The organism is Pseudomonas sp. LAM2023, from assembly GCF_016620375.1.
Classification (GTDB): domain Bacteria; phylum Pseudomonadota; class Gammaproteobacteria; order Pseudomonadales; family Pseudomonadaceae; genus Aquipseudomonas; species Aquipseudomonas anuradhapurensis.
Genome location: NZ_JAENHV010000026.1, coordinates 172,039 through 229,141 on the forward strand (window position 1 = coordinate 172,039; position 57,103 = coordinate 229,141).

Genomic DNA, 57,103 nt, shown 5'->3' on the forward strand with positions numbered 1-57,103 from the left:
TCCACAGCCCCAGCACGAACCAGTAGATCGGGCCAAAGAAGAACGCGATGAAGTTGTTGTTGATCAGTATTTTCTTGCCAAATGGCAAGGCGCGGAAAGCGGCTTTGTAGGCCTCGGAGGTGGGTGCGCCGTACTGATCGAAGAAGGCGAAACGCTCCTGCCATTTTGACTTGAGGTTGCCTGGGTTGGATTGGGTCTGTGGGATCCCTTCCATTGGTAGCTCCTGTGATTTCGTCCGTGGATATCGAATCGCCATGATCATGGCGGGCCGCGAGGGTAAATCAGCACGTCTTCGAGAGCAAGCCTGATACCTGACAGCTTGCCGATCCACCGTGAAACTGACCGGCCGCTTCTACACCATCATCCAGGCCATAGCCTTGCGTCGCGAAAGGGCTGCAAAGCGGCCCCGGCAATCTGACAGTGATGCGAGTATCCCGGGAGCGCTTCGCACCCCTTTCGCGACGCAAGGCCGCTCCTACAGAATGCGCTGCGCAGGCCTTGAGGCTTGCCGGCGATCGGGGCGCACAGCGGCCCCACGCTTGGGTTACCATACCGCCCTTGCGCAACGCCTATCACCCAAGCCAAGCCCTCGCTTGCTCGACTCGACACCAACAGGTCATCCATGCGTCTGTTTCATACCTCCGACTGGCACCTGGGCCAAAGCCTGCACGGCCAGGAACGCGATTTCGAACACGCCTGCTTCCTCGAATGGCTGCTCGGCCAGCTGCGCCTGCGTCAGCCGGATGCGCTGCTGATCGCCGGGGATATCTTCGACACGGTCAACCCGCCGGTCAAAGCCCAGGAGCGCCTCTACGATTTCATCGTCCAGGCCCACGAGCAGCAGCCCAAGCTGGACATCGTGATGATCGCCGGCAACCACGACTCTGGCTCGCGCATCGAGTTGCCCGCCGCACTCATGCGCCGCCTGCGTACCCATGCCCTTGGCCGCGTGCACTGGCTGGACGAGGGCCAGCTGGATGCCGAGCGCCTGCTGATCCCGCTGACCAACGGCCGCGGTAAAGTCGCCGCCTGGTGCCTGGCCCTGCCCTTCCTGCGCCCGGCCGAGGTGACCGGCCCGCACCTGGGCGACGACTACCTGCAAGGCATCACCCAAGTGCACCAGCAACTGATCGCCGCTGCACAGAAGAAGCGCAGGAAAGACCAGGCGCTGATCGCCATCAGCCACGCGCACATGGCCGGTGGCGCGGTCTCGGAAGACTCCGAACGCAGCCTGATCATCGGTAACGCCGAGGCGCTGCCGGCCAGGCTGTTCGACAAGGCCATCAGCTACGTCGCCCTGGGCCACTTGCACAAGCCGCAAAAGGTCAACCGCGAAGAACGCATTCGCTACAGCGGCTCGCCGATCCCGCTGTCATTCGCCGAGATCAACTACCCGCATCAGGTGCTGGAGGTGGAACTGGATGGCAGCGGCCTGGTCAGTGTCGAGCCGCGCCCGGTACCACGCGCAGTGGCCCTGCAACGGGTTGGCCCGGCACCGCTGGGCGAACTGCTGACGCAACTGGGCGAGCTGCCAGTGATCGACCTGCTCGAAGACCCCAACCGCCAGCCCTGGCTGGAAGTGCGGGTGATCCTCGACGAACCGCAACCCGACCTGCGCCAGCAGATCGAAGGTGCCCTGCAAGGCAAGGCCGTGCGCCTGGTGCGCATCAGTGCCGAATACGCTGGCCGCAACAACGCCGAAGACGATGACCTGGCCTTCGTCGAACTGGCCCAGATGACCCCGCAGGACCTGTTCAGCCGCGCCTGGGAGCAGGCCTACGGCAACCCTGTCGACGAACAGGCGCTGGCCGACTTTGCCCTGCTGTTGCAGGACGTGCAGCAGGAAGAGGAACAGCCATGAAGATTCTCGCCATCCGCCTGAAGAACCTGGCATCGCTGGCCGGCCCGATCGACATCGACTTCACCGCCGAGCCGCTGGCCAGCGCCGGCCTGTTCGCCATCACCGGCCCTACCGGCGCCGGCAAGAGTACCCTGCTCGACGCGCTGTGCCTGGCCCTGTTCGGCAGCGTCCCGCGGCTCAACGACATCGGCCGCGAGGCCAAGGTGCCGGATGCCGACGGCGACATCCCCACCTCCGACCCGCGCAACCTGCTGCGCCGGGGTACCGGTAGCGGCTTTGCCGAAGTGGACTTCGTCGGTATCGACGGCCGCCGCTACCGGGCCCGCTGGGAGGCCAACCGCGCCCGCGACAAGGCCAACGGCAAGCTGCAGCTCAGCCGCCAGAGCTTTTACGACCTGGACAGCGAGCAGGTGCTGGCCAGCGGCAAGAACGAATACAAACAACTGGTCGAAGCCCGCCTGGGCCTGAACTTCGAGCAGTTCACCCGCGCGGTGATGCTGGCCCAGAGCGAGTTCGGCGCCTTCCTCAAGGCCGACGACAAAGAGCGCAGCGAGCTGCTGGAAAAGCTCACCAACACCGCCATCTATACCCGCCTGGGCCAACGCGCTTTCAGCAAGGCGCGCGAGGCCGGCGAAGCCCACAACGCCCTCAAGGAGCGTGCCAGCCACCTGCTGCCGATGGCCGCCGAAGCCCGCGCCGAACTCGACCAGCGCCTGGAGCTGGCACAGCAGCAGTTCAAGGCCGACCAGGCCGCCGAGCGCCAGCTGGAACAGCAACGCAACTGGCTGAATGAACAACGCCAGTTGCAGGCACAGCATGCCGAAGCCAGCAGCGCACTGCAGGCCGCCGAACAGGACTGGCAACAACTGGCTGACCAGCGCCTGGACCTCGTGCGCCTGGAGCGCCTGGCCCCGCAGCGTCACCAGTTCCACCGCCAGCAGACATTGACTGCGCAACTGGCACCGGTGGCAGCGAAGATCGCCGAGCAACAGCAGCAGCAAGCCGAGCTGCAAGTGCGCACCAGTGAGCTCGAACAGGCGCTGGACGCCGCGCGTAAGGCGCTTGCCGTCAGCCAGGCCGAACACAGCGAGAACGCCCCTCGCCTGCGCCAGGCCTTTGCCGCCCAGGACAACCTGGCCCGCCTGGAACAGGAGCTGGCAGCACAGCGCAGCGCCAGCCAGCAGGCTGAGCAGCAGGTCACCGAAGGCCAGCAACACCTGCAACAGCTGGAAGACAACCAGCAGCGCAGCTTGCAGCAACTGGCACAGATCGATACCGCGCTCGCCGACAGCCAGCACCTGGCGGGCCTGGCCAATGCCTGGCACGCCTACCTGCCACAACTGAAACAGGTAATGCTGATCGGCGGCCGCCTGGCCAAGGGCCGTGAAGAGCTGCCCGGCCTGCAGGCCCAGGCCAGCCAAGCCAATGCGCAGTTGCAGGCCGAGCGCGATGCCTTCGAGCTGCTGTTCCGCGAAGCCAAGGCCGAACCCCAGGCCCTGGCAGAACAGATCGACCTGCTGGGTGGCATGCTGCAGGACAACCGCAAGCAGCAGCGCGCCGTGGAAGAACTGTCACGCCTGCATGGCCGTGAGCTGGAACTGCGCCAGCAGCTGGAGGCCGCGCGCCTGCGTCAGCAGCAGGCTATGCAGCAGCGCCAGCAACTGATTACCGAAGGCACCGCCGCCAAGGCCGAGCTGGAAGCCGCCGAGCAAGCGCTCAACCTCACCCGCCAGTTGCTGGAACGCCAGCGCCTGGCACGTAATACCAGCGTCGAAGAGCTGCGTGGCCAGTTGCGCGACGGCGAACCCTGCCCGGTGTGCGGCAGCGCCGAGCATCCGTTCCACCAGCCTGAAGCACTGTTACAAAGCCTGGGTCGCCATGACCAGGCCGAGGAAGAGGCCGCGCAGAAGCAGGTCGAAACCCTCAACAGCAAGCTGGTTGAGCTGCGTACCCAGCTGGGCGTGGTCAATGCCCAGCTCAAGGAGTTCCAGCAGCAACAGCAGCAACTGGGCGAACAGCTGCAACCGCTGGTGGCCCAGCTGCAGGCGCACAGCCTGTGGCCAGCCCTGGCCCCGCAGGACGACAAGGCCCGCAGTGCCTGGCTCGACAGCCAGCTGCGGCGCCTGGACGAAGAAATCGGCCAGGACGAGAAACGCCAGAGCGCCCTGCTCACCCTGCAAAAAGATGCAGCACGTCTCAACCAGCAATTGCAGGCCGCCCAGCAGGCGCAACAGCAGGCCCAGCGCCACCTGGAGCAACAGCACCAGGCCCTGGCCAGCGACGAGCAACAGTTGCAGCGAGGCCTTGACGACCTGGCCGGCGTGTTGCCCGAAGAGGCCCTCAAGGCCTTGAACGACGACCCGGCCAATGCCTTCCTCGCCCTGGATCAGCAGATCGCCCAGCGCCTGCAGCAATTGGAGCAGCGCAAGGACGAACAGGAAGAACAACTAGCCCGCCAGGCCCAGCTGGACAAGCTGCGCGACCAGCAACAGGCGCGCGTGCAGACCCAGCAGCAGTTGCAGCAGAAACTTGCCGCCCTCGACGAACAGCGCCAACAGGCCCTGGCATTGCTCGCTGAACTGCTTGGCGGTCACGCCAGCGCCGAGGCCTGGCAACAGCATATGGATGTAGCGTTGGAGCAGGCACGCGCCCTCGATGCCGACACTGCCCAGCGCCTGCAGGACTTGCGTACCCAAGGCGTGCAACTGGCCAGCGAACTCAAGGCCAACACCCAGCAGCAGCAGGCGCTGGACGCCGAGTGCCAGCAGTTGCAGGGCCAGATCGCCCAGTGGCGCGGTGAACACCCGGAACTGGACGACGCTGGCCTGGATCGCCTGCTGGGCATGGAGGACGCGCAGGTCACTGAACTGCGCCAGCGCCTGCAAGGTGCCGAAAAAGCCATCGAACAGGGCCGCGTACTGCTGCAGGAACGTGAACAACGCCTGCAGCAACATGCAGCGCAAATGACCGTGGACACCTCGGCCGAAGCCTTGGAACAGGCCTTGGCCGACTTGCGTGAACGCCTGGCCGGGCATGAGCAGCAGTGTGCCGAACTGCGCGCCCAGCAGGCCGACGACCAGCGCCGGCAACAGGCGCACCAGGCGCTGGCGGCAGAAATCGAGCAGGCACACCAGCAATGGCAGCGCTGGGCCCGCCTGAACGCCCTGATCGGTTCGGCCTCGGGCGATGTGTTCCGCAAGATCGCCCAGGGCTACAACCTCGACCTGTTGCTGCACCACGCCAACGCCCAGCTGCGCCAGCTGGCCCGTCGCTACCGCCTCAAGCGCGGCGGCAGCGCCCTTGGCCTGCTGGTGCTGGACACCGAAATGGGCGACGAACTGCGTTCGGTGCACTCGCTGTCAGGCGGCGAAACCTTCCTGGTGTCGCTGGCCCTGGCCCTGGGCCTGGCCTCGATGGCCTCCAGCACCCTGCGCATCGAATCGCTGTTCATCGATGAGGGCTTCGGCAGCCTCGACCCGGAATCGTTGCAGCTGGCCATGGATGCCCTCGACGGCCTGCAAGCCCAGGGCCGCAAGGTGGCGGTGATTTCCCACGTGCAGGAAATGCACGAACGCATCCCGGTGCAGATCCAGGTGCGCCGGCAGGGCAACGGCCTCAGTGATGTTGAGGTGTGCGGGTGATTCTCTACTCGTTCCGCCGTTGCCCCTGGGCCATGCGCGCGCGCCTGGCCCTGCGCTATGCCGGCTGCGAGGTGGAAATCCGCGAAGTGGCGATGAAGAACAAGCCGGCAGAACTGCTGGCGTTGTCGCCCAAGGGCACGGTGCCGGTGCTGGATACCGGTACCGAGGTGCTGGAAGAGAGCCTGGACATCATGCGCTGGGCGCTGGCACGCAACGACCCACAGGATTGGCAGCTGCAAGCCGACGCTACTGCGGCGCAGCGGGCTGAAGCACTGATTGCGCGCAACGACAGCACGTTCAAGGCGCAGGTGAGCCTGTACAAGTACGCCGAGCGCTACCCGGCGCATTCCCGCGCACATTACCGGCAACAGGCCGAAACCTGGCTGGCCGAGCTTGAGGGCTTGCTCGCCGGCCGGCCTTACCTGCTGGCCGACCATCCGAGCATTGCCGATGCCGCACTGCTGCCCTTGATGCGCCAGTTTGCCGGGGTCGAACCGCAGTGGTTCGCCGAGGCGGCTTATCCGCGGCTGCGGAGCTGGCTGCAGGGCTGGTTGGCATCGGACCTGTTCAAGGCCGTCATGGCCAAATAGGTTCATACGCTCCTACATCGGACCGAGTCGGATTCACGCGTGCTGCTTACCGCTCAGGGCCGCATGGAAGTTGGCACTCTGGCGCAGGTACTGCTCGGTGTAGCTGTGGGTAGCGGACGCTTTGCCGCTGCTGTCGGCATGGGCATGCGTCGGCAGGACGACCGAAGCGGAAATGGCGGATGCAGCAATGACCGGGAAGAGATTGAAGTTCATCTGGGTTGACCTCGACGGCGGTGGTTTGACGGTGGCCCATCCGGGCCTTGGGTCAAACTTACGCCGCCGAGGGCGCCGGCAGAAATTCATTGCGGCAGTATCGGTTATCACGCCAATCGATATCACTCGATGAATTTCAGGTCCGACGGGGCGTCCTGCTTCAGCGTCTGCACCGTCTCCCCCAGCTTGCCGCTGCGTGGGTCGCGGCGTATCACCACGATCTGGTTGCTCTTCTGGTTGGCCACCAGCAGGAAGTTGTCACTCGGGTCGAGGGCGAATTCCCGGGGATGATCACCCTCCACCGAGCGGCGTTGCAGCAGCGTCAGCTGGCCGTCCTGCTTGCCCACGCTGAAGGCGACGATCTCGTTGCTCGTGCCACGGTTGCTCACATACAGGAAGCGCCCGTCCGCCGACAGGTGCAAGCCACCGGCCGCTTTCGCCGCCGCCTCCTGGCGCTCGGCCAGGGGCAGGCGCTGGCGTTCGACCAGGTTGCCGTCCTGCACGTCGAACATGACCACCTCGGCACTCATCTCCAGGGTCAGGTAGGCATGCCGGCCCTTGGCATCGAACAACAAATGGCGCGGCCCGCTACCCGGTGGCAGGGCCACCGACGCCGGGATCGCCGGTGTCAACGGGTGGTCGGCGCTGGCGCCGTCGTAGCGGTAGATGAACACCTTGTCAGCGCCCAGGTCGCTGGCGTAAAGGTGCCGACCGTCGGGCGACAGCACCAGCGAATGCACGTGGGCACTGGCCTGGCGCTCGGGGTTGACCCCGCTGGCCTGGTGCCGGGCATGTTGCACCACCGGCTTGAGCTTGCCGTCCCTGGCCACCGGGATCACCACCAGGCTGCTGCCGGGGTCGGGCTTGACCGCATAGTTGGCGACGAACAGGTAACGCTGGTCGCGGCTGAGGCTGGCATGGGTCGGTTCGTCACCCTGGCTGGCGACCTGGTTGAGCGGCTTGATCTCGCCCTTGGCACTGACGCTGAAACTGCTGACCTGGCCGCCTGGGGTTTCATTGACCGCGAACAGCTGGCGCTGGTCGGCCGAAAGTACCAGCCACGAGGGGCTGACGCTTTTCACCACTTGCAGCGGCGTGGGGTCGATGTGGCCGGCCTTGCTGTCAAAGCGATAACGGTAGATGCCCTGGCTGGCACCGTCGGTGTAACTGCCCACCAGCAAGGTGGCGGCAGGGACAGTGAGGCTCAGGCTCATCAGGCTAGTGGCCAGCAGGCTCGTCCAGATCCGCTTCATTGTCATTATCATCCGGGGCGCGAAAGGCACTCATACAGACTAGTCGATGCGCGCCGTCGGCATCGTCGAGTTGCCATTCGTCAGCGATGGCGACGGCAGCGGCGACTTGTTCGGCAGTGAAGGACCAGCGGCGCAACTGGCGGCCGTCCATGCATTCGACGGTGAGGCCGGATGCGTCGGCGGTGAAGTCGAAGGCGTGCAGGCCGTCGATCAGGAGCATGTCGCAGGACTGCAGGGCGGTGGCGAGGGGGGACATGGGGTTACCTGTGAGGGATGTGCCAGCATTATAACCCTGGGGCTGCGTTGCAGCCCATCGCGACACCAGGCCGCTCCTACACGGGTCGCGCCAATTGGCACGTCGCGTTCCCAGGTAGGAGCGGCCCCGCTCTTCAATGGGCAAAGATCGAGCCGCCCTCCTTGCCCACCATTTTCTCCGGCTTGATCAGGAACCGCGCCAGGGCCGGCAGCAACCACAGCGCACCAAACATGTTCCACAGCAACATGAAGGTCAGCATCAGGCCCATGTCGGCCTGGAACTTGATCGCCGAGAAGATCCAGGTGCACACGCCAATCGCCAGGCACAAGCCGGTGAACAGCACCGCCTTGCCGGTCGAGCGCAGGGTCTGGTAGTAGGCTTCCTGCAACGGTAGCCCCGCGCGCAGGAAACTCTCCAGGCGGCTGTAGATGTAGATGCCGTAGTCCACGCCGATGCCCACGCCCAGCGCCACCACCGGCAGGGTCGCCACCTTGACGCCGATGCCCAGGTAGGCCATCAGCGCGTTGCCCAGCACCGAGGTCAGCACCAGTGGCAGGACGATGCACAGGGTGGCGGCGAACGAGCGGAAGGTGATCAGGCACATCACCGCCACGCAGATGTACACCATGATCAGGATGGTCAGCTCGGCCGACTTGATCACTTCGTTGGTCGCCGCCTCGATGCCGGCGTTGCCCGCCGCCAAAAGGAACTGCAGGCCTTCCTTGTTGTGGCTGTCGGCAAACGCCTTGGCTACGGCAGTGACCCGTTCCAAGGTCTCGGCCTTGTGGTCGTTGAGGAACACCAGCACCGGTGCCAACGAACAGTCCCCGTTGTACAGGCCATCGGCGCGGGCGATGGAGTTGTTGAGGATGTCCGGGTTGCGCGACAAGGTCTCCCACTTCAGGCTGCCCTCGTTCATGCCCTTGATCACCTGCTTGGACACGGTCACCAGGGAAATCGCCGATTGCACCCCCGGGGTGTTCTGCATGGTCCACATCAGCTCGTCGATCGGCGCCATGGTCGAGTGGATCGAACAGTGTTCCGGTGGCGTCTTGACCATGATCACCAGCACATCGGAACTGGTCGAGTAGTTGCTGATGATGAAGTTGTTGTCCTGGTTGTAGCGCGAATCGGGGCGCAGCTCCGGCGCGCCCTGGTCGAGGTCGCCGATCTTCAGGTTCTGGCTGTACCACAGGCCACCGGCAAAGGCGACCAGCGCCAGCACCACGGACACCGGTGCTACCCGGGCGCTGGCGAAGTTCGACAGCAGGCGCCAGAACGGATGCTCGCGGGTGGCGTCCTGCTTGCTGCGCGCGACGGCCTTGTTGCTGATGCCGACGTAGGAGATGGCCACCGGCAGCAGGATCAGGTTGGTGAACACGATTACCGCCACGCCGGTGGAGGCGCCGATGGCCAGTTCACGAATCACCCCGATGTCGATGATCAGCAGGGTGATGAAGCCCACGGCATCGGCAAGGATGGCGATCATCCCCGGCAGGAACAGCTGGCGGAAGGTGCGGCGGGCCGCGGTGAGGGCATTGTCGGCGTCGCTGGACTGCAGGGCGATGCCATTGATTTTCTGCACCCCGTGGGAAATACCGATGGCGAAGATCAGGAACGGCACCAGCATCGAGTAGGGGTCCAGGCCGAAGCCCACCGCATGCATCAGGCCCAGCTGCCAGACCACCGCCACCAGGGTGGTGATGAGCACGGCGATGGTGCTGCGGATGCACCAAGTGAACCAGTACAGCAACACCCAGGTGATGGTCAGGGCGATGCCGAAGAACAGCGCCACCATCACCAGGCCATCGATCAGGTCGCCGACCTTCTTGGCGAAACCGATGATGTGCACCTTGACGTTGGGGTTCTGCGCCTGGAACTTGTCGCGGATCTTCTCTTCCAGCTGGTGCGAGAACTGCTGGTAGTCCAGCTTCACCTGCCTGCCCGGGTCCTGCGGGTCGGGGTAGCTCTCCAGCAGCGGCACGTCGACGATGCTGGACTTGAAGTTGTTCGCCACCAGGCGCCCTACCTGGCCCGACTTGAGCACGTTGTCGCGCAAGGTATCGAGGCTGTCCTGGGAGCCGTTGTAGGTGTTGGGTATGACCTCGCCACCGGAGAACCCTTCTTCGGTCACCTCGCTCCAGCGCACGCTGGGGCTCCACAGCGACTTCAGCCCGGCTCGGTCGACACCGGGGATGTAGAACACTTCGTCATGGACCTGGCGCAGGGTCTCCATGTAGTCCTTGTCGAAGATGTCGCCGTTGACCGCCTCCACCGAGATGCGCACGGTGTTGCCCAGGTTGGCCAGGTCGTTGCGGTGCGCCATCATCTGTTCGATGAACGGGTGCTGCAGCGGGATCATCTTCTCGAAACTGGTGGACGGGCGAATCTGCGTGGCCTGCCAGAACAGGAAAATGCTCACCAGCAGGCACAAGGCGATGACCACCGGGCGGTTGTTGAAGATCAGGCGCTCCAGCAACGTGGCCTTGTCCTGGTGATGCGGGTGCATGGTGATGCTCTCCCTGCTGGTCATGGCTGCACCTCCTGGTCGGCACCCTGGGCAGTGGCCAGGTGCACGCCACCCTGCCCTACCAGCAACAGGCCACCGTTGGCCAGGCCACTGACGCTGGCCAGGGCAATGCGGTCGGTGCGGTTGTAGACACTGAAGGTGTGGCCATCGTCGGTGCTGCGCAGCACGCTGCCGCCGTTGCCGACCAGTACCAGGCTGCCATCCTCGACAAGCGTAGCGCCTGCCAGGCCGAACTCGAGGTTGCCGCGTGCGGCCTTGAGCTCGATCGGCTGCCAGCTGTCGCCGAAGTCAGTGGAACGGAACAGGTTGCCGCGCAGGCCGTAGGCCAGCAGTGTATGGGGCTGTGCCGTGCCGATCACGCCGAACAGCGAGCCCGCGTAGGGGCCCTGGACCTTGGCCCAGGTCTGGCCGTGGTCGGTCGAGCGGAACATGCCGCCCTGCTCGCCGACGATGAACAGCCCGGCCTCGCGTACCAGGGCAATGCCGTTCAGGTGCAACTGGTCGGGGTTGTCCAGGCGCTCGGCCACGTCCTGCCAGTGCTGGCCGCCGTCGGTGGTTTCCAGCAAGGCGCCGTAGGCGCCCACGGCAAAGCCATGCTGGGCGTCGAGGAAGGCCACATCGAGCAGGGGGGCTTCGCGGGAAAGGTCTTCGAACTGCTTGCTCCAGGTGGCCCCGCCATCGTTGCTGGTAAGCACCTGTGCATCATGGCCGACCGCCCAGCCGTGCTTGTCGTCGAGGAAGAACACTGCGGTCAGCAGTTGTCGGGTGGGCACGCGGGCCTGGGTCCAGGTGCGGCCCTGGTCATCGGAAAACAGGATGTGGCCGCGATCACCTACCACCACCAGGCGCTTGCCGGCCTGGGCGGCGTCGATCAGCAGGCTCTGGCTGGCCTTGGCCGATTCGGTGGAATATTCCTCGGCCGGTGCGGCCTGGACAACCTCGGCCCAAACCCCCAGTGCCAGTGCCAGCATCGCGCTGGTTGCCAACGGCCAGGCACCACGCCTGTTCTGCTGCCCCATGACTGCCCCCTGTTGTGTTCTTGTTGGTGGGTCAATGCATTGCAGGTACTGCGAAAAGCCTGAGCTAGAGGCCTGCAATAACTTGACCGGATCGTAGCGGGGATGTTTGCGGGAAGACAACGGGCGGGGTGTTATGTTTTGTTATCGGCGTGTAGCCGGGGGCCGCTGTGCGGCCCATCGCGACACAAGGCCGCTCCTACAGGGACCGCGAACGCCGGATTGACGCGGCCCCCTGTAGGAGCGGCCTTGTGTCGCGATGGGCTGCAAAGCAGCCCCACCGGCCCTCAAGCCAGGCTCTTGCTCACAACCTCATACACATCACTGGACAGCTCACCAGAAGCCAGAATCCGCTCCAGCTCGCCCTTCATCAGGGCCTGACGCGCAGTGTCATACTTGCGCCAGCGGGTCAGCGGTGCCAGTTGCCGCGAGGCGATCTGCGGGTTCAGCGCATTCAGCTCGATCACCAGGTCGGCCAGGAAGCGATACCCCGAACCATCCGCGGCATGGAAGTTGACCAGGTTCTGCCCGGCAAAGGCGCCGATCAACGCACGTACCTTGTTCGGGTTCTTCAGGGTGAACGCCGGGTGCTGCATCAGCGCCTTGACCCGCGCCAGCCCGCCCGGCAGCGTGCTGGCGGCCTGCACGCTGAACCACTGGTCCATGACCAGCGGGTTGTCCTTGAAGTGCTCGGCAAAGGCCTCCAGGGCCTTGGCCCGCTCGGCCTCGTACGGCGAATTGACCAGTACCGCCAGCGCGGTCAGGCGCTCGGTCATGTTGTCGCACTGCTCGAACTGCTCCAGGGTCGCCTCGAGCACCTGCGGCTGGCCGCTGAGCATCAGGTAGGACAGGGCGATGTTCTGCAGGCTGCGACGGGCAAAATGCTCGGCCGAGGCCATGTAGGCGGTGTTGCGCGATACCTCACGGTTGGCCTGGTAGCGCGCCCACAGGGCGTCGAACAGCTGCTCGGCGATCTGCCGGCGGGCAAACTCGCGGGCAGCGTGAATGGCATCCACATCGGCGACCTGACTGATCTCGGTGAGGTAGGCCTCACCCGGCAGCGAGAGCATCTCGGCGACCATCGCCGGGTCTAGTGCCTGGTTGCCGAGTACGGTAGCCAGGGCGGTGATCAGGCGCTGGTCGAGTTGCAGCGCTTCGCCACGCTGATGCTGACCGATCAGCTCCTGCAGCACCTGCACCGACAGCTGCTGCCCGGCTTCCCAGCGGTTGAAGCCATCGCTGTCGTGCTGCATCAGGAACATCAGCTGGTCGCGGTCGTAGGGGAAGCTGAGCTTGACCGGCGCGCTGAAGCCGCGCAACAGCGAAGGCAGCGGCTTGGCCTGGATGCCGCGGAAGGTGAAGGTCTGCTCGGCTTCGGTCACCGCCAGCACGCGGCTGCTGCCTTGCGCGGCCGCTTCACCCGCCAGTTGCAACGGCAAGTCGTTGCCGGCGGCGTCCAGCAGGCCCAGTTCCACCGGGATCACGAACGGCAGCTTCTCCGCCTTGTCCGGGGTCGGCGGGCAGCTCTGGCGGAAGCTCAGGCTGTAGGTCTGCGCGGCAGCATCATAAGCCTCGCTGACGTCCAGGCGCGGGGTGCCGGCCTGGTTGTACCAGCGCTTGAACTGGGTGAAGTCGACGCCGTTGGCGTCTTCCATGGCCTTGATGAAATCGTCGGTAGTTACCGCCTGGCCATCGTGGCGTTCGAAGTACAGGTCACTGCCCTTGCGGAAGCCATCGGCACCCAGCAGGGTACGAACCATGCGCACCACTTCGGCGCCCTTCTCGTACACGGTCAGGGTGTAGAAGTTGGAGATCTCGATGAAGCTGTCTGGGCGTACCGGGTGGGCCATGGGGCCAGCGTCTTCGGCGAACTGGTGAGTACGCAGGTAGGCGACGTCTTCGATGCGCTTGACCGTTCGCGAGTTCATGTCGGCGCTGAACTCGGCATCGCGGAACACCGTGAAGCCTTCCTTGAGCGACAGCTGGAACCAGTCACGGCAGGTGACGCGGTTGCCCGACCAGTTGTGGAAGTACTCGTGGGCCACCACGCCTTCGACGCGCTGGTGGGCAGCATCGGTGGCGGTTTCGGCACGCGCCAGCACGCAGCTGGAGTTGAAGATGTTGAGGCCCTTGTTTTCCATGGCGCCCATGTTGAAGTCGTTGACCGCGACGATCATGAAGATGTCCAGGTCGTACTCCCGGCCGTAGACTTCCTCGTCCCAGCGCATCGACTTCTTCAGGCTGACCATGGCGTGCTCGCACTTGTCGATGTTCTCGGGCTCGACATAGATGCGCAGGGTCACGTCGCGGCCGGACTGGCGGGTGAAGCTGTCCTCGACACACCACAGGTCACCGGCCACCAGGGCGAACAGGTAGGCCGGCTTCATGAACGGGTCTTCCCAGGTCGCCCAGTGGCGGCCGTCTTCCGCTGGCCCGCTGCCGGTCGGGTTGCCGTTCGACAGCAATACCGGGTAGCGGTGCTGCTCGGCGATCACCGTGGTGGTGAAGGTGCTCATCACATCCGGGCGGTCGAGGTAGTAGGTGATCTTGCGGAAGCCCTCGGCCTCGCACTGGGTGCAGAACATCTTGCCCGACTTGTACAGGCCTTCCAGCGCAGTGTTGCGCTCGGGGTGAATCTTGACGCTGGTATCGAGGGTGAAGCGCTCGGCCTGGGGCTGCACGGTCAGGCTGTCGGCATCCAGCCGGTAGGCATCCGCACCCAGCTCCTGGTCGTCCAGCGAAACGCGCAGCAGTTCCAGCTGCTGGCCGTCGAGTACCAGTGGCGGCAAGCCGGCACCGCGTGCCGGGTTGCGGCGCATGACCAGTTGCGCGTGGACCAGGGTGTGGTCCTCGAACAGCTCGAAGGTCAGGTGCGTCTCGTCGATCAGGTACTCGGGCGCCTGGTAATCCTTGAGGTAGATCACTTGCGGTTGTTCGGTACGCATGTGCAGGTCCTTTTTACTGGAGCACGGCCAACTGGTAGGCCGTGTACTTGCGAATGTTGATCACACCGGTGTCGAAGATCAGGTACTGGCCCTTGATGCCCAGCAGCGTGCCTTCGGCCACCGGGTCCTTGTCGAGGTTGAAGCTGACGATTTTCTTCGGGTAGGCCTCGACCGGGTATTTGATCTGCACCACGTCGGCATCGGTCAGTGGCTGGATCGCCTGCAGGCCGAAGCGCCCCTGCAGCTCGCGCAGGCCATCGGCGCAGGCGTCGAAGACCTGCTCACGAATGGCGACCAGGTCGAGCTCCTCGGCATCGCCCTTGAGCAGGGTGCGCCAGTTGGTGCGGTCCGGCACCTGGCTGCGCAGCAAATCTTCGACCAGGCCGGACTGCTGGCGGCTGGCCACGCGCAGGATCGGCAGGGCCTGGCTGGCCCCCTGGTCGAGCCAGCGGGTAGGCAACTGGGTGGCACGGGTGATGCCGACCTTGATCCCCGACGAGTTGGCCAGGTAGACCACATGGTCGGTCATGCAGAACTGTTCGCCCCACGACGGTTCGCGGCAGGTGCCGGCGTCGTAGTGGCATTTTTCCGGGGCCATGATGCACACGTCGCACTGGGCCAGCCGGGTCATGCACGGGTAGCAGTAGCCCTGGCTGAAACTGGTCTTGGTGCGTTTGCCGCAATGGCTGCAGTGAATGGCGCCAAGGTATTCCAGGCGCAGGTGCTGGCCGATCAGCGGGTTGACCGGCACCTGGGTGTCACCCAGGCGGAAGCTGTATTGCACCACCGGCGCCTGCAGGCTGACCGCCATCTTGCTCAACGAGCCACGTGCGAGTTCGATCAATGTAGCGAGTCCGACTTGAACAGAATGTTGGCAATCGGTGCCGACTTCGACGCGCATTCCTGCGGGCCCATGTAACCGGTGCGCTGGTCTTCGGGCAGGTTTTTCATCTCCCAGGCGATGACCGCCTGCAGCGACAGCTCCTTCTGCTCGGCGGTGAGCTTGCGGCCATCGGACCATTTGCCGATTTCCACCGCCAGTTTCAGGCTCTGGTAGATCTCGGGTGTGATGTTTTCGATCATTTGCGCGAAAGTGGACATAGTGTCTCCTGATTCAAGCCGACAGTTTACGCCTGGCCAGCGCCCCGCCCAAGAGCCCGGTCAGGCATCCGATGAGCAGCCCGCCGACATGCGCGGCATTGGCGATCTGGCCCAGGCCCAGGGTACCGACCACGCCGGTCAGGCACACCACCAGCCAGATCAGCATCATGGCCAGCACGCCCTTGGGCAGGTTGAAGTAACGGTTGGGCGCCAGCCACTGGTACAACCAGATGTGCCCGAGCAGGCCGTACAGCACACCGGACAACCCGCCGAACAGGCTCGGCCCGCTGGTGTAGTGCTGGGCCAGGTTGGACACCAGGCTGAACAGCACGGTCAGGCCCAGCAGCGCCCAGGGGCCCTGGCGCAGTTCGATGCGTTTGCCCAGTTCCCAGTACCACAGGCTGTTCATCGCCAGGTGCAGCACGCCGAAGTGCAGCAGCATCGGCGAGACCAGGCGCCACCACTGGCCTTGTTCCAGGCTTTGCGCCAGCGGGCTGAAGTACAGGTAGTCGCCCTGCACGCGGAAGTCGAGGAAGGTGAACCAGCTGATGGTGGTGAAGTTGTCGCCCAGGCCGGTGAGGCCGGCGACGATGAAGCACAGCAGCAGCGTGACGGTGGTGATCTTGCAGGCGCGGGCCTGTTCCGCCAGGGACGACCCTTTCGCGGGCTCGCCCGCTCCCACAGGATCGGTGGTGGCCGGCAGGTCGGCGTTGCCGTCGGGGTAGCGCTGGTAGAGTTCGCGAACGTCTGCGGCCAGGGTGTCGGGGGCCCAGAGCACCTGGACCTCACCCTCCTCGCTGACCCGGTGCGGCACCTGCAGGCGCTGCAGCAGCTGGACGAAGCCGCTGAGGTCGACCGACAGCGGCAGGCGCATCACTTCGATAATGTTCATTGGCTGGCCTGTGGGCGGTCGACATCGACCCAAACGAACTTGTGCGGGTCGATGCGGGTTTCATCATCCAGCCGGTAGGCGGCCAGCTTGCCGTAGAGCACGGCGCTGTAGTCCAGGCAGGCGAGGTTGGCACGGATCGGTGCCGGGCGGCCACTGCGCCAGTAATGGCCGACGAACAGCATGGGCTCGTCTTCGGCATAGCGCAGCAAGGCGTTCTTCTGGCTGTGGCTGAGTGGGGTATTGGCCACTTCCGCTGGCAGGGCGTCAGGCTGGAACACGATGTCGCCGTAGGTTTGCGGGTCTTCTTCCCAGAACTTGGTGCGGAAGAATGCCCGGGTCAGGCCGTCGCCGCCGGTCAGGGTCAGCCCGTCCGGCAGGCGCATGTCAGTACCGCGCAACAGCCGGTTGCACACGTTGGCCGCAAAGCTGCCGTTCACCGCCGACGCCTGGATGAAGTGCTGGTCGATGCAGCCGTCGGGGTATTGCTGGCGCAGCGGCTCGATCAGGCGTGGGTCCCAGCAGGCGTGCACCAGGCGGAAACGCCCGGCGTCGACGAACAGCGGCAGCTCGTAGAACCAGTTGACGAAGTCGTGCCAGTCCGCCGAGTGCTGGGCGAACTGGGTCAGGGTTTCGTCGATCAGCCGGGCATGTCGTGGCGTGTGCTCGCGCACATAGGCCTTGCCGCTGCCAGGCAGCGCCGGGGTCACCCAGCCCAGGGCGTTGTATTCGTGGTTGCCCATGATGCAGAACGCCTGGCCGGCCTCGACCATGTCATGGACGATATGCAGCGCCTCGCGAATGCGTGGCCCGCGGTCGACGATGTCGCCCAGGAACAGCGCCTGGCGCCACGGATGACGCCAGACGCCGGCCTGGCGCTTGTAACCGAGGGCGTCGAGCAGGCGTTCGAGGGTCAGCGCACAGCCATGCACATCGCCGATGATGTCGAAACTTCGCGCCGGATCGAGCATCAGTCGTCCCTGCCTCCCAGGCGGCTGCCCCAGCCGAGCTTGGTGCGACAGACCTCGTAGTAGTTGTGGTCCAGCGGATGGATCAGGCGCAGTTTCTGCGGTTTCTTGCTCACCGTGATGGTGTCGCCGGGGGCGCAGGTGAAGTGGTTCTGGCCGTCACAGGACACCTGCGGGTAGATCTGCAGGTCCTTGGACACCACGATCTTCAGCTCGCTATTGCCATCGACCACGATCGGCCGGCCCGACAGGGTGTGCGGGTACATCGGCACGATGACGATGGCGTCGAGCTTGGGGTGCATGATCGGCCCGCCAGCCGACAGCGCGTAGGCGGTGGAGCCGGTGGGCGTGGCGACGATCAGGCCGTCGGCCTTCTGGCTGCAGACGAACTGGCCATCGATGTAGATCTCGAACTCGATCATGCGCGTGGACTTGCCCGGGTGCAGCACCACGTCGTTCAGCGCGTCGCCCTGGCCGATGGCTTCGTTGTGGCGGCGCACCTCGGCCTGCAGCAGGAAGCGGTTTTCCACCAGGTAGTGGCCGTCGAGCACTTCGGCGACCTTGTCTTCCAGTTCGTCCGGGCGGATGTCGGTGAGGAAGCCCAGGTTGCCGCGGTTGATGCCGAGCACCGGAATGTTGTGCCGGGCCAGGGCGCGGGCGGCGCCCAGCAGGCTGCCATCGCCGCCGACCACGATGACCAGGTCGCAGACCTCGCCCAGCAGCTTGCGGGTGGAAGTTTGCAGGCCGTGGCCGGGCAACACTTCGGCGATGGTGTCCTCGAGGATCACGTGCAGGTGGCGCTCGAGGAGGAATTTTTTCAGTCGGCGAATGGTGTCGAGCACCTGCGAGCTGCCAAGGCGGCCGATGATACCGATATTGCGAAATTGCTCCATGGGGCTCCTGCGAGGCTCTGCGGCGGGTGACAATGCGCCGATTATGGGCGAAACCACCGGGCAGCGGCAAACCGGCTATGCTCGCAGGATGACGCCATTCGCCTTGCTCCACGACCTGCCCCGACAGTTGCGCCGACCCGCCGTGCGCGACCTGGCCTGGGCGCTGTTGTCGCCGCCGTTGCTCAGCGCCCCGCCCTGCCCCCAGCGCCACCCGCTGGCAGGCAGCCTGTGGGCAGACCAGCCGCAAGGCCTGGAACGCTGGTTGCGGGCCCTGGATGATGATGACCGGCCATTGCGCGAGTGGCTCGCGCAACTGGGCAGCCGGCGCCTGGGCCATTACTACGAACGCCTGTGGCAATTCGCCCTGGGTCAGGCGCCGGGCATCGAAGTGCTGGCGGCGAACCTGGCGATTCGCGACGGCGGGCGCACCTTGGGCGAGCTGGATGTGCTGCTGCGCGACCGCGACGGCGTGCACCACCTGGAACTGGCGATCAAGCTGTACCTGGGGCCGGAGCACGCCGGGCAGGACCCTGCCACCTGGCTGGGGCCGGGGTGCCATGACCGGCTGGGGACCAAGCTGGCGCACCTGGCGAGGCACCAGTTGCCCATGTCGCACAGTGCGCACAGTCGCGAAGTGCTGGCGCAGCTGGGCGTCGGCCAGGTGCACGCGCATGTGTGGCTGGGGGGTTATCTGTTCTACCCGTGGCCAGGCCAGGCCGAGCCACCGCAGGGCGCCAACCCGCAGCACCTGCGCGGGCGCTGGCTGCGGCGGCGCGACTGGGTACTGGCCGAGGGTGAGCGCTGGCAGCCGCTGCCGCGGCATGCCTGGCTGGCACCGGCGCGGGTCGAAGCGGCGGACTGCTGGGAGGTGGAGCAGTTTGCAGCATGGTTGCACCTGCTGCAGCGGCAGGCACCGGCGCAATTGCTGGTGCGCCTGGAACGCGAGGCTGACGGCGCCTGGCAGGAAGCGGAGCGGGTGTTTCTGGTGGCTGACAGCTGGCCGCTTGCGCCAGAGGCATGAACCGCTGGACCGGCCTCTTCGCGGGTAAACCCGCGCGCACAGGTGCCGCGACACCTTCAGCAGCAGTAAAGTTCCCGCGGGGGCGGGTTTACCCCGCGAAAAGACCCACGCAGGTGACACAATTTTCACAGACCCAGCGCAAAGATTCACTTCCCCATAACCTTTACAGTTGTACCTGAGCGCCAGCAAGAGCGCCTTCCCGACCCTGATGACGAGGACCGATCATGGTTTCAACCACCCCCGCGCGCCATTACGCGCGCCTGTCCATCGCCCTGCACTGGCTGATGCTGGTGCTACTGGCTGCTGTCTATGCCCTTATCGAATTCCGCGGCCTGTTCCCCAAGGACAGCGTCGAACGCAACTTGATGAAAGAGCTGCACTTCATGCTCGGGCTCAGCGTGTTCGTGCTGGTCTGGCTGCGCCTGGCCATCCGCCTGAGCAACCCGACACCACCGATCACGCCAAAGCCGCCGGCCTGGCAGACCGGGCTGGCGCACCTGGTGCACCTGGCGCTGTACCTGCTGATGATCGGCCTGCCGCTGGCCGGCTGGCTGATCCTCAGCGCCGCCGACAAACCGGTGCCGTTCTTCGGCCTGGAGCTGCCGCACCTGATCGGCCCCGACCCGGACCAGGCCAAGTTCATCAAGGGCTGGCATGAACGCGTCGGCAGCTGGGGCTACTGGTTGATCGGCATCCATGCCGTGGCCGGCCTGTACCATCACTATGTCAAGCGCGACAACACGCTGTTGCGCATGCTGCCTTACAAGTAACCGCGCCGGCCTTGCAGGCCGCCGGTGTGCACCACGATCAGGCGAGTGCCGGGCGCGAACAGCCCGGCCTCGACCTGTTGCCGCAGGGCCAGCAGCGCCTTGCCGGTATACAGGGCTTCCAGTGGCACGCCGGTGTGCCGCTCGCAGTCAGCGATGAACGCCAGCAGTTCATCATCGAACTTGCCGAAGCCGCCACGGCAGGCGTCGTGCAGCTGATAGCCCTGCGTCCCCGCCAGTTCCTTCACCGCCTGCTCCACGCCATGATCGCGGGGTACGGCCAGTGCGCCATGCACCATATGCCTCCCCTCCTCGGCCAGCACCAGGCCGGCCAGGGTCGTCCCGGTTCCAGCGGCCAGCCACCAGGCGTCATAGTCGGCCCAGCCGAGTGCGGCGAGTTGGGCGCGGGCCTGCAGCAGGATCAGGGCACAACCTTGCGCCCCCGCCAGCCCGCCACCACCCTCGGCAATACACTGCCAACCCGGATAGCGCGCCTGCCAGGGTTGCCAGAAACCGGGTTGGTTGCGCGCGCGGTAGCCGCCGTAGCCCAGCCAGTGCAGCTGCATGCCCAGCGCCTGCAGGTCACGTACGGTCGGCGTGTCCTGGGCGTGCCCGCGCAGCAGCCCGGCGGTGGCGAAACCGAAGCGTTTGCCGGCGGCGGCCAGCGCGTGCAAATGGTTGGAATGGTTGCCACCTAGGCTGATCAGCCCGGGAGCTTTGCTGGCCATGGCGTGCTGCAAGTGATGGCGCAGCTTGAACCATTTGTTGCCGCTGATCAGCGGGTCGATCAGGTCCAGGCGCAGGATGGCGGCTTCGACCCTGGCGTTTTCCAGCCAGGGCAGGTTCAGTGGGTGCAGGGGGGCTTGGGCTAGGTCGAGGGGCATGCAGCGAGTTTACCAGTGAACTCGGGGGGCGCTGCGCGCCTCTTTCGCGACACAAGGCCGCTCCTACAGCGATTTGCACAACCCCGGGCCCCTGTAGGAGCGGCCTTGTGTCGCGAAAGGGCCGCAACGCGGCCCCCGGCAAATTCAGAGCTCGGCCGCCAACCTCGAACCTTGATTGATTGCCCGCTTGGCATCCAGCTCCGCCGCCACATCCGCACCGCCAATCAGGTGCACCGACTGCCCCGCCGCCACCAGCCCGTCCTGCAGCTCGCGCAACGGCTCCTGGCCGGCACAGATCACCACGTTGTCCACCGCCAACACCTGCGGTTCACCACCCGCCACGCGAATGTGCAGGCCGGCATCGTCGATGCCCAGATACTCGACACTGTTGAGCATCTGCACCTGCTTGTTCTTCAGCCCGGTGCGGTGAATCCAGCCGGTGGTCTTGCCCAGGCCGTCGCCCACCTTGGATTTCTTGCGCTGCAACAGGTATACCTGCCGCGCCGGGGCATGGGGCTCGGCCTTGACCCCGGCGACGCCACCGCGTGCTTCCAGCTGGGAATCGATGCCCCATTCCTTCCAGAACGCTTCGCGGTCCTGGCTGCTGGCCACACCTTGATGCACCAGGTATTCGGAAACGTCGAAGCCGATACCTCCCGCGCCAATCACCGCGACAGCCTTGCCGACCGGTTTGCGTTCAAGCAGCACATCCAGGTAGCTGAGCACCTTGGCATGCTCGACACCCGGGATGGCCGGCATGCGCGGGGCAATACCGGTGGCCAGGATGATCTCGTCGTAGCCTCCGGCGACCAGGCCCTGCACATCCACGCGGGTGTTCAGGCGCAGGTCCACGCCTGAGCTTTTCACCTTGTTGCGGAAATAACGCAGGGTTTCATGAAATTCTTCCTTGCCCGGCACCCGCTTGGCCACATTGAACTGCCCGCCGATCTCGCTGGCGGCATCGAACAGGGTCACCGCGTGGCCGCGCTCGGCTGCCACCGTCGCAGCGGCCAGGCCGGCCGGGCCAGCACCAACCACGGCAATGCGCTTCACCGCGCGCACCGGCAGGTAGTTGAGTTCGGTCTCGTGGCAGGCACGCGGGTTGACCAGGCAGCTGGTCAGCTTGCCGCCGAAGGTATGGTCCAGGCAGGCCTGGTTGCAGCCGATGCAGGTATTGATTTCGTCGCTGCGCCCGGCGGCGGCCTTGTTGACGAAGTCCGGGTCGGCCAGGAACGGCCGGGCCATCGAGACCATGTCGGCATCACCCGCGGCCAGCACCGCCTCGGCCACTTCCGGGGTGTTGATGCGGTTGGTGGTGATCAGCGGAATGCCGACCACGCCCCGCAGCTTGGCGGTAACCTTGCTGAACGCCGCGCGCGGTACCTTGGTGGCGATGGTCGGGATGCGCGCCTCGTGCCAGCCGATACCGGTGTTGATCAGGGTCGCGCCGGCCTGCTCGATGGCCTTGGCCAACAGCTCGATCTCGTCCCAGCTGCTGCCGCCCTCGACCAGGTCGAGCATCGACAGGCGGAAGATGATGATGAAGTTCGGCCCTACCGCGGCACGCACCCGGCTGACGATTTCCACGGCCAGGCGCATGCGGTTCTCATAGCTGCCGCCCCAACGGTCGGTGCGCTGATTGGTGTGGGCGGCGAGGAACTGGTTGATGAAATAGCCTTCCGAACCCATGATCTCGACGCCATCGTAGCCGGCCCGCTGGGCGAGTGCGGCGCAATTGACGAAGTCGGCGATCTGCTTCTCGATCCCTGCTTCGTCAAGCTCCCTGGGCTTGAACGGGTTGATCGGCGCCTGGATCGCGCTGGGTGCGACCTGCCGCGGGCTGTAGGCATAACGCCCGGCATGCAGGATCTGCAGGCAGATCTTGCCGCCGGCGGCGTGTACCGCCTCGGTGACGATGCGGTGCTTGTCGGCTTCTTCCTCGGTGCTGAGCTTGGCCGCGCCGGAATACACCCCGCCTTCATCGTTGGGCGCGATGCCACCCGTGACCATCAGCCCAACGCCGCCCCGGGCGCGTTCGGCAAAGTACGCGGCCATGCGCTCGAAGCCGCCAGGGCGCTCTTCCAGGCCGGTGTGCATCGAGCCCATCAGGGTGCGGTTGCGCAAGGTGGTGAAGCCCAGGTCCAGCGGGGCAAGCAGGTGCGGGTAGCGGTCGGCGGCCATGGAAAGGTCCCCAATTGGCGTGATCACGGGATGCGGGCGCCTCACCAGCCGATGGGCCCCCGTCGTTTGTCTGCCTGCGACAGTAAACAGCCGTTTGAACCGGCTCAATGATCGAAACTGACAAGTTGATGATCCTGGTGCACAGCTAAGATCTCGGCATACGCGAACGCATCCGCTACAAGAAAACTCCCACCTCCCCGTCCGCTCGGCCGTCCACCAAAGCCTGGATCTCTGCAAAGACATCTGAAGCCAGGCTGGCCGGGACGCCCCAATAATCGAAGATCCCACCCTCATCTCGATTCTGGCCACAGGTCACAAAAACGCCGGTCCCAAACTTCTGCTTCAGGCGCATTGCCAACCAGCCCACGAAACCGCTGTTGTCGGCGCCTTGCGGAAAATGGAATCGGAAAACACCGAACAGCTCTTGCTCGACATCACCACAGGGGACCAGTTGACTCCATACCTGGTCATCCCGTACGAGCGCCAGCGCATCGCGGCAGGCAGCATCAGGAAACGATGAAAACGGAAACTCCAAAAAGGTGTAAGAGCCAGGGAAGAATCGCACATGGGCTTGGGTAATGACGCGCAACAAGCGGCGCTCCGTATCTTCGACCGTTTCATGGGAAATGTTCACCATTCCAGACTCTCCGTTCAGTAAAGCGCGCAGCGCTTCTATTGATTGACCGCAGAGATGCTAAGCAGGAAGATCTTCAAGATAAATGCTCGAATTCAAACAACATTAACAACTAAAGATTGAGGATATGGACAAGCTTAAAAGCATGGCGGCGTTCGTAGCAGCAGCTGAGTCAGACTCCTTCTCGGCAGCCGCCTCCGTGTTAGGCGTGACGCCGCAGCTGATTGCCAAACAGGTCAGCAATCTGGAATCTCAGCTAGGCCTTAAACTGATCACCCGCACCACTCGCCGACAAAGCCTGACCGCCGTGGGCAGGGACTATTACTTGCGCTGCAAGGCTATCCTGAGCGACGTTGAAGACGCCGATGAGCTGGCGCAGTCAGCAAGCTCGACACCGCGCGGAAAAATCCGCATCAGCGCGCCCTATAATTACGGCTCTCATCGACTCATCCCGTTCCTGACCCAATACCTGACGCGATACCCGGAAACGGAAATCGAGTTGGAGTTGACCGACAGGTTCGTGAATATCGTAGAAGAGGGATTCGAAGTCGTGTTTCGGTTGGGCAAACCCCAACTGGGCGACAGCGCGGCATTGGTGCAACGCGGCTTGAGGCCTTTCAGGATGTTTGCTTGCGCATCTCCCGCTTATCTGGCACGCAAAGGCACCCCGCTCCATCCCGAACAACTCGTGGACCATGATTGCCTGGGCTATCTGTTCTCCGATCGCATGACGGACAGAGTCTGGCGATTTACCAAAAACAGGCAGACGTTCACGGTCCCCATTACGAGTCGACTGAACGTCAATAACACCCTGGCCAAGGTGAACGCCGCATTAGCGGATTTCGGCATCACGCTGTGCGTCGAGGACGTACTGATGCCTTACGTGCAACGGGGCGAACTGGTCGTACTCTTCGAGGAATTCGAAGGGCCCACGTATCCTGTCAATCTGATCTACCCCTTGGACCGTCGCCCCTCCGCAAAGCTCAGGCACTTCATAGACGAAGTTGTGGCTGCATTGGGTTCGCCGCAGGCTTGACGGAACAGGGTTGGTTGCGGATGACCGCTAACGACCCAAAGCTGACGTTCAGCAGGGTAAACGCTGTCCTATCGTGAATGGCATCTTCAAGGCGCTTGCGATCCCAGCTAGAGTTTTTATGAATTGTTCAGAAACGACGAGCGGTGGTTCTTTAATCATGTAAAGCAGGTGTTCGAACGCTACTCCAGTCAGAACGATTTCAGCGCCATTCTGCAAACCTGCCTGAGCAAATACATGGCCCTCTGGTACAGGACCGAGTTGTTCGTATGCAATCGACATCTGCGTCGAGATTTCCTTAAGTGCCTCAACGAAAGCGGCCCTCACGTCGTTGTTAAGTGGGCTCATGACAGTCATTCCTCAGATTGTGGTGACCTATGTGCCGTGAATCATTCGATCAGGTCAGACGTCCAGCCAGACCCAGGCGGGGTTGCATGCGTTATTGGCCGACCGTATAGCCATCCTTGTGTCTCTCTTCATCGCACTACTGGTAGTAGAACGTCTGCTCCTGTCTCGTCGCAGCCCTTCGTGTATTGTCTCTGCTCTCGATCAGGCGGCAGTTATCGACGCATCACTTAGGGACAAGATCCACCAGGAGCGGTTTTATCAAGGTTGACTCCATGGCCGTGAGTGCCTCATGGGCAGCTGCTCTTACTGTTTGCCATGCGCCATGCTCGAAGATGCCTCTGTCGTGGCAGGGCATCTCAAGCGTCTTCAAAGTGCAGCAGGCAGCCCAGAGACTCTCGAGAGGGGTTCGGATGTCATCCGGCAAGGCATCGCCGCAGGTACTGAGCAAATCGTGGATCGGCAGCACCTTCGATGACCAGGCTTCGCAGACTGGACAGTCAGGGATGATCTGTTGTTGTTGCTTCGCTTGCATCGCGAGAAATTCAACGGCAACCATGGCGTGATCCACAGCAGCAATGCGTTCGTGCTGCTCCTCTCCATACCAATGGCAAATCAGGCATGAGAATCCCGTCACCTTTTTCAATTCCCTCGTAAGTGCATAGCCAGCAGGTGATTGCCTACGCTGCTGGCCGTCAGTATACCCCGCCAAATGCCTGCTCTGGGTCGGTTAGCGACCGTACACCGTATCGAGTTCACCCTTGTTCTCCCTAACGCGGAGGACAACCCATGAAAACCGCTGCTACCTACCCCCATCGGCCATGGAACAAGGGAAAGCTAGTCGGGCAAAAGCCCCGCTCTGACTGAGAGATATCTGGGCCATCCGGGTAAGGCTCCAGATCGCAGAGAAATCTAGGGATCTGGCGTTGTTCAACTTTGCCATCGACAGCAAGCTGCGAGCCAGCGACTTAACCAAGCTTCGTGTGCGGGACGTAGCCCATGGAGAGCATGTTTCGTCACGAGCGATCGTGATACAGCAGAAAACTCAGCATCCAGTGCAATTTGAAATCACCGAGCAAACCCGTATGGCTTTGGAAGCCTGGACGCATCAGGCTCACCTCCTTAGCGAGGACTGTCTGTTTGAGTCGGCTACACGGTTCAGATCATCTCTCCACCAGGCAATACGCTCGAATAGTGAAAGCCTGGGTGACAGCCATTGGCCTTGATCCAACAATGTACGGCACCCACACGCTGCGGCGAACGAAGGCCTCATTCATCTATCGCAGGACCAAGAATCTAAGGGCAGTCCAACTCCTGCTTGGCCATACGAAGCTTGAAAGCACCGTCAGATATCTGGGGGATTGAGGTCGACGATGCCTTGGAGATGGCAGAGCAGACGGAGGTCTGACCATCCAAAAGCGACGGTCGAGGGCAGACCGTCGCTATCCAACCCATAGCAGCCCGTCGCGGCAGTTAAAAAGCGTCTCAGCGGACAGTCGTCGGTGCCCTCTGCACTTGCGTGAGTCACGCCCAATGTGTGTAATCGTGACCATATCGAAGTAAGGAACAAGGCATGCACCGCAACACCATAACTTTTCAGGATGCGATTCGCTCTGGAGGCGCATCGAACGGTTGTACCAGCGTTGAGCGTTATTTTGCCGACTTTAGAATCGACGAGCGTTCTCTATTGGAAATTTTAGTAAGCGCTGACGGTGGGCACTCTGACTATATGAGTGGTTTCGTATCGGGATATCCAGAACAAAATCTTCTCTTTGCCAATAGCCTGATCCGAAGCGGCCTGCCCGAGACAAGGTCCAATCGGGTAATCATCTACATTTGCCCTGAATGTGGAGACATCGGCTGCGGAGCATACTCAGTGCACATTCGCAGTTCTGGTGACGAGATCATCTGGGAGGAGTTCGCTTACGAAAACGGATATGAAGAGCCTCGCATAATCCTTGATGTTGGCCCTTTTTTATTCGGCTCTGCCTCCTATGAGCGCGCCGTTAAAGCCGCGTCTGAGATTTGATTTGGCCGTGTTAGGAAGCTGCCCCTTGGTCTTACGTACCCGATCTTGGGCGAGGCGACCACTTGCGAATGGCTACCTGAATCCCCCCTAGTTTCGTATACGCCTTCAAGCCTCTAGGATAGTCTGTTCACTCGAGGCCGGTCGCTTCTGGCCGCTTGCTGCCCTCGGCGATGGCAGCTAAGGGTCGAGTGTGGTCGCTCGCACAGACAGCAACCCGCGTTAGTCCCAGTCCATTTTGATGCTCTCTTGTTTCCTGAACGCATCCAGCACACTCTCGAAACGGGAGCGCTCGAAAGTCAGGCTCGGTATTGAGTCATACCAATCAACGGCAGGGCATTGCAAAGTGATTAAATCCCTCAGCAAACCAAATCGGCGCCACTGGACATGGTGCTCATCGGCGTGCTGCTCAGCAACAATGACGGTACATGTCAGGTCCAAGTCATCAGAGCAAACAAGCAGGGGGACCAAAGTCTCCCAGCCCGGCGCTGTGGAATAGGTCCGATCCCATACCAAATAGGTGTCGTCATCGTCGCTCAAGCCTGAATGCGCTGATACGAGGTGTAACTCAGCTTCCCGATTGTGCTGAGGTAGCCAAACCTCCAAAGGTACTCCGTCAACGGCAAACGTCGGGTAGAAGCCGAGACTGTACTTGGATTTGTGGCTTGTGATGGATAGCAAATTACTCATTCCAGCTCTCGAATCCCTGAAGTCTGTAGAGCTTACTTTTGCCAGGTGCGCATGTCTGCTTTTGGCTGATAGTGGCCCTCCGCGTGAAGGGCTGCTTAGGGTCGAAAGCTGCCTCTCGCGGACGGCAGCAATCGGCCAAATGCGTCGTTCCGTATTTATGACGTTAAGAGCGGTTCAGGGTTCTGGCACCTGAACAGTCCAATCAATAGGTTCACAAGGAAGGGTCTAGGCATTCTTTGCCATGCTCAAACGATGCCGAATTGGAGTTCTATGTGATTATCTAGTGAATCTGGTCCCTGCCAGTTGTGATAGACCTCTCGGCTTTCGTCGGTTAGTCTACAGCCGGCTGCACGAGCCCCTTCGAAGAGCTTCGCATAACCATGGGAAAAGAGGTCACTGAGGGGCCCTCGGTAATCTTCATAGATGCAATGTAACGCCGGTAGCAGTTGATAGCGAACCCCTTCGATCTGCTCTTCGAAGTCACCCTCCACTGGCAGGCAGAATTCTATCCGAAAACGGTCGTTGGAATTGTTAGGCATCTTGTGGGAAACGAAAATCCATGGACCGACGACCTCAAGCCCCAGATCTTCGGCCGCGCTAATAATCTCCGCACAACATACTGACGCTTGGTCAGCAATTTCCGAGATGGATAGCTCGCGTCCGATGAAAAGTACCCGCTGAGAGGCGATGCTTTTCTCCTTCATCTATAACTCCTGTTTGTCAGGCACCCGTTGGGGATGGCTCTGCGAAGTTGCAGGGGCGACACGGCGCCCCTGCCTTTGATCACGTAGACATCCGTCGCATGATCAACTCGCCATCAATGACTTCACCGGTCTCGACAAAGCCTTCAGAAGCATAGAGACGTCGCGCGCCGATGTTCTCGGGGTCAACACCAAGGGCGACGCCAGGTCCTCCAGGCAAGGTGTGGAGATGTGCCATGAGCGCTCGTAGGGCAGCACGCCCGTAACCGCGGCCCTGGTGGTTGCGGTCAATCATCAGGCGGTAGATCCAGCGGCTGTTCTCATCCGGATCGAGGGCGTGCATCAGGAAACCGACTAGCTCACCAGTCTGCATGGCCCGTATGGCCAACGGCTCACACCACGGGCTATCGGCAGCCTGTTCCAGCGATTCGGCATTGCTGGCAATAAAATCACTTTGGTCGTCGCGTACCCGTAGGGCGCGGCAGAGTGCTTCTTCCTCTGGCGAGCTGAGGCTAACAAGAAACACCGGTGGGCAAAGATTGGACATGTTTGATTCTCCGCGGGGCAAAAGGGGCCCCTTCAGGATTTCGTTGACGGTTTATTAGCAGACACATCATTGAAAACCGGGTCATAGGGCACCTCCTTGTTTCGCGGATGGAAAAACATTTCGGCTGATCCTGCCGAGCGATCGCATACTAATAGGCAGCTCGTGAATCACGCAAGGACTACATCGCGTGCTGAACACAGTCCAAACGCAAAACTGCTCGCCCCCTAGGCTCTGTGTGAAAAGCCTTGATACTCGGTGATGCTGCGTTGAAAACAGCCTCGGAATGCTCATTTACAACCCGTAAACTCCGCTTCCTCGGCTGTTTTCGCCTTGCCTGACCTTCGTCTCAAGACTTTTCACACAGAACCTAGCAACCATTTACCGAGAGCGACTTACAACCTGCCGACTAATTCAGCCAGGACGGTTACCCTGGAGGCATTTGCGCAGAAGCGACGCAAAGCCTGACTGCAATCCCTAACCGTGCAACAAAGATTGCAAAACTGGGCCATACCCTGTCCTTGATTGCCTTGATGGCCATTTCATTCTTGCTGAGCGCCGAAGAAGCCAAGCATCGGCGCCAGAACACTCGGTGTCTGCGCACCGAATACCACCATACCGTTGATGCGCAAAGACGGAATCACACGCCCCGCCCACTTCGCAGCCGTGGCTTCGGTGGCCTGCAATTCCTCACTGAACGTGCCGCTGTGCATGAATTGCACGACTTCGCTCAAAGCTACTCGCTCTCGCAGCAGCAGCTGTTTCAGGACTGCCGGATCGCCGATGTCCTGGCCATGGCAATACAAGGCTTCGAAGACACTTTCCACAAAGTGATGAGCGGGTTTCCCGCTACGCTGCAGCCACAGTACAGCGGCAAGCGCGGGGCGCGTGTCGGGCAGGCGGACGATCTGGCTGAACGCCGGTTCAATGCCAAGCTGGCGCATTTCCGCAGCCACCAGGGACTGCTGTATCAGCGCCTGGGTGCCAAAGCGACGTTCGAGAAAGTCGTGGTAGGCCATGCCAGCGGCGGCACGGCTCAATGGCGAGCGGCACGGCTGAAAGGTGACGCTCAGTGGTTGCCCGGCCTGGCTCATCGCGAGCGCAAGGCGGCGCAGCGCTACCCAGCTCCAAGGGTCAAGAAAGTCGAACGCCAGGAGCGGGGGAATATGCATGGTCCAGGCCCTGAGTAAGGTGGTTCAGCCCAGCGTACGGCGTCAGCTGCACAGGCAGAAGCCACACAGCACGCAATAGAGCGTTGCGCAATGTCGCTAGGCAACACTGACCAGCTGTTTCATGAAATGCGCAAAGGCCCTGATACGCGTCGAGGCGCGATTGATCGGCAGGTAGACGATATTGATCGAGGCGTTGACTGACACCGGGTTCACTTCATATTCAGGCAGCAAGCGGGTGAGCCGCCCCTGTTGCACATCCTCGGCAACCAGCCAGTCGGCCAGCAGCGCAACGCCCTGCCCGGCGACCGCCGCCTGCCTGAGAATGTCGGCATTGTTGCTCTGCATCCGGCCCTGCACCGCGACGGGTACCGTCTCGTCAGCCACCTCGAACAGCCAGTCGCGCATTGGCCCGCCGTAATCGAAGCGCATGCAGGAATGCTGGGTGAGTTCGCTCGGTTGCGTCGGCGCACCGTGTCGCTCCAGGTAGGCCGGGCTGGCCACCAGCCAACGCTGGAAATGACCGATGGTGGTGCAGATCACGTCCTCGCTGGAGACGGTCGACCCCAGGCGCACGGTCAGGTCGATACGGTCCTTGTAAAGGTCCACGCGCTCGTCGCTGAGGTTGAGGCTGACCTCCAGCTCTGGATGGCTCGCCAGAAACCGACCAAGGTGGGGAGAGATCAAGCGTCGGCCGAACTCCACCGGCACGCTGACCCGCAGCTTGCCTTTCGCTTCGCTGCCCCTGTCGGTGACCATGCCATCGGCTGCAGCGAGCGCATCGAGAATGCCCACCGCGTTGTCGAAATAGGCTTGGCCCAGGTCGGTCAGGCGGTTCTGGCGGGTGCTGCGGGTAATGAGTGTGGTGCCCAGTTCGGCCTCCAATGCTGCAACCTGCCGCGCCACGGACGATGTTGCCACGCCAAGCTTGCGGGCTGCGGCGGAGTAGCCACCGCAACGTACCGTTTCTACGAACATGCTCAAGGCGAGAAACTTGTCCATTGACCGACCCTGTCGAAGATATCCATGAGGGAAGCTGGTGGCATCACCAGTCGAGGTTGCATCAGCCTGCAGCATAGCCACCTGCCCGGCCTCGAGATTGAACAGGCGTGCTATCGAACACGCGCTGCCAGCCTTGCGTAATGAGCAAAGCTGCCTTGCGCGAGCGACCCATACCCGCACAAGCCGTGCTCCTTTAGGCTCGCCCTGAACTGATCGGCATCCGGCAATACCGGGAGTTGCTGGTTGCCAAGGGCGGAGAACGAGGTGGGTATCGATGTCACGTAGGAAGCGTTGGGCATTGGCAGCTATTGCGCTGGGCGTGGGTGGGCTAGCCGCAGCGTTCGGGTTGATGTGGCGACCGGCAATCGATCCGATCGAGCGGCCCATGGCATTCGAACCCGCACAGATCGCACGCGGTGCCCAGGTCGTCACCGCCGGCGACTGCGCGGTCTGCCATACGCGCCCTGGCGGCAAGTACCTGGCAGGCGGCCTGCCACTGGTGACGCCGTTTGGCACGCTGTACAGCACCAACATCACCCCTGACGCGCAGACCGGTATCGGCAGCTGGCCACTCGAAGCATTCCAGCGCGCCATGCGCGACGGGATTTCCCGCGATGGGCATTTCCTCTACCCAGCCTTCCCATACACGCATTACCGGCTGCTCGACGATCAGGACCTGGCGGACGCCTATGCCTACCTGATGAGCGGGCCTCCGGTGTACCAGCCGGCAACCCCCAACCGCATGAAGTTCCCGATGAACCTGCGCCCGCTGGTCGCGGGCTGGAACCTGCTGTTTCTGCATTCAGCGCCGTTCGTGCCGACCGCGCAGGCGTCGCCGCAGTGGAACCGTGGCCGCTACCTGGTCGAAGGCGCGGGCCACTGCGGCGGATGCCATACCCCTTTGAACCTGCTCGGTGCCGAGAAAACGGGCCAGGCGCTTGCCGGTGGCGTGGTTGACGGCTGGGCGGCCCCTTCCCTGCTCGGCCTGGCCAGCCGCGAAACGCCCTGGACCCAAGCCCAGCTGGTGGATTACCTGCAAGCCAAGGTCGTCGACGGCCATGGCACCGCGGCCGGCCCCATGCGCCCGGTCAGCCAGGAACTCGCGCGGCTGCCTCGGAGCGACGTCGAAGCCATGGCGGAATATCTGCTCAGTTTGCCGGCCTCCCCCCACCAACCCGCCACGCTCGAAACAAAGGCTGTGGCCTCGGCCGAATCGTCCAGCCTCGGGGGTGATCTGTTCCAGGCCGCCTGCGCAGGCTGCCACGGTGCAGCCGCACCGATGCGCAGTATCGACGGCCGGCCAGCGCTGACGGCGACGTCCTCGGTGCAAGCCCCTGCGCCACGCAACTTCATCAAGACGGTACTGGAAGGCATTGCCTCCACACCCGGTGAGCCCGGCCCGGCGATGCCGCCCTTCGCGGCCAGCCTGAACGACCAGCAGCTCGCCGCCCTGGCGGCCTTCGTCCGTGGCCAAGCCGCCCCAGATCGGCCGTGGCCGGATTTGCATTCGACTATTCAGGCTCTGCGCGAGGAGACCCCATGAGCAACGTGAACCTTACAGTCAACGGCAAGCTGCACAGCCTGGATATCGACCCGGACATGCCGCTGCTCTATGCCTTGCGCAACCACCTGGAACTCAACGGCGCCAAGTATGGCTGCGGGCTGGGCCAGTGTGGCGCGTGCACCGTCATCGTCGACGACCAGCCGGTATTCGCCTGCGTGACCCCGTGTGCTGGCATGCAAGGCCGCCACGTGCGCACCGTCGAGAGCCTGGGCACGCCTGAACGGCCAGGCCCGCTGCAACAAGCCTTCATCGATACCCAGGCCGCGCAGTGTGGCTACTGCATCGCCGGGATGATCATGCGCGCCCAAGCCTTGCTGGAGCAGAATCCGCGGCCCGACGCAGCCACCATCCGCGCGCACATGGCCACCAACCTGTGTCGCTGCGGCACGCATCTGCGAATCATCGAAGCGATCACCCGCGTCGTCGAAAACGGTGGCCTGCATGTCGTCCACAACTGAATTCGGTCGCCGCGCGTTCCTGCAGGGCGGCAGCCTGCTGATGGCATTCGCGCTGATGCCGGCCGCCCGCAAGGCGCTGGCCGATACCGAGGTGGATACCCTCGGTACTGTCGTGCTCGCCCCGGATCTGCCCGGCAGCTTGCGCACCAACCCTTACCTCGACGCGTGGATCAAGGTCGGCGTCGAAGGCATCACCGTGTATACCGGGAAAGTGGAGTTGGGCACCGGGGTGAAGACCGCGCTGTTGCAGATTGCGGCCGAGCGGCTGGACGTCTCGCCGGCGGCGGTCACCTTCCTTACGGCGGACACGGCGCTGACACCGAACGAAGGCTACACGGCCGGCAGCCATACCATCTTCGACAGCGGCACGGCGCTGTTCAATGCCGCCGCGCAGGTGCGGCAGATGCTGATGGAGTCGGCCGCCAGGCGCTGGGGCGTGGACGTATCGTCGCTGCAGACAGGCGGTGCGATGATCACGGCCCCGTCCGGCGCCCGCATGAGCTATGCCGAGGCGGTAGCGGGCGTGGACCTGCATCAATATGCCAAGGCCAACTCGCCGGACCTTCCACCTGCGCAGTTCAAGCTCATCGGCCACGCCATCCCACGCCTGGATATTCCGGCCAAGGTCAGCGGTGGCGCGGCGTTCGTGCAGGACATGCGCCTGCCGGACATGCTCCATGCCCGGGTGATCCGGCCACCCAGGCCGGGCTGCACGCTCACCGGTTTCGATAAACAGGCGATTGAACGCCTGCCGGGCATCGTCAAGGTGGTCGAGGACGGCAACTATCTCGCCGTGGTGGCCAGGGATGAATGGCAGGCCATCAAGGCCATGCGGGCGGGCTACGCGGCGGCAACGTGGACCACTGGCGAGGTGATTCCGGACCAGGCCGTCATCCACCAGCTGCTGCCCAAGCTGCAATCCAGGCGCTACCCCATCCAGCACGAAGGCCAGCCGACGCCTTCAAGTGGCAAGACCTATCGGGCGCGTGTCACCAAACAATACCTGATGCACGGTTCCATCGGCCCCTCCTGCTCGCTGGCCTGGTTCAAGGACGGTACGTTGACCGTCTGGACCCATACCCAAGGTGTGTTCCCGCTGCGTGCGGGCATCGCCGAAATGCTCGGCCTACCGCTGACGGCTGTGCGCTGCATCCACGCCGAAGGTTCCGGATGCTACGGCCACAACGGTGCCGATGATGCCGCAGCCGACGCGGCGCTCATCGCCATGCGAGTACCAGGCGTGCCGGTGCGCGTGCAATGGATGCGCGAACAGGAAAACCTGTGGGAACCGTACAGCTCGGCCATGCTCACCGAACTGGAAGCCGGCCTGGACAGCAGCGGCCGCATCAACCACTGGAAGTACCAGCTATGGACCACGCCACATAACGAGCGCATCACCAACGCCGGCCGCCTGGTGCCCGCGCGCCTGCTCGCCCGCCCGTTCACCTCGGCGCCATCGGTGCCGATTGCCCAGCCAGAAGGGGATGGCGACCGCAACGCGATCCCGCTGTACCAGACGGGCGCAAGCGACATCGACATGCACTTCATCAGCGAAATGCCGTTACGCACTTCGGCAATGCGCTCGCTGGGTGCCCATATCAATGTGTTTGCCATCGAGGCCTGCCTGGACGAACTGGCGGCGCAGGCAGGCGTGGATGCCGTCGAGTTCCGCCTCAGCCATCTCACCGACCCAAGGGCCCGCGCCGTGGTCGAACGGGCCCGCGATGAGTTCGCCTGGCCACGGCGGTCGCCTGCACCGGGCACGGGCATCGGCCTGGGCTTCGCCCGCTACAAGAACATCATGGGCTACTGCGCGGTGGCAGTGGAAATCCAGGTGCATCCGCAAACCGGCGAGATCGCGATTCAGCGGGTAGTCACGGCGGTGGACGTCGGGCAGATCGTCAACCCCGATGGGCTGCGCAACCAGGTCGAGGGTGGCATCGTCCAGTCGAGCAGCTGGACGCTCTACGAGGCGGTCAGTTATGACCCCGGTGGGGTACGCAGCTATGACTGGAGTGGCTATCCGATCCTGCGCTTCCCGCAACTGCCGAAACACGTGGAAGTGCACCTGATCGACCAGCCTGGCCAACCCTTCCTCGGTGCAGCCGAAATCGTCCAGGGCCCGATGGCCGCAGCCCTGGGTAACGCAGTGGCGGATGCCACCGGCCAGCGCCGGCTGGCGCTGCCGCTGGCCCGCAAGGCATGAACCGGCGGTACTTGAACCCGCGTTTTGCAAAGGTAACGGCAGATGCAACATCTTGATGTGACGGTGCTGGAGCAGGCGCTGGCCTGGGCAGACGAAGGACACAGCGTGTGGTTATGCACGGTCCTTTCCACCTTCGGTTCGGCACCGCGCGCGCCTGGCGCAATGTTGGTGGCCATCCAGTCCGGCGCGCACAGCGGCTCGTTGTCCGGCGGCTGTGTCGAGGAGGCATTTCTCGAAGCACTCGGCCGTGGCGAGCATGCCGCACCAGCACAGGTCATCTGCTACGGCGCCAGTGCCGAGGAGCGAAGTCGCCTGCAGCTGCCGTGTGGCGGTAGCCTGGACGTACTGGTCGAGCACAGGCGCCCGAGCGCCGAATGGCGCGCCCACCTGCGCCAGTTGCTCGACGCGCTGCGCGGTCAACGTCGGCTGACCCGGGTGATTGACCTGGAAGGCGGCCTGTTCAGCACCCGCAGCCGCACCGACGGCAGCGACACCGTGGTGCGTATTGGCAGCCGCCTGGAGATCAGCCTGGGCCCGGCACTGCGCTTGCTGCTGGCAGGCCTGTCACCGGTTGCCGAGGCCTGTGCACAGTTCGCCCGGGCCCTGGGCTTTGAAGTGATCGCATGCGACCCGCGAGAAGAAGTGGCCACGCTGGCGCTGGAGGGCGTGACGGTGATTCCGCTACTGCCCTCGATCTACATCGCCAACGGCGGTTGCCACGAAGCGACGGCGGTCGTTGCGCTGACCCATGATCCTAGAATCGACGACCTCGCATTGATGGAGGCCGTGCACACGCCTGCCTTCTACATCGGTGCCATGGGCTCGAAACGGACCTCGGAAAGACGCGCGGAGCGATTGCGCCGGATCGGCGGTTTGTCGGCTGCGGATGTCGCCCGTCTGCACATGCCCATCGGCCTGGATATCGGCTCCAGGACCCCCGCCGAAATTGCATTGTCGGTCATGGCTGATGTGCTGCGGGTTTACCGAGGTAAAGCGCGAACGGCGCTTTGAAGGTTCCCGGGCTTTGCGAGTTGCGCAATGCACTTGCCCCGGTTGTGCTGATTATCAGTCTGGGCGCCGGACATTAACCTGACTCCAGCAAACAGCCGCGCTAGCGCTGCACTTGCCAACCGCATTCAAACCACTTGCAAAGGAACTGAGTAATGGCCCCTCACCTGTTCAATCCCATTCGCGTGGGCGCCTTGCAACTGCCACACCGTATTGCCATGGCCCCCTTGACCCGCTCCCGTGCGGGCCAACCCGGCGATATCCCGACGGCAATGGCAGCGGAATATTATGCCCAGCGCGCCAGCGCAGCGTTGATCATCACCGAAGCCACGCAAATCTCCCGGCAGGGCCAAGGTTATGCATGGACCCCCGGCATCTACACGGCTGAACAGATCGCAGCCTGGAAACAGGTGAGCGACAAGGTGCACGCACAGGACGGCCGCATCTTCATGCAGCTGTGGCACGTCGGGCGCGTATCGCACCCCAGCTTCCAGCCTGACCATGGCCTGCCCGTGGCACCGAGTGCAATCGCAGCGCCCGGCAAGACGTTCATCGTCGACCACGACGGCAATGGCGTGTGGGGTGATGTACCGGTCCCGCGCGCCCTGGAAGTCGAAGAGATCGCGGCGATCATCGATGATTACCGCAATGCTGCGCTCAATGCCATGGCGGCGGGCATGGATGGCGTCGAGATCCACGCCGGCAACGGCTACCTGCTCGACCAGTTCATCAACAGCAACAGCAACCAGCGCAGCGACCCTTACGGCGGCTCGTACCAGAATCGGGCGCGCCTGCTGCTGGCGGTGGTCCAGGCCGTGGCGCGAGAGATCGGCGCCGATCGCGTCGGTGTGCGCCTCACCCCGATGGGGCGGTTCATGGGCATGGGCGATGACACCCCCTTCGAAACGTTCAGCTACATCGTCAAGTCGCTGAACCGCTACGGCTTGGCCTACCTGCACCTGGTCGAGCCCGCGGTCGTCGGTACCGTCAAGGACGAAAACTTCGACCCGCGCTGGGACGAGATCATCTTGCAGCTGCGCGATGCCTGGGAAGGTGTCCTGGTGATCGCAGGCGGCTACGACGCAGCTTCTGCCGAACAAGCGATTGCCGAAGGCCGTGCCGACGTGGTGGCTTTCGGCCGACCGTTCCTGGCCAACCCGGACTTGCCACGCCGTATCCGCGACGGCCTGCAACTCAACACCCCCGACCCAGCAACCTTCTTTGGTGGCGACGAACGAGGCTACATCGACTATCCAGCCCACCCCTGACAGCGCCGTGCCGGCTGGCTGGATCGCCCAACCCGTCTGCACGGCGGTACGCAGGTTTTAGCCGCATGGCTGGGCGCGAGCGACAAGATGGCCGTAACCGGCAGCGCGGGTGAAATCGGCGAGATGCCAGAGGTTGCCGTTCGCGCCCCAGGTGCCATCGGCGACGTCGACCAGCTGTATCGACGTCATCAGCATGCGCCCGTCAGCCTGCCCCACGCAGTGTTCGATGGCCTGGTGCAGGCCCTGCACATAATCCTTGCGCATCTGTGCATCGAGGACCCCGGCCGGCACCTTTACCGTGACGATGCAGGGAATGGCCTGGGCGTGCAGGTTCACCCCGCCACACAGCCAGTCAGCGCCACGGACCTGCTCGATGAGTACCCAGCACAGGCCGCGCTGCGGTAGCGCGCTACCCATGTGTTCGTGGGCGATGGCGGCCTCGCTGACGCGCTTGAGCAGCTGTTCGCGTTGCGCCTCGTTGAAAGCTCCGGCAGGTACCTTGATCAGAATGTTGGGCATGGCGGAAACCTTGATGATGAATGGAGGCGCCATTAGGCCTGCCAGCCGTTGCGTGCATAAGTGTCGGATCCGTCCCGTTTCGAGCATAATCCGACAATGTACGATTTCACCATCCTGGTCACACCGGGGGCATTCGCGACGAGCGTCGCCGCCACCCTGGACATCCTCGCCAGCGCAGCCACCGTCAGCGGGCGGCTCGGCCTGGCCGCACCACGCTGGCGGGTTTGCGGCCCGCAACCGGGTCCGGTAGCGCTGGGCCATGGCCTGCAACTGCCGGTACAACCACTCGAAGCAAGCGCCGCGGACCATTCCTGCTGGGTCATACCGGGCATCGGCGTCAGCGACATCGAGCTGCTCGAGCAGCGCCTCGCCGAGCCATGGACAGCGCCCTTTCTCGCTGCGCTGCGCAGTCATATCGCCAGCGGCCAGGAAATTGCCGCATCCTGCTCGGCGGTGTTTCTGCTGCAGGCAGCCGGGCTGCTGGACGGCCGACGGGTGACCACCTCCTGGTGGCTGGCAGCGCATCTGCAGCAACTGGCACCCGGTTGCCGCGTAGACCCGGACTTCATGGTGCTGGCCGATCACCCAGTGACCACGGCAGGTGCCGCCTTCGCGCAAACCGACCTGATGCTGCACCTGCTTCGTCGGCGCCTGTCACCTGAAATCGCCGACGCGGTAGGCAAGGCGCTGCTGCTCGACCGCCGGCAACTGCAGGCGCCTTTTGTCATCCCCGCCGTGCTGGCCCAAGGCAATGCGCTGATCTCGCGCCTGACTGCCGAGATCGAGAGGTCGCTGCCGGAACCGGCCAGCGTCACGGCCCTGGCGGCAAGCGTCGGCATGTCCGAGCGGACCCTGTCGCGCCATGTGCGCAAGGCAACGGGACACTCCACCCGGCAGCTGATCCAGCGGGTACAGTTGCACAAGGCCCGGGCGCTGCTCGAGTCTGGCGACTATTCCGTCGAAGCGGTCTCGGCGCAGGTCGGCTACCAGGACGCAACGGCGCTGCGGCGGCTGATGCGGCGCCTGCTCAATGCCACCCCGCGACAATTGCGCCAGCGCTGACTCAAGGCTGGCTGCGCCACCCTCAAGGTGAGGTCACGACCACCACGTAATGGCCTTGGGTCAGCGGCTTGCCGTGCTCATCGACCAGCCTGTAGGCCTGGTCCACGCTGTGCCCACGATCAATGCGTACCGCGTGCGCCGGCAGCGCCTGCTCGTCCACCGCTTGGATGCCAATGACGCTGTCACGCGCCAGCGCCGGACAGTTATCCATGCGCCAACCGGCACTGCCCACCGTGGTGGTGCAGGATGGTTCGACGATGCTGCCACTGAATTGCAGCACTCCTGAGGCGACAACGCCGCCTGCCTGGGCCTGGCCCACCAGGGCCAGGCACATTGCCACAGTCACTGCGAATCGCTTGCCGCTCATGATTTCCACTCCCCGATACCCACGCTTGAGACTATCGGATGAGCGTTGGCTGGCCTGGCTGCGTGCGTGAGGTCGTTCACAAACCCGCAAAATAAACCACGCGACGGTTTAAGAAACGTCTCAAAGCCGGCGGCGGTGCAGCGGTCTAGGATAGCCAGGCCCCTCCCAGCCAACCTCACCGGAGCCCCTTCCCGACCATGTCGCGCCTGCTTCATACCCTCTCGCGCCCGGCCATGGCGGCACTCCTGCTGATGAGCCTGGCCTCCACGGCCTGGTGCCAGCTCAAGATCGAAGGCACACGCCTGATCTACCAGGGCTCGGCCAAGGAAACGAACATCAACGTGGTCAATCGCAGCGGCCTCGACACGGTCGTGCAGAGCTGGGTCAGCAGCCCCGACGAGGGCCGCGATACCCCCTTCGCGGTTGTCCCGCCGTTAGCCTTGATACCGGCCAACGGCCAGCAGCTGCTGCGGGTGCTGTACGCCGGCCAGGGCCTGCCCGAGGACAGGGAGTCACTGTTCTGGCTGAACATTCTCGAGATCCCGCGCAAGCCCGAACAGGCCGACACCCTGCAGTTCGCCATCCGCCAGCGCCTGAAGCTGTTCTACCGCCCTGCCGGCCTGCCAGGCTCGGCCAGTGCGGCAGCCGATGGCCTGCAATGGCGCACGCCCCAGCCCGGCCGGATCGAAGTGCATAACCCGAGTGCCTTCCATGTTTCGCTGGTGGACCTGCGGCTCGACAACCCTGGGCAGTCGCAACAGCTCACGGACTATATCCTGCTGCGCCCGGGGCAATCGCTCACCCTCGAAGCACCTTCACCCTTGCCCGTGCAGAGCCACCTGACGTTCAGCGAACTCACCGATATCGGCCTGCAGAGGCACCACCGCATCGCCCTGCCGTGAACACACCGCTACAGGATAGCTACCCCATGACCTTGATCCGCAAACACCTGCTGGGCCTGTTGCTCGTCGCCGCCAGTTGCCCCGCCACCAGTTACGCCCTGTCCTGCAAGCTGGACCCGACCAAGGAGGCGGTATTGAAGGAGGCACTGGGCACCGCACTGGCTGTATCGGCCGACGCGCCCGACGGCACGATCATCTGGGAATCGGCACCACACTCGGTTTCGGTCATTTGCATCGATGACACTCAAACCGGCGTCGTGGAAGACATCTATTTCTATATCAACCCGGCCAAGGCCGACATCGGTAAGGGCATACGGGTCGGAATACGCTACAAGGCCCAGGAGATCACACAAGCTTCGGGCGCCGTCACCACCGGTTTCAACTCACGCTATGGTTGCATCTGGGCAAACTGCCTGGGCTGGCAGGCCCGGTTCACCCTGAACTTTACCGTGTTCATCAGAAAGTACGGCAAAACGCCAACCAACGGGCAAGCAAGCACGTTGAGCGAATACCGCGTGTTCCAGCTAGATGGCAAGGACGGACTCAACCCAAGGCCCGACAGCAACCTCAACTATGTCATCACCGGCATGGACAACATCCGCTTTGTCCCTTGTTCTCCCGAGTTGACCATTTTGCCGTCAGTGGTCAATTTTCGCCGCGCTCTTGCCAGCTCGGCACAGGTCGGCCAGGTCGCCAGCTCGGCCGATTTCAGCCTCGACCTGGTCAGGTCCTGCGACACACCTTACACCATCAATGCTCGCTTCACCCCCGTCGCTGGCAGCGCCAGCGTTATCGACAAGCTGCTGGTGCCCAGCAACAACAGCTCGGTCGGCATCGCCCTGACCCAGCAGGACAGCAACCAACCGGTGCCCTTCGACACCTGGTTCAAGCTGACGGAGCTGACCGTGCCGGGCTTGATCCGCAACGCGTTCCGTGCCGACCTGATCTGGCGCTCGGCGCCCATCCCCGGCCCATTCGAAGCCATGGCGCTGGTTGACCTGTATTACAAGTAGGCCCCCGGCCAGGCGACCTTTAAGGATCGTCTGATGTCCAGTTGCCAGCGGTCTCCCTACATTCACGGGATGCGACTCAAAGCCTACCTGCAACAAATCAACCCCCTCCTCTCCGACCCCGAGGCAGCGCGCCGCCTGCTTCGGCTGCTGGCGATCGTGCTGTCGGCCGGCATTCTCGGCGCGGCCTACAATTTCCTGTCGTTCACCTTCAACACCGACATCGCCCGGCGCCACGGCGCCATGAGCAGCGCGATCGCCGAGGCCCACACCTTCTTCACCAACCGTGAGGCACTGCTGGAGAGCCTGAGCCTCGCGGCCGTGCGCCAAACGGATCCGCTCATCGATTGGGTGCCACTGGCGCCGGGCGAGGAAGTGCACCTGCAACTGGGCAGCCAGCCGCACAAGCGCTGGAGCCTGTGGCTGACCCAGCGCATGTGCGCGTACCTCAAGGCCCGCCAGGTCAACCTGCTGTATGTCGACACCGCGGCTCAGGCCCCGATGCGCTGGCTGTACCACGCTGATGCCCAGGCCGCGTTGCCTTCGCCTGCGTTGCTGGAGCAGCTGCGTGCCGCGGGGGAACGATCCACCGCTGCCCAGGAGTTGTGGCTGGCCGACCACGATGTGCACCGTTCACGCCTGTTCATCTTCCTGCGCCTGGACGAACGTGACCCGGATTCTGGCTGGCTGGGCCTGGAAATCGACAGCCAGGCCGTGGCGCCGGCGCTCCGGGATGCCAGCGCAGGCGAATTCATGATGTTCAACGCCGACGGCATGCTGGTATTCACCAACAGCCCGGAGCCGACGCTGGAGCGCTCGCTGCGCCAGCCCGTGGGCAACGACTTTTTCGGCTTCGCCGGCCAGGGATTGCTGCCTGAGCACCTGGTCATCAGCAAGCCATTGATGTCCTCGGACTGGCAACTGGTCTACGCGATCGACCTGTCCGCCATCCTTGCCGGCCTGTGGCAACAACTGCTCGGTGCCTTGCTGTTCTGCGTGCTCAGCATCAGCTTGATACGGGTACTGATCCAGCGTTTCGACCAGCGCTTCTTCACCCCCACCGTCGAACGCATCCGCGCACTGGTGGAAAGCGAGATGTTCAGCCGTGACGTCATCGAAACCGCCCCCGTCGCCCTGTGTGTGCTGCGCCGCAGCGATGGCCAGGTGGTGCTGGAGAACCACCTGGCCCAGCAGTGGCTGGGTCAGGACCAGGCCCGCAGCCTGCGCAGCGCGCAATGGATCGAGCAGGCCTTCGAGCGGCCCGACGGCCAGTGCAGCGACTACTTCGAGAGCGCCGAAGGGCGCCACCTGTACCTGAGCTGCGCGCCCACCCGCTACAAGGGTGAACAGGTGCTGCTGTGTGCCTTCAGCGACATCAGCACCCGCAAGCAGATCGAGGCCGCGCTGGAGGACGCCCGGCGCGCGGCCGACACAGCCAACGAAGCGAAGACGCAGTTCCTGGCGACCATGAGCCATGAAATTCGCACGCCGTTGTATGGCGTGCTGGGCACCCTGGAGCTGCTCTCGCGTACCACGCTCGACGCCCAGCAACGCGATTACCTGAGGGCCATCGAAGGTTCCTCGTCAACCTTGTTGCAGCTGATCTGCGACGTGCTGGACGTGTCGAAGATCGAGGCCGGCCAACTGGCCCTCGAACTCAGCGAGTTCAGTGCCCCGGACCTGGTCCGCGAAGTGATCCAGGGCTACAGCGCGGCGGCCACGAGCAAGGGCCTGCAGCTCTACAGCTGCCTGGACCCGCGCCTGCCGGAACACCTGATCGGCGACGTCAACCGGATCCGCCAGATCCTCAACAACCTGTTGAGCAACGCGGTCAAGTTCACCGATTGCGGGCGCGTGGTGCTGCGCGCCAGGCTGCTCAACCGCGATGGCGAGCGCTCCTGCCTGTTGTGGCAGGTGTCGGACACCGGCAAGGGCATCGCCGAACAGGACCAACCGTTCATCTTCGACGCCTTCTACCAGACCGAAGGGTACACCCAGGCCATCCCCGGCACCGGGCTCGGGCTGCCGATCTGCCAGCGCCTGACGCAACTGATGAACGGCCAGCTGCGCCTGGTCAGCGAGCTGGGGCTGGGCAGCAGCTTCAGCCTGAGCCTGCCCCTGGAGGAGGCGTCAGGCCGTGCCAGCGCCCCGTTCAACCTGCTGGCCGAACGCATTCACGTGGTATCGCCGGTACACGAACTGGCCGAAGCCATCAGTGGCTGGCTGTGCCGCTGGGGCGCACGCGCCCAGGTCGGCGCGCCGCCAGCGGGCAGCGCCCTGGCTGGCGAACTGCTGGTCGAACTGCATCCCGGCAATGTCGAGCGCTGGCTGGTCGCCGAATGGCCGGGCCCACGCATCCTGGCCAGCGCCCAGGACTGCTGGGAGGCGCGGCACGAAGCCGGTCACTGGCAGGTCAACCTCAACGACCTGGCCGCCCTGCACCAGGCCGTCGGCCAGGCCCAGGGCCTGCGCCGCCCCCGGGACCAGGCCGTGCCGGCCCCCTCGACCGAGCCACTGGGGCTGCACGTGCTGGTGGCCGAGGACAACGTCATCAACCAGTTGATCCTGCGTGACCAGCTCGAGCAGCTCGGCTGCAGCGTGGCCTTGGCCAGCGACGGCGAACAGGCCCTGCAAGCCTGGCAGCGCGAGCATTTCGACCTGCTGCTGACCGACGTCAACATGCCCGCCATGAACGGCTACGAACTGGCCCGCGCCCTGCGCCGGCTGGGCTGCACCCGGCCCATCGTCGGCGCCACCGCCAATGCCCTGCGCGGCGAGGAAGAACTGTGCCTGGCCGCCGGCATGGATCGCTGCCTGATCAAGCCCTTCAACCTGCAAGCCCTGTTCAACTGCCTGGCCCCGTATCGAGGTAGCCGTCTTGAAGCCCTTTAACATCCTGATCGTCGAAGACCACCCGTTCCAGCATATGTACCTGCAACACCTGTTCAGCGAACTCGGCAGCTTCAACCTGGAAGCGGCCCGGGATGGTCAGGAAGCGCTGGAGCGCTTGCGCCAGCGTGACTTCGACCTGGTCCTGACCGACCTGCTGATGCCCGGCATGGACGGTGTGCAGTTCATCCAGCACCTCGCCGGGCTGCGCCACAAGCCAGGCCTGGCGATCATGAGCGCGGCCTCGCGGCGCATGCTGATGGCGGCCAGCCTGGTGGCCAAGAACCTCGGCGTGGACGTGCTCGGGCTGATCTCCAAGCCCGTCGAGCCCAGCGCACTGCGCAGCCTGATCGACCAATTGCAGCTGCACCATCAGGCGCCGGCCCAGGCCACGGCGGCCAGCCCCGAATTCGACCGCCAGACCTTGGTCGATGCCTTGAACAACCGGGCCTTCCAGGCCTGGTTCCAACCCAAGAAGTCCTTGCACAACGGCCGCATCGTCGCGGCCGAGGCGCTGGTGCGCTGGATGCATCCGGAGCAAGGCGTGCTGCTGCCAGGCACCTTCCTGCCAGCGCTCAATGCCTTCGGCCTGGAGGAACGGCTGCTGTGGGTGATGCTCAAGCAAGCCATGGATGCCCAGGCGCGCTGGCGGGAACGGGGCTATGACATCCCGGTGTCGATCAACCTGCCGACCCACCTGCTGAACAGCCATGACCTGGCCGATCGCCTGCTGGAATTCGTCCTGCACCACCAGGGCGTGCCCGGCAAGCTCTGCTTCGAGCTGATGGAATGCTCCATTCCCGAACAACTGAGCAACTTCTATGCGGGTGCCTGCCGCCTGCGCATGAAAGGTTTCGGCCTGTCCCAGGACGACTTCGGCAAAGGCTACAGCTCCTACATGAGCCTGGTCTCGACGCCCTTCACCGAACTCAAGATCGACCGCGCGCTGGTGCAGCGTTGCGATGAAAGCGAAAGCCTGGCCTCGGCCCTGGCCAGCATCGTCGCCCTGGGCCGCAAGCTCGGCCTCACCGTGGTCGCCGAAGGGGTGGAGACGCCGCAGGAGCTCGAACTGCTGCGCAAGGTCGATTGCAACCAGGTGCAGGGCTTCCTGATTTCCCATGCCGTGTCGGCGGAACAGTTCCAGCGCCTGCTGAACAGCGACGGCCCGCCGTCGGCCTACTGACCCGTTGTAACTCACGGCGCCGGGCGGGCATCCAAGGTAATCTACATTGGTTATCGACGCCCCATGGCCTTGCGGATCCTTGCATGAAACAGTACAACGCCCTGCTGGAAAACCTGGCCCGCAGCTCCCTGCGCCTGAACAAAGGCATGACCGTGCTGCTGGGCCTGGCACTGCTGCTGGCGGGCTTCAGCTTGTGGTCGATCGAGCGCCTGGTCGAAGAACACAGCGATACGATCAGCATCCATTTCGCCCGCCTGATGGAGAATGTCCAGGAACAGGAAACCTTCCTCCAGGCCCTCGTGCAACGCAGCGCCAAGGGGGAGTTGCTGGACTACCCTCGCGCGCTGGAACCCGTGCTGACGCCGCTGCCTGAAGAAGGGCCGGACATTTACAAGGGCGAGGTCTTTCCATTTTCCATGCCGTTCAGCCTCAAGCTCGACCGGCGCCATTTCGCTGACCGCGACGTGTCGGAGGTGTACACCCAAGGAGCGAACCTGGCCAGTTTCTACAGCATGTTCTGGTCAGCCTCACCCTACCGCTCGCCGCAGGTGTTCCTGTTCTCGCCGGATGCCCGTTACGACATCACCGTGCCCGCTGCAGGACGCGGGCGCGGCAAGCCCGAGGAAGAACCGTTCATCGACGTCATCCGCCAGGTCATGGCACGCCAGCCGCACGCCGAGGATTGGCGCCCGGGAGGCGCAATCATCTGGCGCAGCTATGTCGAACAGCCGGACCAGGCCTCCCCGCCGCGTGTGCTGGCCTACGCCAATGTCATCCTGCACCCGGCCAAGGCCGACAGCCAGCGCACGCAAGTGGCGTCGCTGGTGGACCTGGCGCAGATCGACGATTTCGAACGCATCATGGACTGGACCGTGTATGACCACTTCAACCTCATCGCCCCGTCCGGCGAGGTGCTGATCGGCACGCCTGCCTCCCTGGAGGGGGTGCACGAGGGCCTCAACATCAAAGCCGAAGGCCTGGTGTTCCGCCTGCACGAACAGGCCAACGGCGGCTGGAGCGCGGTCTACACCGTGACCTACCGGCACTTCTTCCGTTATGCGTTCTGGTCGCTGACCAGCATCGCCGCCACCTTCCTGGTGCTGATCGGGCTGGGCCGGGTGGCCATCCGCTGGTATCAGCGCCAGGTCGTCCTGCCGGCACGCGCCGCCCACGAGACCATCGCCGAGAGCGAGGCCTTCAGCCGGGTGGTCATCGATACCGCCCCGACCGGCCTGTGCGTGGTGCGTAGCAGCGACCATGAAGTGTTGCTGGAGAACCAGCGGGCGCAGCAATGGCAAGGCACGCGCGAACTGGTCAGCACCCTCGCCTCGACGGTGGACGAGGCCAGCAGCGGCGAACATTCCCTGCAGGTCGCAGGCCGCCACCTGCAGGTGGGTTTCGTGTCGACCCGCTACCACGGCGAAGACGTGCGCCTTTATGCATTCAACGACGTAACCCGCCACGTCGAGGACGCCCAGGCGCTGGACGAGGCGCGCCGCGCCGCCGATGCCGCCAACACTGCCAAGACCCTGTTCCTGGCGACCATGAGCCACGAGATCCGCACCCCGCTGTACGGCGTGCTGGGCACCCTCGAGCTGCTCGGCCTGACGCAGCTGGATGCTCGCCAACAAGGCTACCTGCACACCATCCAGCGCTCCTCGGCAACCCTGTTCCAGCTGATCAGCGACGTGCTCGACGTGACCAAGATCGAGTCCGGGCAAATGGCGCTCGAGCCGGTAACGTTCTGCCCGCTGGAGTTGCTCGAGGACACCGTGCGCACCTATCGCGCCTTCGCCGAGCGCAAGGGCTTGCTGCTGTATGCCTGCCACGACGCCCGCCTGCCGGCCCAGGTGGTCGGCGACCCGATACGCATCCGCCAGATCCTCAACAACCTGCTGAGCAACGCCATCAAGTTCACCGACACCGGCCGGGTGGTGCTGCGCACCCGCGTGCTGGCGCTCGACGCCAGCCAGGTCAGCCTGCAGTTCCAGGTTGCCGATACCGGCATCGGCATTTCCCAGGCACAGCAAGCCAGGTTGTTCGAATTGTTCTACCAGGTCGCCGACGCCTCCAGCGAGAGCGGCGCAGGCCTGGGCCTGCCGATCTGCGGCTGGCTGGCCGAGATGATGGGCGGCCGGATCAAGGTGGTCAGCGAGCCGGGCCTGGGCAGCAGCTTCTCGCTCACCGTCAGCCTGCCGCTGGCCGAGGGGGCGCTGAGCGACTGCCCGAGCCTAGTGCCCGACCCGACCCCGGTGTACGTGCGTGCGCCGATACCGGAACTTGCCCAGCATGGCGTCGACTGGCTGCAGCGCCTGGGCATCGCCGCCACCCTGACGATTCCCCCTCTCGAGCAGGACAACCCCCAGGCCCTGCTGGTCGATCTGCTCGACTGCCCGGACGCTGCCAGCTGGCATGGCCAGCGGATCTGCGCCTGCAGCGACGGCCCGGCCCCCGGTGCATTCATCGACGGCTGCTGGCGGGTAGACCTGCATGACGTGCGCGCCATCGCCCAGGCCATCGCCCTGGTGCGCCAGGGCGGGGCGGCCGATGGCCACGACCCCACCCAGCAGCAACGTGCCGCCCTGCGCCTGCATGTGCTGGTGGCCGAGGACAATCCGATCAACCAGGCGATCCTGCAGGAGCAGCTCGAGGCGCTGGGCTGCACCACGGTCGTCGCGGCCAACGGCGAACAGGCCATGCAACGCTGGCAGCCAGGCCTGTTCGACCTGGTCCTGACCGACGTGAACATGCCGTTGATGAATGGCTACGAACTGGCCAGGACCCTGCGCCAGCACGACGCCCGCCTGCCGATCATCGGCGTTACCGCCAATGCCCTGCGCGAAGAGGGCCAGCGCTGCCTCGAGGTGGGCATGAATGCCTGGATGGTCAAACCGTTGAGCCTGCAGGCCTTGCGCAGCTATCTGCTCCGTCTGTGCCGCCCGGTCCTGGCCGATGGTCCCAGCCAGGCGCAAGCGGACACCCACGGCAGCTCGCCCCTGCCCGCCACCGGCGACACCGTGCAAGTACCCGCCAGCATGCGCGCGCTGTTCATCAGCACCCTGCACGAAGACCTGCAGCAGTTGCGCCTGGCCCTCGAACAGCGCGACCATCGGCGTCTTGGCGAGCGCCTGCACAGCGTCGCCGGGGCCCTCGGTGCGGTGCAGGCCAGAGCCCTGTCCGAGCAGTGCTGCGCACTTGAGGACGCGCTGGCCAACTCGCCGCTCGACGCTACCCTGGCGGCTAGGATGCGCGAGGTGCTGGACAGGTTGTCGGCCATGCTCGACAGCCTTGCATAGAATCAACTACAGCGCTGATAACGCATGGAAACCACCCTCTCATCCGCACCGGCTAACGGGTCGTCATTTATGGAAAAACTCAAGGTCATCATCGCCGACGATCACCCCATCGTACTGCTCGGCGTCCGTGAACTGGTCGAACGCGACCCGCGCTTTTGCGTGGTCGGCGAAGCCGTTTGCTCGCAAGGGCTGATCGAACTGCTCGAACGCCAACCCGTGGACATGGTCATTTCCGACTACAACATGCCGGCAGACTCACCCTACGGTGACGGGTTGAAACTGATCGACTATCTCAAGCGCCACTATCCCGCTGTTCGCATTCTCGTGCTGACCATGATTTCCAACCCGCTGATCCTCACGCGGCTGCAGGAGCTGGGCGTGGACGGTGTCATCCAGAAGAGCCAGCTGCACGGCGAAATCGAGAAGGCGCTCAACGCCGTGGCGCGCAACAGCACCTACCGGGCGCCGGAACCGGCGAGGCATTCGGTGGTGGCCTGCAACACCGCCATCGACCAACGGGTAGAAAACCTGTCGCCCAAGGAATTCGAAATACTGCGCCTGTTCGTGGCCGGCCAAAGTGTCAGCGAAATTGCCCGCAGCCAACACCGAAGTACCAAGACCATCAGTGCACAGAAAGTTTCCGCCATGCGCAAACTTGAAGTAAACAGCGACCAGGAATTATTGGCCTATTGCCTGGCAAGTCATATCTTCAATTAACCCAGTTTGATTGGCCGACCATTAAGATTCGTCTGATGGGCCAGGGAAACCACCTGACTTATTGTGAGCGTGCATTTAGTTGCAGCACTTACTCATTTTCATGTGGACATCAATATGAATAAATTCTCCCTGGCCGCACTGACCCTCGCGCTGATTACCGCTTCAGCCGGCGCCCTGGCTGCCGATCCTACCGGGCCAGTCAACGGTGGCAGCGGCAAGATTTCCTTCACCGGCGTGATCAACAATGACGCCTGTTCGGTCGACGGCGCCAATGCCGACCGCGTAATCGCCGTGGACATGGGCACCGTCTCGATCAAGGACATGGGCACCGCCGAGAACCCGAGCGCAGGCCGCGTGACCGGCAAGGACTTCAACCTCAACGTCAACTGCAACGTCGGCACCAAGGTGGCGATGGTCTTCGACGCCAACAGCGGCGGCTCGGGCCTGGTCACCGGCAAGAAGGTCCTGGCCCTGACCAAAGGCACCGGCACCGCGGCCAACGTCGGCATCGCCCTGCTCGACCCGAACGGCAACCTGATCGACCTGAGCTCGGCCGCTACCGCCAAGATCCAGAGCGACGTGCACGGCACTGGCGCTGCGGGCGGCGATGCCACCCTGAGCTTCTCCGCAGCCTACGTGACCACCGGCGCCGCCGGCACTGCCACCGCCGGTCGTGGTGACGCCACCCTGCCGTTCATCCTGCAGTACGAGTAATCGATTCGCCGCTGCTCCCCTGCGCGAGGCTCAACAGCCTCGCCACTTCTTCGTCCCGCAAGGTACCCCAACCATGTTGCGTCGTTCTCTGTATCCCGTTTTCGGGTTGCTGGGCATGCTCGTCGCTGCCCAGGCAACCGCCAGCATCTCCCTGAGCGCTACGCGCGTCGTGTTCGACGGTGCTCACAAGGAGGCCAATGTCACCGTGCGCAATGGCAACCAGGAAGTCCTGGTGCAGTCCTGGGTGGATGCCGGCGACAGCGCGCAGGCGCCGTTTGCCATTACCCCTCCCTTGGCCAGGGTGATGCCCAAGCAGGAACAACTGCTGCGCATTCTCTATGAGGGCCAGGGCCTGCCAACCGACCGCGAATCGGTGGTCTGGCTGAATGTGCAGGAAATCCCGCAAGCCACTACCCAGGCCAATACCTTGCAGTTGGCGGTGCGCCAACGCATCAAGATTTTCTTCCGCCCGGCCAACTTGCCCGGCAACGCCCTGCTGGCACCGGAACAATTGGTTTGGCAAGTAACCCGGCACGCCGGCAAGGCGCAGCTGAGCGTGAACAACCCCAGCCTGTATCACGTGTCGATGGCTGACATCGAAGTCAAACGCGGTAACCAGAGCGTGTTCAGCGTCGATTCGAGCATGATCGCCCCCGGTGAACAAAAGACCTTCAGCTCGGCACTTTCGCAAGTGGACGGCCCGCTGACACTCACCTTCAAGAGCATCAACGACTATGGCGCCCAGCATGGCTATTCCGTGCTGCTGAACCCTGCCCAGCCAGGTAGCGCCAAGCCTGCCGAACCCGCCATCAGCTTGTGACCGCATAACGCCCACCTCGCGCGCCCCGGTCGTGTGCGGCCTCCCGTGCCCAGCCCGTGCCGGGACATGAAATAGGTTCCTCGTATGTCTTTGTCCATCGCCCCCCGCTCCGTAGACGGTGCCGATGCAGGCGCGCGCGCGCTCAATGGCGGCACGCCTCGCCCGGCCTGGAAGCTCAATGCCCTGTCATTGCTGCTGTGCAGCGCGCTGCCCGGCCTCGCGACGGCGCAGGACGATGCCCAGCTGCTGGGCTTCAACACCACCTTCTTGCAAGGTGCGCAATCGGCGGTCGACCTGCAATTACTGCTATCAGCCAGCAACGTGTTGCCGGGCAACTATCGGGTAGACCTGTACAGCAACGAGATACTGGTGGGCCGGCGTGACATCGACTTCAACCGCAACCCCAATACCGGGCGGGTGGAACCATGCCTGACCCTGGAACTGCTCGAGCAGTTGGGCATCGACATGGACAAGCTCAGGGCCCAGGGGCGCCTGGGTACCGCACAGGCCTGCCACGACCTGCCGACGCTGATCGACCAGGCCAGCCTGAGCTATGACTCGGGTCACCTGCGCCTGTCTGCCAGCATCCCGCAGGTCGCCATGAAGCGCGGCCTGCGCGGCTACGTCGACCCGCAACTGTGGGATGCGGGGGTGTCTGCGGCATTCGTCAACTATCAGTTCAACACCAGCCGCAGCGCCGGTGATGCCGAGACCCGCATCAACAACAACCTGAGCCTGCGCAACGGCATCAACCTGGGCAGCTGGCGCTTGCGCAACGAGTCGAACTTCAGCAGCGGCACCGGGCGCCCGGACAGCTTCAAGAGCAACCGCAGCTACGTGCAGCACGACGTGACCGCGCTCAAGGGCCAGTTCAGCGCCGGCGACATCTTCAGCGACAGCGACCTGTTCGACAGCGTGCGCTACCGGGGCCTGAAGCTGGCTTCGGACGAAGGCATGCGCGCCGACAGCGAGCGCGGCTACGCACCCGTGGTGCGGGGCGTGGCGCAGACCAGCGCCAGGGTCGAGATCCGCCAGAACAGCTACCTGCTGTACACCGCCAACGTACCGCCCGGCCCGTTCGAGATCAGCGACATCTACCCCAGCGGCTCCAACGGCGACCTGGAAATCACCATCATCGAGGCCGACGGTCGCCGCCGGGTCAGCGTGCAGGCGTTTTCCAGCCTGCCGCTGATGGTCCGTGGCGGCCAGGTCAAGTACAGCCTGTCCGCCGGGCGCTACAACAGCAACAGCGAGGGCCTGGCGACGCCGCAGATGCTCAGCACGACGCTGGCCTACGGCCTGACCAACACCGTGACCGGCGTCGTTGGCCTGCAAGCCACCGACGACTACAAGGCGCTGGCCGTGGGCAGCGGCCTGAACACGCTGCTGGGCGCCTTTTCGCTCGATGTCACCCATTCCTCGAGCAAGGCCCAGGGCCAGACCACCCAGGGCAACAGCCTGCGGGCGCTGTACGCCAAGACCTTCACCGGCACCGATACCAACTTCACCCTGGCCGCCTACCGCTACTCCACCGAGGGCTTCCGCACCCTCACCCAGCATATCGAGGACCAGAGCATCGACGCGATCAAGCGCAGCGGCAACTCCAAGACCCGCACCGACCTGACCATCAACCAGAGCCTGGGCCGCGACCGCGCACTCGGCAGCCTGTACCTGACGGCCACCGACCAGCGCTACTGGAACCGCGGTGGTTCGCAGAGCCTGTCCGCCGGCTACAGCAACAACTGGGGCGATATCTCCTACAACCTTGACGTCAGCCGCACCAAGGAGCTGGGAACCTCAGGCCCTGCGGGGCAGGACACCCAGTTCAACCTGTCGGTGTCGTTCCCGCTCGGCAGCCGCGCCCGCGCACCGCGGGCGTTCGTCACCGCCAGCACGCAGAAGGGCAACGACACCACCCAGGCCGGCATCAACGGCTACCTGTCGGAGACCAGCGACACCTTCTACTCGATCCAGGGCGGCCATAGCCGCACCAGCGGCAGCTCGGCCTCGGCCAACCTGAACACCCGCACCTCGGTCGCCGACATCAGCCTGGGCTACAGCCAGGGGCGCGGCTACGATTCGCAGAACCTCAACATCGCCGGCGCCGTGGTTGCCCACCAGGGCGGTATCAACCTTGGCCAGACACTCGGCGAAACCTTCGCCCTGGCCGAAGTACCAGGTGTGAAAGGTGCGAAGATCAGCAACTACAGCGGCGTGGAAACCGGGCGCAATGGCTATGCGGTGATCCCCAGTGCCCAACCCTATCGGGTCAACTGGATCAGCCTGGACACGCGCGACCTGGGTGGCGACATCGAGATCGACAACGCCACCCAGCAGCTGGTGCCTCGCCGCGGCGCCGTGGTGCTTGCCCGCTACACAGGCAAGAGCGGGCGTCGGGTGCAGTTCGAGCTGTTCGACGAGCGCGGCCAGTTGATACCGTTCGGGGCTTCGGTCGAAAACACCGAAGGCCGGCAGTTGGCGATTTCCGACCCGAGCGGTAAAGCCTTGGTGCTGCTGGAGCAGGACCAGGGCAGCCTGACCATCAAATGGGGTGAGCGCCAGTGCGCGGCCCACTACGACCTGCCGGAACGGGACACGGCGGTCAACTACGAGCGCCAGCGCCTTATGTGCCAACCGTGACACCCGGCCTGTCGCGCAGCAGAGAATGCGCCTAACTGCCCGGCAGCTTTGGTATGATCCAGTCGCGATACTGCAAACGCAGTGCAACAGGGACTCCAGAGCTGATGAATCAGGCTGCGTCATGTCCTTGATTTCTGCACGGCCGGTTCATTTTTAGGTGAAAGCTGAAGTTTGATGCGAAAACTCCTGGCAAGCACCCTGGCGCTGGTGATGGCCGCCGCACTCTGTGGCTACGGTTTCTGGACCCAGCAGCGCCCGGAAGGCCATTACCTGTCCGACCTGCGCATCGAACTGGCGCTGAACCATGGCGTACCCGGTGAGCACGGCAACCTGCTCGGCGTCGAGCCGCTGCTGTACCCGGGCGACTACCAGAACCTGCAACGCCTGCACCGCAAGCTCGCGGCCTACCTGGAGCAGGCCCGGGCCCAGGGCCTGGTCGGCCCGCGCACGGTGGTGGTGCTGCCCGAGCACATCGGTACCTGGCTGTGGGCGCGCGGCGAAAAGAACGAGCTGTACCAGGTCACGCAAAGCCGTGAAGCCCTGCAATGGCTGGAGCTGAGCAACCCGCTGCGCTATGGCCTGGCCATGCTCGGTGCTGACGGCGACGACCGCCGCGCCGACGCACACCTGCGCATGAAGGCCGAACAGATGGCCACGGATTACCAGCAACTGTTCGGTGGCCTGGCCAAGGAATTCAACGTGACCCTGGTAGCCGGCTCGATCGTGCTGCCCGCCCCCTATGTGAAGCAGGGCGTACTGCATGCCGGCAGCGGCCCGCTGTTCAACAGCAGCATGGTGTTCGCCGGCGACGGCTCGCTGCTGGGCCAGCCACAGCGTCAACAGTTCCCTGACAGCGAAATGCGCCGCTATGTCCACGATGGCCGCCAGCAGCCTTTGCAGGTCGTGCAAACCCCCGCCGGGCGCCTGGGGGTACTGGTGGGCAGCGACAGCTGGTACCCGGAAAACCACCAGCAACTGGCCCGCCAGGCAGTGGAACTGATCGCCAACCCGGTGTTCCTCAGCGGCAAGGGCAGCTGGCAGGCACCCTGGCGTGGCAATCGCCACCAGGACGCCAGCGCCAGGTTGCCCTTGCAGCGCGGCGAAGTCAGCGAACAGGCTGCCTGGCAGCACCTGACCAAGACCGCCGGTGCCAATGTCAGCAGCATGAGCGTGTTCATGCGTGGGCAGTTCTGGGAACAGGGCAGCGACGGCCAGGGCTTTGCCCACCAGGCTGGCGAACTGCTGGTGGGAACGCCCAGCCCTGGCGCCCGCCTGCTGAACCTGTGGCTGTAGGCCGATGGCCCGCCCCCGTGTGCGCCTGGGCGACCTTTCGGTCGGTTTTGTCCAGCCGCTGAGCGAGGCCCTGCGCGAGCTTGGCCACGCCCCTGAGCCGCTGTTGCAGCGCTATGGCCTGGATGCGGCTCGCCTGGGCGAGGCCAATGCACGCTTGTCGATACCGCGCTACATGCACCTGGGCCACGCCGCCATCGAACTGTGCGGCGAGGCTGCGCTGGGCCTGCACATGGGGCGCCTGAGCCGTCTGGCGCATGCCGGACTGGCCGGGGTCACCGCAGCCCAGGCGCCCTCCGTGGGCGAGGCGGCACGTACCCTGCTGCGCTTCGAACCGCTGTATGCGGCCAACTACCGTGGCCATTCCAGTTTTCATGAAGATGCCCAGGGCGCCTGGCTGCGCTTCTACTCGATCAGCCCCTACAACGCCTACAACCGGTTCGTCGTCGATTCCCTGCTCGCGGGCTGGTTGGCCCAGCTGAGCGACCTTGCCGGCACACCGGTCCAGGCAGAACGCCTGGAAATCGAATTTGCCGCCCCCGCCTACGCCGAGCGTTACCAGCCGTTGTGCGGCACACCTGTGCAATTTGCCGCCGAACGCAATCAATTGCGCCTGAGCCGCGCCACGCTGCAGCTGGCCAACCCCCGACACTGCCCAAGCACCTGGCAGCACCTGTTGCAATTGTGCGAGGCGGAGATGCTGCAACGCACGCGCGTACGCAGCCTGGGTGAGCGCATCACCCACCTGCTGGGCCCGATGCTCAATGGCGGTCGCGAACCGGACCTGGAAGAAGTGGCGCGGCACCTGCAACTGCCGACCTGGACCTTGCGCCGCAAGCTGGCCGAGGAAGGCACGCGTTTTCGCGACCTGCTCAACGAAACACGGCGCGACTTGGCCGAGACCTACATCCGCGATACGGAACTGGCCTTCGGCGAGATCGCCTATCTGTTGGGGTTTGCATCGGCCGAGGCCTTCCAGCGCGCTTTCAAGCGCTGGACGGGCCTTACGCCGGGGGAGTTCCGCCGCAGCCAGCGGCGGGTGGGCTAGAGCTCGGTAGCGTCGTCAGCCGGTTCCGGAGTGTCCAGTTCATAAGCCTGGTATTCGAGAAGTTCTTCCTGATATTCGTCCATCGACCTGCGTCCTCTCATCTCATGATTTTATCGGTGTCGCCTTCAACCTAAGCAGGTGGAGTGAAGGAATGATGACAATCTTATGAGTGGTAAACGTAGCAGGTGTTCAGGACATAATCACCGGGTGTCTGTAACAGGGGATGTGTTCGCCCTGTGCCGGCCTCTTCGCGGGCTTGCCCGCTCCCACAGGATCTCCATAGGCTCTGGAACTTGCGCATTATCTGTGGAAGCGGGCAAGCCCCGCGAGAGGCCGGTACAGGCTAAAAATCAGAGGGCGGGCGAAACGGCCTCGGCAGGCTGCGCTTGCTGCTGTACTTCAATAGGAGCCGCCTCCGCCGGCGGCGCCACCGGCTGCGAGCCCTGGCTGTCATCCACCACCGGTGCCGCTACTGCCTCATTGGCTGGGGTAACGGCAGCCGGGGCTGGCGCCGCTTCCACCAAGGGTGCCGCTGCCGGGGCTGGTGCCACCGGTGCCACCGCAGCCTGCTCCGGCAGCCCCAGGGCAGGCGCGGGCGCTTCGGCCTTCGGCGCGGGCTCCTCGACCTTGGCCTTGCTTTCCTGCTGCGGCTTGGGCTTGGGCAGATAGCTCTCCACCAGGGCGAAATAGCGATCATAGAACTGCGCCGCCGTCACCGTCTCGCTGGCCACCTTGACCATGGAGTCGTCGCTGGAGCCGATCGGCATCGACACAGAACCCAGCACGCCAACGCCCAGGCTGGCCGAGGTGTTGGACTTTTTCAGAGCATAGCGGTCCTGCAGGGCGTTGGCGAACATGGTCGAGCGCTGCTCGTCGCTCACATCCGGCGCACAGGTAACGTTGAAGCTGATCTGCAGGTGATTCTCGCTGTTCTGCTGGAAACTCTTGTTGCCCATCACCTGGTTGGCACCGCTGCTGGTGATGATGTA

49 protein-coding genes and 1 pseudogene (2 of these 50 running past the window's edge) are annotated in these 57,103 nt (G+C 63.8%); 25 read left to right on the forward strand and 25 right to left on the reverse strand.

The genetic code is table 11. The features are described from left to right. Positions 1-214, reverse strand: the start of a protein-coding gene (locus tag JKP78_RS15725; RefSeq protein ID WP_186687371.1) for a DUF2628 domain-containing protein. 218 nt of this gene lie to the left of the window's left edge; 214 of the gene's 432 nt are visible here — the first part of the coding sequence; it begins with the start codon at positions 212-214; the stop codon falls past the left edge of the window. A 408-nt stretch (positions 215-622) separates the two neighbouring features. Here JKP78_RS15725 and JKP78_RS15730 point away from each other — a divergent pair, with 408 nt between their 5' ends. From JKP78_RS15730 to JKP78_RS15740, 3 genes are read left to right on the forward strand one after another with little or no spacing between them, the layout of a single operon-like run. Further along, complete coding sequence (locus tag JKP78_RS15730) at positions 623-1,861, forward strand: exonuclease SbcCD subunit D C-terminal domain-containing protein (RefSeq protein ID WP_186687369.1); 1,239 nt, start codon at positions 623-625, stop codon at positions 1,859-1,861. Beyond that, positions 1,858-5,502 carry an AAA family ATPase gene (locus tag JKP78_RS15735; protein WP_200626950.1) on the forward strand — a complete coding sequence of 1,215 codons (3,645 nt, stop codon included), beginning with the start codon at positions 1,858-1,860 and terminating at the stop codon, positions 5,500-5,502. The genes JKP78_RS15730 and JKP78_RS15735 overlap by 4 nt, the downstream gene beginning before the upstream one ends. Further along, positions 5,499-6,092, forward strand: a complete 594-nt coding sequence (locus JKP78_RS15740) for a glutathione S-transferase (protein WP_186687365.1) — start codon at positions 5,499-5,501, stop codon at positions 6,090-6,092. Before JKP78_RS15735 ends, JKP78_RS15740 begins: the two co-directional genes overlap by 4 nt. Positions 6,093-6,125: 33 nt before the next feature. Here the strand turns inward: JKP78_RS15740 and JKP78_RS15745 are convergent, their stop codons facing one another. The 11 genes from JKP78_RS15745 to JKP78_RS15795 form a co-directional block, all read right to left on the reverse strand. Continuing rightward, positions 6,126-6,305: a hypothetical protein gene (locus tag JKP78_RS15745; RefSeq protein ID WP_170029005.1), complete on the reverse strand. Its 180-nt coding sequence runs from the start codon at positions 6,303-6,305 to the stop codon at positions 6,126-6,128. 122 nt (positions 6,306-6,427) lie between these two features. Next, positions 6,428-7,558, reverse strand: coding sequence for a lactonase family protein (locus JKP78_RS15750; protein WP_225931937.1), 1,131 nt, complete (start codon positions 7,556-7,558; stop codon positions 6,428-6,430). After that, positions 7,524-7,814, reverse strand: coding sequence for a DUF5629 family protein (locus JKP78_RS15755; protein ID WP_186687361.1), 291 nt, complete (start codon positions 7,812-7,814; stop codon positions 7,524-7,526). The genes JKP78_RS15750 and JKP78_RS15755 overlap by 35 nt, the downstream gene beginning before the upstream one ends. 133 nt (positions 7,815-7,947) lie before the next feature. Beyond that, positions 7,948-10,323: an efflux RND transporter permease subunit gene (locus JKP78_RS15760; protein ID WP_200627108.1), complete on the reverse strand. Its 2,376-nt coding sequence runs from the start codon at positions 10,321-10,323 to the stop codon at positions 7,948-7,950. 20 nt (positions 10,324-10,343) lie between these two features. After that, complete coding sequence (locus tag JKP78_RS15765; RefSeq protein WP_186687359.1) at positions 10,344-11,363, reverse strand: WD40/YVTN/BNR-like repeat-containing protein; 1,020 nt, start codon at positions 11,361-11,363, stop codon at positions 10,344-10,346. A gap of 284 nt (positions 11,364-11,647) precedes the next feature. Next, positions 11,648-14,305, reverse strand: a complete 2,658-nt coding sequence (pepN, locus tag JKP78_RS15770) for an aminopeptidase N (protein ID WP_200626951.1) — start codon at positions 14,303-14,305, stop codon at positions 11,648-11,650. Positions 14,306-14,318: 13 nt separating this feature from the next. Next, a complete protein-coding gene (locus JKP78_RS15775) occupies positions 14,319-15,149 on the reverse strand; it encodes a DUF2797 domain-containing protein (RefSeq protein ID WP_186687354.1) in 831 nt (276 codons plus the stop codon). Continuing rightward, entirely contained in the window at positions 15,146-15,406 is a 261-nt protein-coding gene (locus tag JKP78_RS15780; protein WP_161774617.1) for a YeaC family protein, read from the reverse strand. Before JKP78_RS15780 ends, JKP78_RS15775 begins: the two co-directional genes overlap by 4 nt. Before the next feature lie 13 nt (positions 15,407-15,419). After that, positions 15,420-16,298, reverse strand: a complete 879-nt coding sequence (locus JKP78_RS15785) for a rhomboid family intramembrane serine protease (RefSeq protein WP_186687351.1) — start codon at positions 16,296-16,298, stop codon at positions 15,420-15,422. Continuing rightward, on the reverse strand, positions 16,295-17,266 hold the full coding sequence (locus tag JKP78_RS15790; RefSeq protein WP_200626952.1) for a metallophosphoesterase: 972 nt from the start codon (positions 17,264-17,266) through the stop codon (positions 16,295-16,297). The genes JKP78_RS15785 and JKP78_RS15790 overlap by 4 nt, the downstream gene beginning before the upstream one ends. Continuing rightward, a complete protein-coding gene (locus JKP78_RS15795; protein ID WP_186687347.1) occupies positions 17,266-18,156 on the reverse strand; it encodes an NAD(+) kinase in 891 nt (296 codons plus the stop codon). Before JKP78_RS15795 ends, JKP78_RS15790 begins: the two co-directional genes overlap by 1 nt. Positions 18,157-18,199: 43 nt before the next feature. On the opposite strand from JKP78_RS15795, the gene JKP78_RS15800 reads away from it, so the two are divergent. Further along, complete coding sequence (locus JKP78_RS15800) at positions 18,200-19,177, forward strand: DUF1853 family protein (RefSeq protein ID WP_225931936.1); 978 nt, start codon at positions 18,200-18,202, stop codon at positions 19,175-19,177. Between the two features lie 224 nt (positions 19,178-19,401). Then, entirely contained in the window at positions 19,402-19,947 is a 546-nt protein-coding gene (locus JKP78_RS15805) for a cytochrome b (protein WP_186687344.1), read from the forward strand. Here the strand turns inward: JKP78_RS15805 and JKP78_RS15810 are convergent. The 3 genes from JKP78_RS15810 to JKP78_RS15820 all read right to left on the reverse strand — a co-directional run bounded on the left by JKP78_RS15810 (position 19,938) and on the right by JKP78_RS15820 (position 23,646). Further along, entirely contained in the window at positions 19,938-20,828 is an 891-nt protein-coding gene (locus JKP78_RS15810; protein WP_186687342.1) for a 1-aminocyclopropane-1-carboxylate deaminase/D-cysteine desulfhydrase, read from the reverse strand. The genes JKP78_RS15805 and JKP78_RS15810 overlap by 10 nt on opposite strands. Positions 20,829-20,972: 144 nt before the next feature. Then, on the reverse strand, positions 20,973-23,009 hold the full coding sequence (locus JKP78_RS15815; protein ID WP_186687341.1) for an NADPH-dependent 2,4-dienoyl-CoA reductase: 2,037 nt from the start codon (positions 23,007-23,009) through the stop codon (positions 20,973-20,975). A 175-nt stretch (positions 23,010-23,184) separates the two neighbouring features. Beyond that, a complete protein-coding gene (locus tag JKP78_RS15820; RefSeq protein WP_186687339.1) occupies positions 23,185-23,646 on the reverse strand; it encodes a DUF6196 family protein in 462 nt (153 codons plus the stop codon). 124 nt (positions 23,647-23,770) lie between these two features. Between JKP78_RS15820 and JKP78_RS15825 the strand changes: the two genes are divergently transcribed. Further along, positions 23,771-24,679 carry a LysR family transcriptional regulator gene (locus JKP78_RS15825; protein WP_200626953.1) on the forward strand — a complete coding sequence of 303 codons (909 nt, stop codon included), beginning with the start codon at positions 23,771-23,773 and terminating at the stop codon, positions 24,677-24,679. Positions 24,680-24,727: 48 nt separating this feature from the next. Here the strand turns inward: JKP78_RS15825 and JKP78_RS15830 are convergent, their stop codons facing one another. Continuing rightward, on the reverse strand, positions 24,728-25,024 hold the full coding sequence (locus JKP78_RS15830) for a hypothetical protein (protein WP_186687333.1): 297 nt from the start codon (positions 25,022-25,024) through the stop codon (positions 24,728-24,730). A 223-nt stretch (positions 25,025-25,247) separates the two neighbouring features. Next, positions 25,248-25,667, reverse strand: a complete 420-nt coding sequence (locus tag JKP78_RS15835; protein WP_186687331.1) for a hypothetical protein — start codon at positions 25,665-25,667, stop codon at positions 25,248-25,250. A gap of 143 nt (positions 25,668-25,810) precedes the next feature. Between JKP78_RS15835 and JKP78_RS15840 the strand changes: the two are divergent. Both JKP78_RS15840 and JKP78_RS15845 read left to right on the forward strand, forming a co-directional pair. Continuing rightward, positions 25,811-26,429: pseudogene (locus tag JKP78_RS15840) on the forward strand (tyrosine-type recombinase/integrase). Between the two features lie 165 nt (positions 26,430-26,594). Continuing rightward, positions 26,595-27,050, forward strand: coding sequence for a hypothetical protein (locus JKP78_RS15845; RefSeq protein WP_170030363.1), 456 nt, complete (start codon positions 26,595-26,597; stop codon positions 27,048-27,050). 219 nt (positions 27,051-27,269) lie between these two features. Here the strand turns inward: JKP78_RS15845 and JKP78_RS25135 are convergent, their stop codons facing one another. From JKP78_RS25135 to JKP78_RS15870, 5 genes are all read right to left on the reverse strand, one after another. Next, positions 27,270-27,737 (reverse strand): hypothetical protein, encoded by a 468-nt coding sequence (locus JKP78_RS25135; protein ID WP_225931935.1) that lies wholly within the window; start codon positions 27,735-27,737, stop codon positions 27,270-27,272. Between the two features lie 245 nt (positions 27,738-27,982). Beyond that, a complete protein-coding gene (locus JKP78_RS15855) occupies positions 27,983-28,441 on the reverse strand; it encodes an AraC family transcriptional regulator (RefSeq protein ID WP_186679491.1) in 459 nt (152 codons plus the stop codon). Between the two features lie 79 nt (positions 28,442-28,520). Further along, positions 28,521-28,985 carry a GNAT family N-acetyltransferase gene (locus tag JKP78_RS15860; RefSeq protein ID WP_189665593.1) on the reverse strand — a complete coding sequence of 155 codons (465 nt, stop codon included), beginning with the start codon at positions 28,983-28,985 and terminating at the stop codon, positions 28,521-28,523. Between the two features lie 539 nt (positions 28,986-29,524). After that, entirely contained in the window at positions 29,525-30,154 is a 630-nt protein-coding gene (locus JKP78_RS15865; protein ID WP_200626954.1) for a DsbA family oxidoreductase, read from the reverse strand. A gap of 96 nt (positions 30,155-30,250) precedes the next feature. Next, positions 30,251-31,153 (reverse strand): LysR family transcriptional regulator, encoded by a 903-nt coding sequence (locus JKP78_RS15870; protein ID WP_200626955.1) that lies wholly within the window; start codon positions 31,151-31,153, stop codon positions 30,251-30,253. A gap of 385 nt (positions 31,154-31,538) precedes the next feature. Here JKP78_RS15870 and JKP78_RS15875 point away from each other — a divergent pair, with 385 nt between their 5' ends. The 5 genes from JKP78_RS15875 (at position 31,539) to JKP78_RS15895 (ending at position 37,657) form a co-directional block, all read left to right on the forward strand. Continuing rightward, positions 31,539-32,696: a cytochrome c gene (locus tag JKP78_RS15875; RefSeq protein ID WP_420831034.1), complete on the forward strand. Its 1,158-nt coding sequence runs from the start codon at positions 31,539-31,541 to the stop codon at positions 32,694-32,696. After that, on the forward strand, positions 32,693-33,175 hold the full coding sequence (locus JKP78_RS15880; RefSeq protein ID WP_186687311.1) for a (2Fe-2S)-binding protein: 483 nt from the start codon (positions 32,693-32,695) through the stop codon (positions 33,173-33,175). The genes JKP78_RS15875 and JKP78_RS15880 overlap by 4 nt, the downstream gene beginning before the upstream one ends. Then, positions 33,159-35,381: a xanthine dehydrogenase family protein molybdopterin-binding subunit gene (locus tag JKP78_RS15885; protein WP_200626956.1), complete on the forward strand. Its 2,223-nt coding sequence runs from the start codon at positions 33,159-33,161 to the stop codon at positions 35,379-35,381. The genes JKP78_RS15880 and JKP78_RS15885 overlap by 17 nt, the downstream gene beginning before the upstream one ends. Before the next feature lie 42 nt (positions 35,382-35,423). Continuing rightward, positions 35,424-36,392 (forward strand): XdhC family protein, encoded by a 969-nt coding sequence (locus JKP78_RS15890; protein WP_186687307.1) that lies wholly within the window; start codon positions 35,424-35,426, stop codon positions 36,390-36,392. A 152-nt stretch (positions 36,393-36,544) separates the two neighbouring features. Continuing rightward, positions 36,545-37,657, forward strand: a complete 1,113-nt coding sequence (locus JKP78_RS15895; protein WP_186687305.1) for an alkene reductase — start codon at positions 36,545-36,547, stop codon at positions 37,655-37,657. 57 nt (positions 37,658-37,714) lie between these two features. On the opposite strand, the gene JKP78_RS15900 is transcribed toward JKP78_RS15895, so the two are convergent. Further along, positions 37,715-38,176 carry a tautomerase family protein gene (locus tag JKP78_RS15900; protein ID WP_186687303.1) on the reverse strand — a complete coding sequence of 154 codons (462 nt, stop codon included), beginning with the start codon at positions 38,174-38,176 and terminating at the stop codon, positions 37,715-37,717. A 96-nt stretch (positions 38,177-38,272) separates the two neighbouring features. Between JKP78_RS15900 and JKP78_RS15905 the strand changes: the two genes are divergently transcribed. Beyond that, a complete protein-coding gene (locus JKP78_RS15905) occupies positions 38,273-39,238 on the forward strand; it encodes a GlxA family transcriptional regulator (protein ID WP_186687301.1) in 966 nt (321 codons plus the stop codon). A gap of 22 nt (positions 39,239-39,260) precedes the next feature. On the opposite strand, the gene JKP78_RS15910 is transcribed toward JKP78_RS15905, so the two are convergent. Beyond that, positions 39,261-39,605, reverse strand: a complete 345-nt coding sequence (locus JKP78_RS15910; RefSeq protein ID WP_186687299.1) for a hypothetical protein — start codon at positions 39,603-39,605, stop codon at positions 39,261-39,263. A 197-nt stretch (positions 39,606-39,802) separates the two neighbouring features. Here JKP78_RS15910 and JKP78_RS15915 point away from each other — a divergent pair, with 197 nt between their 5' ends. The 11 genes from JKP78_RS15915 (at position 39,803) to JKP78_RS15965 (ending at position 56,114) form a co-directional block, all read left to right on the forward strand. Beyond that, positions 39,803-40,507, forward strand: coding sequence for a fimbrial biogenesis chaperone (locus JKP78_RS15915; RefSeq protein WP_186687297.1), 705 nt, complete (start codon positions 39,803-39,805; stop codon positions 40,505-40,507). A 26-nt stretch (positions 40,508-40,533) separates the two neighbouring features. Next, positions 40,534-41,520: a fimbrial protein gene (locus JKP78_RS15920; RefSeq protein WP_200626957.1), complete on the forward strand. Its 987-nt coding sequence runs from the start codon at positions 40,534-40,536 to the stop codon at positions 41,518-41,520. Positions 41,521-41,589: 69 nt separating this feature from the next. Further along, on the forward strand, positions 41,590-44,409 hold the full coding sequence (locus JKP78_RS15925; protein ID WP_186687293.1) for an ATP-binding protein: 2,820 nt from the start codon (positions 41,590-41,592) through the stop codon (positions 44,407-44,409). Next, on the forward strand, positions 44,396-45,589 hold the full coding sequence (locus JKP78_RS15930; RefSeq protein WP_170028961.1) for an EAL domain-containing response regulator: 1,194 nt from the start codon (positions 44,396-44,398) through the stop codon (positions 45,587-45,589). Before JKP78_RS15925 ends, JKP78_RS15930 begins: the two co-directional genes overlap by 14 nt. A gap of 83 nt (positions 45,590-45,672) precedes the next feature. Beyond that, complete coding sequence (locus JKP78_RS15935; RefSeq protein WP_186687291.1) at positions 45,673-48,885, forward strand: hybrid sensor histidine kinase/response regulator; 3,213 nt, start codon at positions 45,673-45,675, stop codon at positions 48,883-48,885. A 69-nt stretch (positions 48,886-48,954) separates the two neighbouring features. After that, positions 48,955-49,602 carry a response regulator gene (locus JKP78_RS15940; protein ID WP_063913809.1) on the forward strand — a complete coding sequence of 216 codons (648 nt, stop codon included), beginning with the start codon at positions 48,955-48,957 and terminating at the stop codon, positions 49,600-49,602. A gap of 114 nt (positions 49,603-49,716) precedes the next feature. Next, the gene (locus tag JKP78_RS15945; protein WP_186687288.1) at positions 49,717-50,316 is read left to right on the forward strand and encodes a fimbrial protein; all 600 of its coding nucleotides are present in this window, start codon (positions 49,717-49,719) and stop codon (positions 50,314-50,316) included. 73 nt (positions 50,317-50,389) lie between these two features. Next, positions 50,390-51,136 carry a fimbrial biogenesis chaperone gene (locus JKP78_RS15950; RefSeq protein ID WP_200626958.1) on the forward strand — a complete coding sequence of 249 codons (747 nt, stop codon included), beginning with the start codon at positions 50,390-50,392 and terminating at the stop codon, positions 51,134-51,136. Positions 51,137-51,220: 84 nt separating this feature from the next. Then, positions 51,221-53,776 (forward strand): fimbria/pilus outer membrane usher protein, encoded by a 2,556-nt coding sequence (locus JKP78_RS15955; protein ID WP_200626959.1) that lies wholly within the window; start codon positions 51,221-51,223, stop codon positions 53,774-53,776. A gap of 174 nt (positions 53,777-53,950) precedes the next feature. Then, positions 53,951-55,069, forward strand: coding sequence for a nitrilase-related carbon-nitrogen hydrolase (locus tag JKP78_RS15960; protein WP_200626960.1), 1,119 nt, complete (start codon positions 53,951-53,953; stop codon positions 55,067-55,069). 4 nt (positions 55,070-55,073) lie between these two features. Beyond that, the gene (locus tag JKP78_RS15965) at positions 55,074-56,114 is read left to right on the forward strand and encodes an AraC family transcriptional regulator (protein ID WP_186687274.1); all 1,041 of its coding nucleotides are present in this window, start codon (positions 55,074-55,076) and stop codon (positions 56,112-56,114) included. A 350-nt stretch (positions 56,115-56,464) separates the two neighbouring features. Here JKP78_RS15965 and JKP78_RS15970 read toward each other — a convergent pair whose 3' ends face one another. Then, positions 56,465-57,103, reverse strand: partial view of a DUF2242 domain-containing protein gene (locus JKP78_RS15970; protein ID WP_170028954.1) — the 3' portion only. It continues 192 nt past the right edge of the window; the window shows 639 of its 831 coding nt (coding positions 193-831); its start codon lies off the right edge, out of view; it ends in the stop codon at positions 56,465-56,467.

What these genes read in the sequence shown, in the direction of transcription:
- JKP78_RS15800 (WP_225931936.1), top strand. Translation starts at nt 18,200, where the DNA reads ATGGGCGAAACCACCGGGCAGCGGCAAACCGGCTATGCTCGCAGGATG.
- JKP78_RS15880 (WP_186687311.1), top strand. Translation starts at nt 32,693, where the DNA reads ATGAGCAACGTGAACCTTACAGTCAACGGCAAGCTGCACAGCCTGGAT.
- JKP78_RS15890 (WP_186687307.1), top strand. Translation starts at nt 35,424, where the DNA reads ATGCAACATCTTGATGTGACGGTGCTGGAGCAGGCGCTGGCCTGGGCA.
- JKP78_RS15905 (WP_186687301.1), top strand. Translation starts at nt 38,273, where the DNA reads ATGTACGATTTCACCATCCTGGTCACACCGGGGGCATTCGCGACGAGC.
- JKP78_RS15920 (WP_200626957.1), top strand. Translation starts at nt 40,534, where the DNA reads ATGACCTTGATCCGCAAACACCTGCTGGGCCTGTTGCTCGTCGCCGCC.
- JKP78_RS15925 (WP_186687293.1), top strand. Translation starts at nt 41,590, where the DNA reads ATGCGACTCAAAGCCTACCTGCAACAAATCAACCCCCTCCTCTCCGAC.
- JKP78_RS15765 (WP_186687359.1), bottom strand. Translation starts at nt 11,363, where the DNA reads ATGGGGCAGCAGAACAGGCGTGGTGCCTGGCCGTTGGCAACCAGCGCG.
- JKP78_RS15860 (WP_189665593.1), bottom strand. Translation starts at nt 28,985, where the DNA reads ATGTCCAATCTTTGCCCACCGGTGTTTCTTGTTAGCCTCAGCTCGCCA.
- JKP78_RS25135 (WP_225931935.1), bottom strand. Translation starts at nt 27,737, where the DNA reads ATGAGTAATTTGCTATCCATCACAAGCCACAAATCCAAGTACAGTCTC.
- JKP78_RS15785 (WP_186687351.1), bottom strand. Translation starts at nt 16,298, where the DNA reads ATGAACATTATCGAAGTGATGCGCCTGCCGCTGTCGGTCGACCTCAGC.
- pepN (WP_200626951.1), bottom strand. Translation starts at nt 14,305, where the DNA reads ATGCGTACCGAACAACCGCAAGTGATCTACCTCAAGGATTACCAGGCG.
- JKP78_RS15845 (WP_170030363.1), top strand. Translation starts at nt 26,595, where the DNA reads ATGCACCGCAACACCATAACTTTTCAGGATGCGATTCGCTCTGGAGGC.
- JKP78_RS15870 (WP_200626955.1), bottom strand. Translation starts at nt 31,153, where the DNA reads ATGGACAAGTTTCTCGCCTTGAGCATGTTCGTAGAAACGGTACGTTGC.
- JKP78_RS15945 (WP_186687288.1), top strand. Translation starts at nt 49,717, where the DNA reads ATGAATAAATTCTCCCTGGCCGCACTGACCCTCGCGCTGATTACCGCT.
- JKP78_RS15965 (WP_186687274.1), top strand. Translation starts at nt 55,074, where the DNA reads ATGGCCCGCCCCCGTGTGCGCCTGGGCGACCTTTCGGTCGGTTTTGTC.
- JKP78_RS15750 (WP_225931937.1), bottom strand. Translation starts at nt 7,558, where the DNA reads ATGAAGCGGATCTGGACGAGCCTGCTGGCCACTAGCCTGATGAGCCTG.
- JKP78_RS15805 (WP_186687344.1), top strand. Translation starts at nt 19,402, where the DNA reads ATGGTTTCAACCACCCCCGCGCGCCATTACGCGCGCCTGTCCATCGCC.
- JKP78_RS15955 (WP_200626959.1), top strand. Translation starts at nt 51,221, where the DNA reads ATGTCTTTGTCCATCGCCCCCCGCTCCGTAGACGGTGCCGATGCAGGC.
- JKP78_RS15795 (WP_186687347.1), bottom strand. Translation starts at nt 18,156, where the DNA reads ATGGAGCAATTTCGCAATATCGGTATCATCGGCCGCCTTGGCAGCTCG.
- JKP78_RS15820 (WP_186687339.1), bottom strand. Translation starts at nt 23,646, where the DNA reads ATGGTGAACATTTCCCATGAAACGGTCGAAGATACGGAGCGCCGCTTG.
- JKP78_RS15755 (WP_186687361.1), bottom strand. Translation starts at nt 7,814, where the DNA reads ATGTCCCCCCTCGCCACCGCCCTGCAGTCCTGCGACATGCTCCTGATC.
- JKP78_RS15780 (WP_161774617.1), bottom strand. Translation starts at nt 15,406, where the DNA reads ATGTCCACTTTCGCGCAAATGATCGAAAACATCACACCCGAGATCTAC.
- JKP78_RS15865 (WP_200626954.1), bottom strand. Translation starts at nt 30,154, where the DNA reads ATGCATATTCCCCCGCTCCTGGCGTTCGACTTTCTTGACCCTTGGAGC.
- JKP78_RS15735 (WP_200626950.1), top strand. Translation starts at nt 1,858, where the DNA reads ATGAAGATTCTCGCCATCCGCCTGAAGAACCTGGCATCGCTGGCCGGC.
- JKP78_RS15760 (WP_200627108.1), bottom strand. Translation starts at nt 10,323, where the DNA reads ATGCACCCGCATCACCAGGACAAGGCCACGTTGCTGGAGCGCCTGATC.
- JKP78_RS15940 (WP_063913809.1), top strand. Translation starts at nt 48,955, where the DNA reads ATGGAAAAACTCAAGGTCATCATCGCCGACGATCACCCCATCGTACTG.
- JKP78_RS15960 (WP_200626960.1), top strand. Translation starts at nt 53,951, where the DNA reads ATGCGAAAACTCCTGGCAAGCACCCTGGCGCTGGTGATGGCCGCCGCA.
- JKP78_RS15935 (WP_186687291.1), top strand. Translation starts at nt 45,673, where the DNA reads ATGAAACAGTACAACGCCCTGCTGGAAAACCTGGCCCGCAGCTCCCTG.
- JKP78_RS15950 (WP_200626958.1), top strand. Translation starts at nt 50,390, where the DNA reads ATGTTGCGTCGTTCTCTGTATCCCGTTTTCGGGTTGCTGGGCATGCTC.
- JKP78_RS15790 (WP_200626952.1), bottom strand. Translation starts at nt 17,266, where the DNA reads ATGCTCGATCCGGCGCGAAGTTTCGACATCATCGGCGATGTGCATGGC.
- JKP78_RS15885 (WP_200626956.1), top strand. Translation starts at nt 33,159, where the DNA reads ATGTCGTCCACAACTGAATTCGGTCGCCGCGCGTTCCTGCAGGGCGGC.
- JKP78_RS15855 (WP_186679491.1), bottom strand. Translation starts at nt 28,441, where the DNA reads ATGAAGGAGAAAAGCATCGCCTCTCAGCGGGTACTTTTCATCGGACGC.
- JKP78_RS15900 (WP_186687303.1), bottom strand. Translation starts at nt 38,176, where the DNA reads ATGCCCAACATTCTGATCAAGGTACCTGCCGGAGCTTTCAACGAGGCG.
- JKP78_RS15895 (WP_186687305.1), top strand. Translation starts at nt 36,545, where the DNA reads ATGGCCCCTCACCTGTTCAATCCCATTCGCGTGGGCGCCTTGCAACTG.
- JKP78_RS15875 (WP_420831034.1), top strand. Translation starts at nt 31,539, where the DNA reads ATGGCATTCGAACCCGCACAGATCGCACGCGGTGCCCAGGTCGTCACC.
- JKP78_RS15825 (WP_200626953.1), top strand. Translation starts at nt 23,771, where the DNA reads ATGGACAAGCTTAAAAGCATGGCGGCGTTCGTAGCAGCAGCTGAGTCA.
- JKP78_RS15815 (WP_186687341.1), bottom strand. Translation starts at nt 23,009, where the DNA reads ATGGCCGCCGACCGCTACCCGCACCTGCTTGCCCCGCTGGACCTGGGC.
- JKP78_RS15910 (WP_186687299.1), bottom strand. Translation starts at nt 39,605, where the DNA reads ATGAGCGGCAAGCGATTCGCAGTGACTGTGGCAATGTGCCTGGCCCTG.
- JKP78_RS15915 (WP_186687297.1), top strand. Translation starts at nt 39,803, where the DNA reads ATGTCGCGCCTGCTTCATACCCTCTCGCGCCCGGCCATGGCGGCACTC.
- JKP78_RS15745 (WP_170029005.1), bottom strand. Translation starts at nt 6,305, where the DNA reads ATGAACTTCAATCTCTTCCCGGTCATTGCTGCATCCGCCATTTCCGCT.
- JKP78_RS15830 (WP_186687333.1), bottom strand. Translation starts at nt 25,024, where the DNA reads ATGAGCCCACTTAACAACGACGTGAGGGCCGCTTTCGTTGAGGCACTT.
- JKP78_RS15730 (WP_186687369.1), top strand. Translation starts at nt 623, where the DNA reads ATGCGTCTGTTTCATACCTCCGACTGGCACCTGGGCCAAAGCCTGCAC.
- JKP78_RS15810 (WP_186687342.1), bottom strand. Translation starts at nt 20,828, where the DNA reads ATGCCCCTCGACCTAGCCCAAGCCCCCCTGCACCCACTGAACCTGCCC.